The organism is Halosimplex marinum, assembly GCF_051414075.1.
Taxonomy (GTDB): Archaea; Halobacteriota; Halobacteria; order Halobacteriales; family Haloarculaceae; genus Halosimplex; species Halosimplex marinum.
On sequence record NZ_JBLKNY010000004.1, the window covers coordinates 336,500 to 392,328 of the forward strand.

The window sequence follows — 55,829 nt, forward strand, 5'->3', positions numbered from 1 at the left end:
TCAACTCCCGTTTGAGTTTCCCGTCGCCACGGGGTCTACTCCCGCAGCGCGTCTTCCCGCTCGGTCGCCCCGCAGCCACCTTTTTCTCACCCGGGTCTCCTCGTTCGCTCCGCTCACTGCGGGAACCCGGGGCAAAAACGTGGGCGAAAAATCGCTCGCTCCCGTCGGTCGCTCGCGGTGAACCGCGCACAGCAGGCGCGCGGATGCTGTGTCTATTCCCGCAGCGCGTCTTCCCGCTCGGTCGCCTCCAGCGTCTCCTCCTCGACGCTCGTGGCGACGACGGCGGGCTTGTACGCGCCGCCGTCGATGAGGTCGTGGTCCGAGACCGACGACTCGACGAAGCGGGTAAAGGCGCGCCGCTCCGGCGGGAGTTCGCCGTACAGCACTTCCTCCTCGACGAGGTCGTAGACGGGGATGCGCGGCGTCAGGAGGGTGTTCTCCCCGACGACGGAGTTCTCGCCGACGACGAACCCGGAGGTGACGCGACAGCCCGCGCCCAGCGAGACGCCGTCCTCGACGATGACCGGCGCGTCCTCGACCGGTTCGAGGACGCCGCCGATGAGCGTGTTCGCGCCGAGTTTGACGTTGTCCCCGATCTGGGCGCACGAGCCCACGGTGTCACAGGAGTCGACCAGTGTCCCGTCGCCGACGTGGGCGCCGATGTTCACGAACGCCGGGGACATCAGGATCGCGTCGCTACCGACGTAGGCGCCGCGGCGGATGACCGTCCCGTCGGGCGTGTTGCGCGTGCCGCGCTCGGCCAGATCGTCGGTCTCGCGCAGCGGGAGCACGTCGTGGTAGGCCACGTCGCCGTACTCGCGGGCCTCGGTCTCGCGCAGGCCGAAGTTCAGCAGGATGCCCTGCTTGACCCACTCGTTGGCCTCCCATCCGTCACTCCCCTTCTCGGCGGCCCGCACGTCGCCCGCCTCCAGCGCGGCGAGGAAGTCGTCGAGCACCGCGAGGTGGTCGTCGGTCGCGTCGGCGGCCGTCAGACCGTCCTGTTTCTTCGCCCAGAGGTCCTCGATGTCGGCTTGCAGACTCATTGTGCGGGCGTTCACGCGCCGGAACAATAGCGCTGTGGTCTCGCGTCGAGGCGCCCCGGAACGGCCGCCCGTCCACCGCTCAGGCCTCGTCTATCACGTCGTCGAACTCGTGCCAGCCGTCGCCCCGGTCGGCCAGCCAGGCCGCCGCGTCGAGCGCGCCCGCGGCGAAGACCCCGCGGTCCTCCGCGCGGTGCGAGAGATTGAGCACCTCGTCGTTGCCCGCGAGGACCAGTTCGTGCTCGCCGCGCACGTCGCCCGCGCGCCGGGCGAAGACGCCGATCTCGTCGTCGTTCCGAGGGGCGTGGCCCTCGCGGCCGTAAACCGGCTCCACGTCGCGCTCGTCCTGGACGGTTTCGAGAATGGTGTTCGCCGTCCCGGAGGGCGCGTCGACCTTCCCGTTGTGGTGGGTCTCCATCAGTTCGAGGTCGTAGCCCTCCAGCGCCCCGACCGCCTCGCTCACCGTCCGGAGGAGCACCTGGATGCCCCGCGAGAAGTTCGTCGCTTTGAGGACGGGGACCTCGTCGCTCGCCGCTTCGAGCGCCTCGAACCCCTCGTCGTCGAAGCCGGTGGTCCCGACGACCAGGCCCACGCCGGCCTCGGCGCAGGCGTCGACGATGCCGAGCGTCGCGTCCGGCAGGGAGAAGTCGACGACCACGTCGGGGTCGTACTCGGCGAGCGCGGCCGGGACCTCCTCGGCGCCGACGACGGGGACGCCGCCGACCTCGCCGGCGTCGGTCCTGTGGAAGCCGAGAACGACTTCCACGTCGTCGCGCTCGCTCGCCGTCTCGATGACCGTCCGACCCATCCGTCCCGCGGCGCCGTTGACCGCGATCCGCGTGCTCATCGTTCGATCTCGGCGTAGTCGTCCTCGTAATCGAAGGTTTCGGATTCCAGATCGTCCAGCACAGCCTGCAGGTCGTCCCGGTACTCCTCGGAGAGCCGCGTCAGCGGCGAGCGCAGTCGCGCCGGGCCGTATCCGCGGATCTGCATGGCTTCCTTGACCGGGATGGGGTTGGTCTCGACGAACAGTTCGCGGAACAGCGGCCCCAGCCGGTGGTGGATCTCCCGGGCGCGCTCGAAGTCGCCGGCCAGCGCGGCGCCCACCATCGCACAGGTCCGTTCGGGCTCGACGTTGGCGGCGACGCTGATGGCGCCCGTCCCGCCGACCGAGAGCATCGGCAGCGTCATCCCGTCGTCGCCCGAGAGCACGTCCAGGTCGGTGTCGCGCGTCCGCTCGACGATCTCGCTGATCTGTCCCATGTCGCCGCTGGCGGCCTTGTAGCCCTGAACATTCGGATGCTCGGCGAGTTCGGCGATCGTCTCGGGGTCGATGTTGCGCCCCGTGCGAGAGGGGACGTTGTAGACGATCTGCGGGAGGTCGACCTCGTCGGCGATGCGCTCGTAGTGGTCGACGAGCCCGCGCTGTTCGGGCTTGTTGTAGTACGGCGAGATGAGCAGGAGGGCGTCGGCGCCGGCGTCGGCCGACCGGCGGGACAGCGACAGCGCCTCTCGGGTGTTGTTCGAGCCGGAGCCGGCGATGACGGGCACGTCGTCGACGGCGTCGACGACCGCCTCGATCACTTCGATGTGTTCGTCGTGAGTCATCGTCGCGGACTCGCCCGTCGAACCGCAGGGGACGAGGCCGTCGACGCCCGCGGATTCGAGCCGCTGGGCGTCGCGCCGGAGTGTCTCGAAGTCGATGCTGCCGTCGTCGTCGAACGGCGTGCACATGGCGGGGTACACGCCGCGGAACTGGAATGTCATTGGTCGGTGTTCGCGTCGGTTGGTGATATGTGGGTCGGTCGCGGCCGGTCCGCGGGGTCGCGACGCCAGCGGCGAGCGAACCGCGAGTCGCGACTCCGGTCGAAATCGACCCGCGACGAGTGCGCCACGCTCGCCGCGAGCCGCTCACGACCGTTTCGGTTTCGGAGAAGCGGCGGATACCCCCGGCTCGCCGGCATCGTCGACCGCGAGCGCGGGGTAGTCCATGTCCGAGAGAGGCGCGTCGAGCGACTTATTCGTTGCGGAGGCCGGTCCGGGCGCGGGACGAGCCGGCGGCGTTCCCGCTCGGACGAACGCGGTGAAACTTCGAGTTCCTCGTCCCCGGTCAACAGGTCGAACCCCACCCGGCTCGTCTCCGGTGAGCCGGTCGAACCCCGTCCGGTGGACGACCGTGTGCCCGGGTTCCGGCTGGAGCGGGTCTCAGTCGTCGGCCTGCCCGTGAGTAGCGGCGCCGGACTCGGAGGCGGGGGCGGCCGGCTCCGGCAGTTCCGTGCGCACGTCGGCGCCCTCGCGCTCTTCGATGATCTCGGCGTAGGCGTCGGGCATCACCTTCGTGAAGTTGTCCAACTGTTCGTCCCAGTCGGACAGAAGCTCCGCGGCGCGGTCGGAGTCGGTGTACTCGGCGTGGTTCTCGACCAGCCGGGTGACCATCCCCCGGTCGAGTTCGTCTATCGTCGGCTCGACCGAGACCATCCCGGTGTTGGCCTTGCGGGCCAGTTCGCCGTCGGGGTCGTGGACGTAGGCGACGCCGCCGGACATCCCGGCCGCGAAGTTCTTGCCCGTCTCCCCGAGGACGACGATGGCGCCGCCGGTCATGTACTCGCAACCGTGGTCGCCGACGCCCTCGACGACGCCCTTCACGCCGGAGTTGCGGACGGCGAACCGTTCGCCGGCGACGCCGTTGACGTAGGCCTCGCCCTGGGTCGCGCCGTACAGCGCGACGTTGCCGATGACGACGTTCTCGTCGGCCGCGTAGTTGGCGTTCTCGGGCGTCCGGACGACCAGCTTGCCGCCCGAGAGCCCCTTGCCCACGTAGTCGTTGGCCGAGCCGACCAGATCCATCGTGATCCCCTGCTGGAGGAAGGCGCCGAAGCTCTGTCCGGCGGTGCCCTCAAGCCGGCACTCGACGGTGTCGTCGGGTAGCCCCTCGCCGCCGTACTCGCCGGATATCTCGTTCGAGAGCGTCGCGCCGACGGCGCGGTTGGTGTTGTCCACCTCGGTCGAGATGGCGACGGGCTCGCCCGACTCGATGGCGGGCTCGGCTTCCTCGATGAGCTCCCAGTCGAGCGACTCGCTCACCTCGTGGGTCTGCTCGCGGGTCTTGTAGCGTTCGTCGTCGCCGGCGGGCTCGGCGATGACGCTCGAAAGGTCGACCTTCCTTGCCTTGGGCTGGCTCACGTCGGTCCGCTGGGCGAGCACCTCGGGGCGGCCGACCATCTCCTCGACCGTTCGGAAGCCGAGTTCGGCCATGATCTCCCGCAGTTCCTGGGCGACGAAGGTCATGTAGTTGATGACGTGCTGGGGCTCGCCGGGGAACCGATCCCGGAGCTTCTCGTTCTGGGTGGCGACCCCGACGGGGCAGGTGTTCTCGTGGCACTGGCGGGCCATCACGCAGCCGGAGGTGACCATCGACGCGGTGCCGAAGGCGTACCCCTCGGCCCCCAGGAGCGTGGCGACGGCCACGTCGCGGCCGGTCTTCATCCCGCCGTCGGTCGTCACCTCGATCCGGGAGCGCAGGCCCGTCGCGCGGAGCATCTGGTTGGCCTCCGCGAGGCCCAGTTCCCACGGGAGGCCGGCCGACTTGATGGAGGTCTTCGGGGAGGCGCCGGTGCCGCCGTCGTGGCCGGAGATGTGGACCTTGTCGGCGTTGGCCTTGGCGACGCCGGCGGCGATGGTGCCGATGCCGTCCTCGGCGACGAGCTTGACGTTCACGTCGGCGTCGGGGTTGGAGGCCTTCAGGTCGTGGATGAGCTGCTTGAGGTCCTCGATGGAGTAGATGTCGTGCAGCGGCGGCGGCGAGATGAGTCCGACGCCGGGCGTCGCGTAGCGGATCTGGGCGATCATCTCGTTGACCTTCTTGCCGGGGAGGTGGCCGCCCTCGCCGGGCTTGGAGCCCTGGGCCATCTTGATCTGCAGTTCGTCGGCCGAGGCGAGGTAGTGGCTGGTGACGCCGAACCGGCCGGAGGCGACCTGCTTGGTCGAGCAGTTCTTCTCGGTGTCGAACCGCTCGGGGGGTTCGCCGCCCTCGCCGGTGTTGGCCGTCGCGCCCAGCCGGTTCATCGCGATGGCGTTGTTCTCGTGCATCTCCGGGGAGAGGCTCCCCAGGGACATCGCCGCCGTCTCGAAGCGCTCGACGATCTCCTCGACCGGTTCGACCTCCTCGATCGGGACCGGATCGCGGTCGGAGTCGAACTCCAGCAGCCCCCGCAGCGTCTGGAGCTGCTCGTTCTGGTCGTTGATCTCGCTCGCGAACTCCTTGTAGCGCTCGTAGTCGCCCGTTCGAACGGCCTGCTGGACCTTGCCCACCGTCGAGGGGTTCCACTGGTGGTGGATGCCGCCCGAGCGGTTCTCGAACTCGCCCTGGCGTTCGAGATCGGGGTCCTCGCCCCAGGCGACCTCGTGGCGGTCGAGCAGGTCCTCCTCGATCTCCTCCAGCCCGATGCCCTCCGTCCTGTTGGCCGTGCCCTCGAAGTACTCGGCGACGAAATCGGAGGAGAGGCCGACCGCCTCGAAGATCTGGGCGCCCTGGTAGCTCTCGACCGTCGAGATGCCCATCTTGGCCATCGTCTTCAGGAGGCCGTCCTCGAGGGCGTTGACGTAGGCGTCGATGGCCGTCGCGAGTTCGGCGCCGTCCGGCCCCGCGACCAGGTCCTCGATGGTCTGGTAGGCGAGGTAGGGGTTGACCGCGCCCGCGCCGTAGCCGACGAGCGTGGCGATGTGGTGCACAGTTCTGGGATCGCCGGACTCGAGGACGAGCCCGACGTGGTTTCGCAGGCCGTTGCGGACGAGGTGGTGGTGGATCCCGCCGACGGCCAGGAGGCTCGGGATGGCGATGCGGTCCTCGCCGGCCGCCCGGTCCGAGAGGACGAGCACGTCGTGGTCGGTGGCGGCCTCCGAGGCCGCCTCGCGGGCGTCCTCGACGGCCTCGCGCAGGTCGGTCTCGTCGGGGTCGTAGGTGATGTCGACCACTGCCGAGGACATCCCGTTCTCGTCCAGATCGCGGATGGTCGCGGTCTGCTGGTCGGTCAGCACCGGCGAGTCGACGACGAGCTGGCGAGCGTGTTCGGGCGACTCGTCGAGCAGGTTGCGCTGGTGGCCGAGCCGGGACTCAAGCGAGGTGACCAGTTCCTCGCGGATGTAGTCAAGCGGCGGGTTGGTGACCTGGGCGAACAGCTGCTTGAAGTAGGTAAAGAGGGGGCGGTTGAACTGCGAGAGCACCGAGAGGGGGGTGTCGTCGCCCATCGACCCGACGGGGTCTTTGCCCTTCTCGGCCATCGGCTCGATGAGGTGGTCGACCTCGTCGTAGGTGTAGCCGTACTGGGCCTGGTAGGCCCGCAGCTCGTCGAAGTCGTGCTGCGGGAGGTTCGTCGGTTCGTCGACCACGTCGGCGAGGTCGACCTGCTCCTCGGCGACCCACTCGCCGTACTGCTCGTCGGTGAGCCCGTCGAAGACCTCCTCGTCGGGGATGACCCGGCCCTCCTCGGGGTCGGCGAGGAACAGCTGGCCGGGCTGGAGGCGTCCCCGTTCCTCGATGTCGGCGGGGTCGGTGTCCAGCGCGCCCGCCTCGCTGGCCATCACGAGCGTGTTGTCGGTCGTCACGTCGTAGCGGCAGGGCCGCAGGCCGTTGCGGTCGAGGACGGCGCCGACGCGCTCGCCGTCGGTGGCGGCCACGAGGGCGGGGCCGTCCCACGGTTCGACCAGCGAGGCGTGGTAGTCGTACCAGTCGCGGCGCTGGCCGCTCACGTCGTTGGCCTCGCCGCGCCACGCCTCGGGGATGAGCATCCGCAGCGCGTGGGGCAGATCCCGGCCTTCGAGCATCAGCAGTTCCAGCGCGTTGTCGACGCTGGCGGTGTCGGACTGCTCGGGGTCGTCGATGATCGGCTTGAGCTTGTCCACGTCGTCGAACGCGTCGGAGTCCAGATCTGTCTCCCGCGCGCGCATCCAGTTGATGTTGCCCTGGATGGTGTTGAACTCGCCGTTGTGGATGATACCGCGGTACGGGTGCGCGAGGTGCCACGCGCCCAGCGTGTTCGTCGAGAAGCGGGCGTGGACCATCGCGAAGGTCGTGTCGACGCGCTCGTCGGTCAGGTCCGGGTAGTAACCGGCGACCTGCTCGCCTTTCAGCAGGCCCTTGTAGACGACCCTGTCGGTGGCCAGCGAGACGACGTAGAACCGCTCGTGGCCAGCCGGTTCGGTCTCCTCGACGTGGGTCTCCAGGGCGCGGCGCGCGGTGTACAGTTGCCGGTCGAACGCGTCGCCGGTCAGCCCCTCCGCCGACTCGACGAAGGCCTGGACGACCTCGGGCTCGGAGTCCAGCGCCGTCTGTCCGAGGTCGGCGTTGTCCGTCGGGACGGTCCGCCAGGCGACCACGTCGAGGCCCTCCTTGGCGAACTGGGCTTCCACGATCCCCTTCAGTTCGTCGCGGGCCTCGTCGTCCTCTTTCGGGAGGAACAGCGACCCGACGGCGTACTCGCCGGGCGTGAGGTCGGCGTCCACTTCGTCGGCGAAAAAGTCGTGGGGCGTCTGGATCATGACGCCCGCGCCGTCGCCGGTCGCCTCCTCGGCGCCCGTGGTGCCGCGGTGTTCGAGGTTCTCGAGCAGCTCCAGTCCGTCCGCGAGGACCCAGTGCCCACCGTCGCCGTCGAGGTCCATCACGACCCCGACGCCGCAGTTGGACCGCGCGTCGGCCGGGTCCGCCAGCCGATGGTCCCCGTCGTCGCGAGAGAACGTACTCATGTGTCCCGTCCCTTCCCGGTACCCCGATAAAACGGTTTGCCTGATAGACTATATGAGCGTTATATCCACACTAAGGTGTATTAAGGGCCTTGGGGGCGTAATACCTCACGAACGAACAGGGCATTCTCGATACCTGATCGTAGTTACTCGAAAGAGTGGTTCGTTACCGTATAAAGGTAGCTACGAGGCGAAATATATGGAAGAACGATCGAAAAACGAGATTAAAACGAAACGGGGGCGCCCGAAGTTGACGAACGTGTGGGCGTCGACCTACGGCCAGGTGCCGGCCTGTTCGGCGGCGTCGAGGACGCGCTGGATCGCGACGACGTAGGCGGCGACCCGCAGGCTCGGCAGGTCGTGTTCCTCGTAGGCGTCGACGAGCGTGTCGAACTGCTCGACGACGATGTCCTCGAGTTCCTCGTTGACGCGCTGCTCGTCCCAGTAGAAGCGCTGGCGATTCTGCACCCACTCGAAGTACGACACCGTGACGCCGCCGGCGTTGGCGAGGATGTCCGGGGCGATGATGACGTCCTTGTCCTCGAGCACGTCGTCGCCCTTGGGCGTGATCGGGCCGTTGGCGGCCTCGGAGATCACGTCGGCCTGGACGCCCTCGGCGATCTCCTCGTCGATGGCGTTCTCCAGGGCCGCGGGGATCAGGAGATCCACGTCGAGCTGGAGCAGTTCGTCGTTGGAGACCGCCTCGTCGGCCTCGTGGTAGCCGACGACGCTGCCGGTCTCGCGCTTGTGGTCCTTGGCGGCGACCGGGTCGAGGCCGCCCGCGCTGTAGATACCGCCGCTGGAGTCGGAGACGGCGACCACGTCGGCGCCCATCTCGTCGACGAGCTTCGCGGAGATCCAGCCGGCGTTGCCGTAGCCCTGGACGGCGACGGTCGCGTCGGCGATGTCCTCCCCGAGGTAGTCGAACGCCTCGCGGGCGGCGATGACCGTCGAGCGGCCGGTCGCCTCGACCCGTCCCTCGCTGCCGCCGCTGGAGATGTCCTTGCCGGTGATGACGCCCGGTTCCGTCGTGTTCTCCAGGGTCTCGTAGGTGTCCTTGATCCAGTTCATCTCCCGCTGGCCCGTGTTCACGTCGGGGGCGGGCACGTCGCGGTCCTCGCCGATGATCGGCGTCAGTTCCGTCGCGAAGGCGCGGGTGATCCGCTCCAGTTCGTCCTCGGAGTAGTCGTCGGGGTCGATGACGATCCCGCCCTTGCCGCCGCCCAGCGGGATCCCGACGGTCGCGGTCTTGTAGGCCATCCAGCCCGACAGCGCCTTGACCTCGTCGCGGGAGACCTGCGGGTGATAGCGGATGCCGCCCTTGTAGGGCCCGCGGTCGCCGTTGAACTGCGAGCGGTAGGCGCGGAACACCTCGACCGACCCGTCGTCCATCTCGACCGAGAGGTTCGTCTCCAGGATCCGCTCGGGGTTTTTCAGCCGCTCCAGCATTCCCTCGTCCACGTCGAGGTACTGCGCGGCCTCGTCGATCTGTTCCTGTAAGCTCTCGAACGGGTTTACGTCGGATCCCATGTGTGAACGCTCGTGGACTTCTGGTAAAAATAAAACGGAATCGTTCAGTAAAATGGCTCTATTCAGTTAGATTATTATCCAGGAAGGGGATACTGACAATAATAGGTATATAATCACATAAAGTGCGGGCCAGGGGGACGCGAACCGCCCGCCGCGGTTGCCGGGAGAGGGACGACCCGGATGGCGCGTCGGTGTCGGTCGACACCGGCCCGGAGCGGATCGGTCCCGCCGCCCGGCGGGGATTTCGTGCGAAATCGGCCGTCGTCTGCCGGTCGTCAGCCCGGAGTCTGACGGCCCTTTATGCCCCGCGACGAGTCACCTGCGTGTGCCGGGGGCGCGGCACGGTCACACGCTCCCGTTCCCCGCCTACGGCGAATCCCATCCTATCCCATCCTTCCGCGGTCCGTCGGTCTCAGGCTCGCGAGACCCTCGTCGGTTCCATCGCCAGCGTCACCGCCGCTCCGTCGACCGTCCACTCGCGGGTCAGGGCGAACTCGCCGTCCGGTCCGCCGCTGTCGGTCTCCTCGCTGCCCGCCGAGACTGACAGGTCGTCGACCCGGACGGCGCGGCGCAGTTCGTCGGCGTGGTCCGCCAGCGCCCCCGCCAGCGTCTCATCGTCGGTGCGGACCGCCAGTTGGACCCGCTCGTCGACGGTCAGATCGAGGTCGGCGCGCATCTCCTGGGCGCGCCGGGTCACGTCACGGGCCAGCCCCTCCCTGCGGAGGCGCTCCGGGAGCGACTCGTCGACGTAGACGGTCCCGCCGCCGAAGGGGACCCGCCGCACGCCGTCGGGGACGCGCTCGACGACCGACACCTGCTCGGCGGTCACCTCGCGGTCGGACCCGTCGACGGTGACGGTCAGCGGCAACTCGTCGGCCGGCCGCCCCTCGACGGCGTCGGCGACCGCGGCGGCGTCGTCCCGGAAGGCCGGGCCGAGCGCGTCCATCTCGGGGACGACCACCCGCTCGCGGGCGGGGTAGCGGTCGGTGCGATCGACGGACTCGGCGTTGGTGCGCTCGGCCAGCAACTCGCGGTGGGCGTCGACCGCCGCGGCGACCGTCTCGTCGTCGGTCTCGACGACGACCCCGGCGACCGGCCAGCGGTGCTTGCGACCCATCTCCTGGCGGGCGGTCGCCACGGCCCCCTCGACCGCGCGGAGCGCCGCGACTCGGTCGACCAGTTCCGGGCGGTCGGGCAGGCCGAGCGCGTCGGCGTCCGGCCAGGTCGTCGCGTGAACGGTCGGCTCGCCCGCGTCGGCGGGCCCGTCGAGCGCGCGGTAGAGCCGCTCGGCGAGGTGGGGCGCGAACGGCGCGAGTAGCCGGACGCACGCGCCCAGTACCGTCCCGAGCGTGTCGTAGGCGGCCCGCCTGTCCGCGGTCGAGTCGGGCGTCCAGACGCGGTCGCGGACCGTCTGGACGTAGTAGCGGGACACGTCCTCGACGAAGAAGTCGAGGACCGCATCGAGCGCGGCGTTCGGCTCGCGGTTCTCGAAGCCCGCGGTCGCCCGCTCGGTCACCTCGCGCAGGCGCGCGAGGACCCACTCGTCCAGCACCCGTCGATCGTCGGGGTCGGCGGCGAGTTCGACCGCGGGCTGGTAGTCGTCCTCGGCCATGAACATCGCGGCGAAGCGGGCGACGTTCCACACCACGTCGAACCGTTCGCGAGTCGTCTCGACGCCCGTCATCTCGGAGGTCATCGTCACGTCCTGGCCCTGCTGTTCGTGGCCGAGCAGGTGCGCCCGCAGGGCGTCGCGGCCGTGGGCCTCAGCGACTTCGGGCGGCCGGAGGACGTGCCCGCGGGACTTCGACATCCCCTCGCCGTCCAGCAGCGCCCAGCCGTGCATCAGCACCTCCTCGTAGGGCGCCCGGTCGGCGAACGCGACGCCGAGGTAGAGTTGCATCAGGAACCACCCGCGGGTCTGGTCGTTGCCCTCGACGACGAGGTCGGCGGGCCAGTCGTCGGGCCGGGGAGTCTCGCTCGGGCGCTCGCGCAGGCTCGCCCACGAGGCCACGGCGGAGTCGAACCACACGTCGAGCACGTCCGCGACCCGCTCGGCCTCCCCGCCACAGTCGGGGCAGGGGACGGTCACCTCGTCGACGACCGGACGATGAGGGTCTTCGGGCACCTCGTCCAGCCCGGCTCGCTCCGCGAGGTCCCCTCGCGAGGAGACGACGGTGTCGCGCCCGCAGTCCTCGCAGTGCCACACCGGGAGGGGACTCCCCCAGTAGCGCTGGCGGGAGACGTTCCAGTCCGGCGCCGCCTCGACGGTGTTGCGAAAGCGGCCGTCGCGGGCGTCGGCGGGGTACCAGGTCGTGTCGCTCACGGCGTCGAGCAGGTCGTCCTTCAGGTCGGTGACGCGGACGAGCCACTGCTCGGCGGCGCGCATCACCACGTCGGTGTCACACCGCGGGCACTGCGGGTACTCGTGGGCGAACCGCTCGGTGGCGAGGAGTGCGCCGGCCTCACGGAGCGCGTCCGTGACCGCCGCGCGGCCCTCGCCGTGGACGGCCAGGCCCGCGAACGGCCCCGCCTCGTCGGTGAATCGCCCGTCGAGATCCACCGGGGAGTAGACGGGCAGGTCGAGGTCGGCCTCACGGGCGCGCTCGAAGTCCTCGTGGCCGAACCCCGGCGCGGAGTGGACCAGCCCGGTCCCGTCGCCGCCCGTCTCGACGTAGTCGGCGTGGGCGACCGTTCCCTCCGGCGTCGGGTGGTCGGGGAGTCGGTCCGAGAGCGGGTGCTCGTAGGTGGCACCGACCAACTCGCTTCCACGGAGTGTCTCGGTGACTTCGTAGTTCCCGTCGGCGACGCCCAGCGCGTCCATCACCGCGTCGACTCGCTCGGCGGCGACGTAGAGGGGGCCGTCGACCGCGGTGCGCCCGGCGAGCGCGCCGTCGGCCACCTCCACGGCCGCGTACTCCCCGCTCTCGTCGACGGCGACGAACTGGTTGCCGACCAGCGTCCACGGCGTCGTCGTCCAGGCGACGAGGGTACCGTCGCGGTCGACATCCGTGAGCGGGAAGCCGACGTACACTGCCTCGACCGTCCGGTCCTCGTATTCCAGCCGCGAGTCCGAGACCGCCGTCTCGCAGCGCGGGCAGGTGTTGACGACCTGGTCGCCCCGCTCGACCAGTCCGCGCTCGTACAGCGCCGCGAAGGCGTCCCACACCGTGTCGACGTACTCGGGGTCCATCGTCTGGTAGACGTCGTCCCAGTCCATCCACACCGCCAGGTCGCGGAACTCCTCGTCCATGACGGCGCGCTGGTCCTCGACGAACGCGCGGCACTCGTCGACGAAGCGGTCGACGCCGTACGCTTCGACCGCGTCCTTCGTCCCGAACTCGTGCTCTTGCTCGACGTTCACCTCGACCGGGAGGCCGTGGGTGTCGTAGCCCGGCCGGGCGAGGACGGGGCGGCCCTGCATGCGGTGGTACCGCAGTAGCGCGTCCTTGAGGATCTTCCCCCAGGCGTTGCCGACGTGCATCCGCCCGCTGGTAAAGGGCGGTCCGTCGAGGAAGTAGAACGGTTCTCCGTCGTTCTCGGCGCCCCGCTCCTCGGCGCGGCGTTTCGCGTACTCGTAGGCGTAGCTGGTCTCGGCCGGCGCGTCGACGCCCGGGAAGGCGTCGCCGTCGGTCCAGTGGTCTTTGACGTGCTGTTCGACCGCGTTCGGGTCGTAGTGGTCCGGTAGTCGTTCCGGCATGGATGTCTCTCGTCGTGTCGGTTTTCGCGCGATGCGGGGCGACCGGGAAATCCACCGAGGACCCGGCCGCCGCTTGCGGAACGTGACTCACGGCACGAGCGGGCTCGCGGGAGCGACACGCTGGCGCGACTGCGCGCCGACGGGACTGGTGTCGCCCAGGTGCGGAACCGTCGTGCCCCGAGAAAGTAGGTACTATGCCCCTGACGGGGCAATAATCGAGACCGCCGCGGCGGGCACGCGGTGCCGCGTCATTACTCGTTGATTTCGTGTCGTCAGATAAATCGTTTTCGGCTGTGGGTGTCGGAGTATCAGTGAGTGCCGAGACCGGGAGCAGAACGGCCACAAACAGCGTGAAAGCCCCGACGCGTTCGACTCGGGGGCTTCGTTGCGCTCCTCGGCCGCCGTCCTCGTTCGCTGTGCTCACGAGGACTCCGGCCTGCGGTGCTTACGTCAGCCGCCTTCGCCGAACGCGTCGCCCCTTTCATTCCCACCCGCTTCGGCTGGGTGGTCAGTCTGTGCGGGTGGGAATGAAAGGGGTCGCCGTCTCGACGAACCCCGACGAAGCAAGCACCGCAGGCCGAAGGCCGAGGAGCGCAGCGAGGCGCGGAAGTCGAGACGGCGAGGGCTTTCACGCTGTCTGCGGTCGCGGTCGAGTCGATAGTCACGTAGTGTCCCGCGAGTCCGCTACTACGGACAAAAACAGAGACGCGATCAGATAACACCAGTAACGCTCGCGGCCTCACGCGCAGCATCTTCGCTCATGCCGTCGCCGAGGATGGTGTAGCGGTCGCGGATCTCGTGGGCGCTGGTCAGCGCCTCGACCATGGTCTCGTCGTCGATGCCCAGTTGCTCGGCGGTCGTGGGCGCGTCGATGCTCGCGAGGGCGTCGCGGATGTCGCGCCACTGGCCCTTCGGGCCGGAGTGGAGGTACTCGGTCATGATCGAGGCGACGCCGACCTGGTGGCCGTGGAGCGCGGGGTCGGGCGCGATGCGGTCGAGCTGGTGAGAGATGAGGTGTTCCGCGCCCGAGGCCGGTCGGGAGGAGCCGGCGATGGACATGGCGACGCCGGAGGAGACTAAGGCCTTGGTGACGATCCAGGCCGACTCCTCCAGTTCCGGGCGGATGGAGTCGGCGTTCTCGACGAGCATCTCCGCGGTCATCCGCGAGAGCGCGCCGGCGTACTCGTGGTAGCGGACGTTCTTCAGCCGGTGGGCGAGCTCCCAGTCCCGAACGGCGGTGAAATTCGAGATGATGTCGGCACAGCCCGCGGTGGTGAGTTCCCACGGCGCGTCGGCCAGGATCTCGGTGTCGGCGACGACCGCGAGGGGGGGTTCGGCGGCGACGCTGTGGCGGGTGTCGCCCTCCGGGATCGAGGCTCGGCCGGAGACGATGCCGTCATGGCTGGCCGCCGTGGGGACCGAGACGAAGCCCTTGCCGACCTCTTCGCCGGCCATCTTCGTCACGTCGATGACCTTGCCGCCGCCGACGCCGACGAGGTAGCCCACGTCGTCGCTGGCGGCGACCTCGATGACCTCCTCGACGGCGCCGAAGGTGGCCTCCTCGATGCGGACCACCCGCGGGTCGAACCCCGCGTCGGCAAAGCCCGCGACGACCCGGTCGCCGGCCACCTCCGCGGGCGTCGGGCTGGTGACCACCAGCGGGTCGCCGTGGAGGCGCAACTCCTCGACGGCCGCCGCGGCGTCGTCGAGCACGCCGTGTCCCACCACGACGTTGCGCGGCAGCCGTATCCACGTCGACTTGTCGAACATACCGGGGTTTGCGCGGTGGGCCGCTAAAACGCTTGCCGTCGCTCGCCGGCCGAGTCGCGTCTCCCAACTTCGAGACGCGACGCGACCGCGTCCGCACACCGGCCGGCGGACGACGGGTTCGCGTACCGCCCGGGGGAGCCGACCGGGGTATTTATTCCAGTTGACGGTCATATGCCGTCGATATGGTTCCCACGCAGGTGCGGGCTCCCTTCGATCGCCGGCCGCTCGCGCGGGAGGCCGCCGTCGCCGTCGCCGCCTTCGGCGCGTTCGTCCTCTGGATCCACGCGCTGTGGCCCGTCGCGAGCACACTGAGGTCGGTCGTCCGTCCCGGCGCGCTCGCGGAGACCGGACTGGGTAGCCTGGCCGCCACCGCGCTGACCAACGCCGCGGTCGTCGTCGCCGGGACGATCGTATTCACCGTCGCCTACGCCAGGGTCAGGGGTCGTCCGCTCCCGCTGGGGTCGCCCGACCGGGCGGACCTGCCGGTGGTCGCCGCCGCCGTGCTGGCGCCCGTCGGAGTCGTCGCGGCCGTCCAGCTGCTCGCCGGGGCGACCGGGACGAACCTGGCGGCCCTGACGGGCTCGTCCTACGCCGCCGGTGCTGACCCGTTCACGGCTGGGGTCGTCACGGCACTGGGTCTGTCCTTCGGGCTTCCCGCGTACGTGCTCGTCACGCACGCGCTCGTCCAGCGGACCCTCCGGTCGGCCGCGAGTCCGGCGGCGGCCGTCGGGCTGACGACGCTGCTGGTCGGGACGGTCGGGCCGACGGATCTGGTTTCCGCGGGGCTCCCGCTGCGAGTCGCGGTCGTGACGCTACTGCTGATCGCCAGCATCGCGCTGCCGGTGTACGCCGCCGACGCGTTCGACCGCGGCTGGCTGTCGGCGCTCTCCGCGCTCCCGCTCGCGGTGTTCGCCGCCGGCGCGCTCCTCCAGTGGGTCACCGGACTCGACGGGGTCGCGGGCGCGGCGCTCGGCCTCGCGGAGGTCGGCCTCGTGGGGATCAGTGCCTACGCCTACGAACGGACCGAGTCGCTGCTTCCGCCGGCGCTGGCCTACGCGGCGTTCGTCGTCGCCAGGGACGCGGTCGCGTTCCTGGTCGGGACCGGCGCGGTCTGAACGCCGGTCACAGCGTGTCCAGGACGCCGAGCACCCGCTCCTCCGCTTCCCGGTCCGGCCCCGCCTGCGCTTCGTCGGCCTCCCGCTCCGGCGTCTCCTCGACGGTCTCGGCGACCGCTTCCGTCGGGGACTGGGGCTCCCACCCGAGTGACCGCAGTTTGTTCGTATCGAGGACGTGCGGCGGGTCGCGATACAGCGGGAAGTCCCCCGGCTCCAGCCCGCCCGCGGCGAGTTCGCGCTCCCCGGCGGTGACGACCTCGACCTCCGTATCGAGCGCGTCTGCGACGGTCTCGACCGTCCCGCGCAGGGTCTGGAGCCGCCAGTCGCCGACGTTGTACGCTTCGCCCGGCGCCCCCTCCTCGGCGACGACCCGGAGCGCGCGGGCGACGTTCTCGACGCTGACCCGGTGCCAGAGGTTGGTGCCGTCGCCCGGGACGAGAACGCGGTCGTAGTTGGCGACCCGCTGGACCCAGTAGTCGAACCGCCGGGTGTAGTCGTGGGGACCGTAGACGACGCAGGGCCGGACGCTCATCGCGTTCACGCCGTCCTCGGCAGCGGCGAAGACCGCGCGGTCGCCCTCGGCTTTGCGCGCGCCGTAGGTCGCCCCCGAGTCGTCGGTCGCCTGCTGCTCGCTGCAGGGTTCGAGGTCGGTCTCGCCCTCGCGTTTCGGGACCGCCTCGGCGCCGTAGGCGGCGCCGCTGGAGACGTAGACGTAGGCGTCGGCGTCGTCGAAGGCCCGGGTCGCGGCGCGGACCTCCCGGGGCTGGTAGGCCACCAGGTCGACGACTACGTCGGGGTCGCGGACGGCCGCGTCGGCGAGGTCGCCGTCGTCGGTGCGGTCGCCGTGCAGGTGGTCGACCCCCTCGCTGTCGGCGAACGGGCTCTCGTGTTCGCCGCGGTGGAAGACGGTCACGTCGTAGCCGGCGTCGCGGAACTCCCGGACGGCGCGGCGGCCGATGAAGCGGGTGCCGCCGACGAACAGCGCGTGTCGCGTCATACCCGCGATTCGGCGCTGTCCCGGTTAAACCCGGTGACCCGCCGACGGCCGCCGGCCCTCGCTTCCGGTCGGCTACCGGGGACCAACAGCCACCGGTCCGACTCGGGAGCGCGATCGGTCCCAGCGAATATTTCGGGGGTCTCGAAGCTGTTAGACGGCGAATAACAACGGGGGATCGCGTGTGAGTGGTCCCCATGAAGTGCGCGAACTGCCAGGACGAGGGGGCACCGGCGTACACGCTCCGGGCACACGTCGAGCGCGGGGAGCCCACGGGCGAGAGTGAAAGCGAGAGCGGGACCGACACGGGTGAATCGGCCCGGACCGACGGGGGCGCGAGCGCGACCGTGGACCTGCCGTTCTGCTCGCTGGAGTGTCTCGCGGCCTGGACCTGACCGCGCGACCAAAGAGCTATCCGGGCGGGCGCGCCAGCAACCGGCATGGAAAACGTCCATCCCGGACAGCGCGTCGCGGTGCTCGCGGACGCGCAGAACCTCTACCACAGCGCGCGGAGTCTCTACACGCGCAACATCGACTACGCCGAGCTGCTCGACGCCGCCGTCGCCGACCGCCAGCTGACCCGCGCCGTCGCCTACGTCATCCGCGCCGACGCCCCCGAGGAGGAGTCCTTTTTCGAGGCGCTCGTCGACATCGGCTTCGAGACCCGCATCAAGGACATCAAGACCTTCGGCGACGGCTCGAAGAAGGCCGACTGGGACGTGGGCATGAGCCTCGACGCCGTCACCCTCGCCAACCACGTCGACACCGTCGTGCTCGCGACCGGCGACGGCGACTTCTCGCGGCTCTGCTCGCACCTCCGCCACGAGGGGGTCCGCACCGAAGTGATGGCCTTCCAGGAGTCGACCGCCGAGGAACTGGTCGCCGCCGCCGACGAGTTCACCGACATGAGCGAGGACACCGACCGGTTCCTGCTGTAAACGGCCCCGCAGCCGGCGCTCCGCGTGCGGTGGCGATCGAAAAAACGGGCGGTCTCCTCTTCGTCGTCGGTTCCGCGATGCGGTTTCGGTTACCGGTCGACCGTCGCACCCGGACTGGGCTGTCCACCGGACATCTCCCCTCGCCTGTAACCCGATTCGCGGATGATTAAGGACGTACTCGACGTACCGGGGAGCGCGACGCTACGCGGCGACGGGGAGAGGGAGAGAAAGCGAGAATCGGAGTCGTTACGGCGTCGTTCGGCGGGATCGGGTTCAGACCGGGCGGCCCGGGTCCGAGGTGCCGACCAGCAGCGCGCCGGCGGCGAGGCCGAGCGTCCCGGCGGCGATGGCGACGACGGGCAGGCCGACGCTGAGCGCCCCCGGCCCGAAGATGAGGACCGTGCTGACCGCCAGCAGCACGACCCCGAACGCGACCTTCCGCGAATCTGTCTCTGTCATAACGCGAGTAGGTTGGTAATCGATCCGTATAAATTCTCCTGAAACCGCGTCACACGACCATGATCGATCGTGATCGAATCGAGATATTTCGGTGTGTGGTAGCACGGGGCACGCCTTCGGTGAGCGTCGCGGGCGAGGAGCGCGGCCGCCGGGGGGAGTGAGACACCGCCGGGGGAGTGAGACAGATACAAGGCAGGCAGGGGCGAACGCTCGGGCGATGGACGACGAGGACCGGGCGATGCTGACGCGGGTGGCCGACTACCAGTGGGGTCGCGGCGCCGGAGCGGCGCTGTTCGGCGGGGGCGATCCCGAGGTGACCCACACCAGTTCCGGGCGACCCCGGCAGGTGATCGCCGACGAGGGGCGGCTGGTCACCTACGCGACCGACGGCCGGTTCACCCTCGGCGTGGCCGGCGGGCGGCGGCTACACGACGGCCTGTCCGACGGGCGTTACCGCGTCGTCGTCGGCGACGAGAGCGAGCCGTTCGTCCGCGAGGGGCGCAACGCCTTCGCCAAGTTCGTGAGCGCGGCGGACTCGGATATTCGCCCCGGCGACGAGGTGCTCGTCACCCACGAGCGCGGCGAGGTGCTGGCCGTCGGCCGCGCCGAACTGAGCGGCGAGGGGATGCTGGACTTCGAGACGGGCGTGGCCGTGTTCGTCCGCGACGGTGCGGACGGCGGAGCTTAGCCGGGCGAGCGGAGCGAGGCGCGACCTTTTTTGGTACGGCCGCCGGACGTGGGGGTATGTTCCCAGGAGGCGGCGGCATGAACGACCGCAAGATGCAGCAGATGATGAAGCAGATGGGCATCGACATGACCGACCTCGACGCCGAGGAGGTCGTCATCCGGACGCCCGACGAGGAGCTCGTCTTCACCGACGCGGACGTCCAGCGGATGGACGCCCAGGGCCAGCAGACCTACACCATCGTCGGCGAGCCCGAGTCCCGCGAGCGCGGCGAGGGCGGGGACGGGAGCGACGAGCCGGCCATCGAGGAGAGCGAGGGCGACGGCGGCACGGCCGAGATCCCCGACGAGGACGTGGAACTGGTCGCGACGCGAGCGGGCGCGAGCGAGGACGCGGCCCGCGAGGCGCTGGAGGAGACCGACGGCGACCTGGCGGCGGCCATCGAGCGGTTAGAGTGAGCCTGCTGTTCGTCCACGAGGCGGAGGGCCGCGAGTACCTGCTGTCGCCCGGTGAGACGCTGGAGTGCGACCTCGGCGTGCTGGAGGTGCCCGAGGACGTGGAGCCGGGCGAGGTCGTCGAGACCCACATCGGCGAGGCGTTCACCGCGCGGAAGCTACGCGGGCCGGATCTCTTCAACCACTTCGAGCGGACGGGCGCGCCGATGATGCCCCGCGACATCGGGCTCATCGTCGGTCACGCGGGCGTCTCCGGCGCGGACGACGTGCTCGACGCCGGCACCGGGACGGGCGTGCTGGCGGCGTACCTCGGCCGCTGCGGCGCCACCGTGACGACCTACGAACGGGACCCCGAGTTCGCCGAGGTCGCCCGCGAGAACATGGAACTGGCGGGCGTGGACGACCGCGTGGACGTGCGGACCGGCGACGTGACCGACCAGCTGGGCGACCTCGACAGGTACGACGTGGTGACGCTGGACACCGAGGACGCGCCGACGATGGTCGAGCGGACGCCCAACCTGCTCCGCGACGACGGCTACGTCGCGGTGTACTCGCCGTTCGTCGAGGCGACCCGCGAAGCCGTGTCGGCGGCCCACGAGGTCGGGCTCGGCGAGGTCGAGACGCTGGAGACGATCCAGCGGGAGATGGACTTCGACGACCGCGGCTCGCGGCCGTCGACCGCGGGCGTCGGCCACACCGGCTACCTCACGTTCGCGCGGCGGGTGTAGCGGCCGGCGGTCGGGGGGTCCCGTTTCCGTCGCGTTCGCCGGTCACCCGGTCGCTCGCACGAGGTCGAACAGTTCCTCGCGGTAGTCGTCGACCGAGCCGTCGAGCGCCGGGTCCTCGGCGCCCGGGAAGCGATCGGCGAGCGACGAGCGGGGGCAGGCCCCGCCGGCGAGGCGGATGTCGCCGTCGGCCCAGGCGCCGACCCACCCCTCGACGGGCACGGGGTCGCCGTCGGGGAGCGCCAGTTCGCCGGTCACCTGCCGGAGCGCGACCCGCGAGCGGTCCTCGGTCCGTATCCGCTCGCGGCGGCCCCGCTCGACGCCGACGACGCCGCGCGATTCGAGGTCGTCGGCGAACCGCCGGACGGCTTCGGTCTTCACCGAGGGGAGCACCATCGCGGGGCCGACCCGCGGCGCCAGCGGCGGGCGGAAGGCGAGCCGCGTGGCGAAGAAGAAGCGCCAGGACTGGTCGACGGCGCCGCCGGTCGCCTCGCGGACGGCCGCGCGGAGAGCCGCGTCCTCGTAGACCACGGTGTGGCCGCGCACGTCGGCGCCCTCGACGCCGAACAGCGTCTCGGTGGTATCCTCGACGCGCTCCCAGGCCCCGCCGAGGCGGTCGAGCGGGACCGCCGGCGCGGGCACGTCGTCGCTGCCGTCGTCGGGAGCGCGTGGCACGTCGGCCCCTCAGAACCGGGCGTACTTCAGTGGTCGTCCTCGCGCCACTTGTGCTCGCACTCGGTGCAGGTGAAAAAGCGCGTCTCGCTCTCGTCGGCCGCGCGGATCTGTTTCATCTCCCAGAACGCGCGGTCGTTCCCGCACTCTGGACACCGGATCTCCGTGGTCGCGCCCATGTCCTCGGCGTCGACCTCGGAGGTGTCGATGACCTCGGTCTCCTCCTGGCCCTGCGTCGTGACGGCTGTCTCGGCCTCTTCGGCCTCGTCGCGCAGCTGTTCGTAGCCGCAACTGCCACAGACCCAGGCGTCCCCCTCTGTCTTCATCATCGAGCCGCATTCGTCGCAGAACTTCATACCCGCCGTAGCGGGCCACCGACTGAAAAATCCCCCGTTTCGCGGTATCGGACGCCCGGCGTGGCGACGGTGGGAACGGCCGACAGATACATCCGGCCGATCGCCGTACTGTCGGTTCAGTGTGACGACGGGCGTCCGCCACGTGTACGCGGTCGGCATCGGACTCGGCCTGGTCGGGAGCGTCGCGGCCGCCGCCGGCCTGGCACTCGCCGGCTCGCCGGCGACGGGCGGTGTCGCGCTCGCGTCGACGATCGGCCTCGTCCTCGGCTTCGTCACTCTCTTCAACCGGGAAGACTTCGACCGTGACCACGCGCTGGCGTACCGCCTGGGCAACTGGGGCGGTGCGGTCCTCACGGTCGCGCTGGGACTCGTGATGCTCGCGGTCGGCGTCGCCTCGATCCTCGCGTTTGGGTGACGCCGGCCTCGTCGCCGGACGGGAGCGATACGGAGAAGCAACGATACGGGGAAGCAGTGACACACCGCGGGGTTCGCGCGCCGACCCGATTCTTAGTTCGCTTCGGACCACTCGTCGCAGGCGTCCATGTCCTCCATGAGCTCGTCGCTGAGCCCGCAGTAGGGGGTGATCTTCCCGTCGACCTTGACGTACTCGAAGTGGGCGCAGTTGCCGCAGTAGGCGTCGGGACGACCCCGCTCGCTCGCGGCCTCGACGAACTCGGCGTCGGTGAACTCGCCGTTCGACCCGTCGTCGACGGTGGCCGAGCCACCGTCGGCGGCGGCGCCGGACTGGCCGGCGGGGCCGGACCGTTCGCCGGCGGCGTCGACGAGGATCTCGGCGTCCCGGCCGTGACTCGTCGGCTCGGAGCCCGGCGGCTGGTCGCGGTTGGTCTGGGTGCGGACCTCGCCCTGGGGGTCCGTGCCGAACAGGCCGACCGAGCCGAAGCCGCCGGCGGGTTCGGCGTCCTCGACGAGTCGGATGTTGCCCTCCTCGGTGATCTCCATGCGCGCGGTGCCGCCGGGGTCGTTGCGGGTCTTGAACGTGGCGAGGCCGGCGAACAGGCACGTTAACGTCACCATCGCGCCGGCGAAGTAGACGACGACGGCCGCGAGCCCGAGCGGGTCGCCGGTGCCGAACCACTGGTAGGGGTAGGCGACCCGGAACAGGGCGACGCCGAGGACGGCGACGCTGGCGCCGATGACCGAGGCGGCGCGTGTCGCCCGCCCGGCCGGGAGGACGGCGAACACGCCGAGGAAGGTGGCCGGGAGGCCGAGGCCGGCGAGCGTGCCGGCGAGCGTGCGCGCCGCGATGCGGTCGAGCCCGAGCGTTGCCCCGACGTTCGTCGTCGCGACGACGATACTCGCGACGACCATCGCCGCGCCCGCCGCGAAGAGACTCGCCCCCGCGTAGAACCGACGAGAGGTCGTCACCGTCCGCAGGTGCCCCTCATACACTTCCGTCAGGCTTGCCATACGCGACCTTCGCCGTGAGAGACCATAACGACCCGTCAGACGCGCGTCCGACGCCCCGGTCGCCGGCCGGTGGGGCCGCTGGCTGGCGCGGAGCGGTCACGCAGAAACGGGACTGCGGGAGCGTGAAGGGGTCGCGCAGAACCCTGCGGGATGCGCGGAAGCGGGAAGAGGGGGAACCGCCCGTCAGTCGGCGGTCATCTCGACGCGCTGGGCGGTGTCCGCGCCGCCGGGCACGGCGGCCATGCGGTAGAGCTGCCAGGCCAGCAGGACGACGAGGCCGGCGACGACCAGGAGGACCCTGAGGTTGGCGTCGACCATCGGCGTCGCGACGACTTCGCCGGCGTCGTTGGTCACGGGCGCCGCGCCGTAGGGCGGGCCCGCGAGTATCTCGACGATGCCGAGGCCGACGACCCCCAGCAGGATCAGCCCGGCACCGAGTGCCATCGCCGCTCTGTCGACCGTGGTGATGATAGTGTCTCTCATTTGTCTCACCTCGTCAGCCGAGGATGTACTTGAGTTTCGGGTGCCGTTCGACCAGTTCGGTCTGCTCGATGACCGCGTCCCCGCCGTAGTAGCGGCCGGCGGCCAGCGCGGCGAGGGTCACGAACAGCAGCAGGCCCATGAAGTCGCCCGTCACGAGCCCGTTGCCGTAGCCGGCGTTGCCGACCCAGAACAGGGTCATGAAGACGGCCCCGCCGAAGGCGGCCAGCCGGGTGAGGACCCCGAACATGATCCCGAGGCCGATGAGCGTCTCGAACAGCGGGACGCCCGGCCTGATCAGCCACGCGAGGTTCTCGCCCATCCACACCGGGATGGGGCCCAGCGCCGTGCCGGTCATGCCCCGCATGTACGCCGGCCCGTAGCCGTAGGCCAGCCCGTCCTCGATGAGTTTCGTCACGCCGGCGTGGAGGAACCACCAGCCGACGATGACTCTGAGCATCGCGACCCAGTACTTCGCGACCGGGCCGCCGATGTCGAACGCGAACTCCTCGCCCAGCGGGTTCGCCGTGTTGGTTGCCATGGTCGTCACCTCACATGTGCAGCTTGCGGGCGAGAGTGCATATAAACGGGAGCGCGTTCCCGGGGTCTGAAAATTCCGGGACGGCGCGGATACGGTCGGAGATGACATATAAAGGCCCCGTCGAACTGGGGTCACGAGCAATCGGCAGTTCCCGGGAGGATGCGGCCCGCTCAGACGAGCGAGGAGCCGTCGAACTCGCCGCGCTCGTAGTCGATGTCCATGAGGTCGAGGATGGTCGGCGCGATGTCGAAGAGATCAACGTCGGAGATGCGGGCCTCCTCGTCGTCGATCAGGAGGGTGGCGTTGTCGAAGCTGTGCATCCCGTTGCGGGCCCCGAACTCGACGAAGGGGTCCTTGCGGCCCTTGAAACCGGCCTTCAGGTCGAAGCCGTGGTTCGGGACGATGGTCAGGTCCGGCGCGATGTCGTCGTGGTCGCCGCGGAAGGCGTCCTCCTTCGTGACGACGCGGTCGGCGACGGGCTCGCCGTTCGGCCCCTCAAGCTGTTCGAGCTCCGCTTTCAGCTCGGCGCGGACCTCCTCGTACTCGTCCTCCGGGACGCTCCCGCGGGGTTCGCGGCCCTCGAGGTTGAGGTAGAAGCGACCGGGGATCAGGGAGTACGCTTTCGCGTCGTCGGCGATGTCCGGGAGTTCGGTGTGGGTGTACTCCAGCACCTCGCGGTCGGGGTCCAGGTCCGTCCCCAGGTCGACGCCCTCGGCGGCGGTGACGGAGATGCGGAAGCCCCCGTCCGAGTCGTCGACGGACACGTCCTCGAGGAGTTCGGTGGTGTCGGCCTTGTCGGCGCCGAGCGACTTGGGGGTCACCCCGGAGAGCTCCTCGAGGACGTACTCGCGGGCGTCCTCGGTGAGCGCGACGACGGACCCGTTCTGCGGGTAGGCGTCGCCCTCGGCGCGGACGAGGTCGGCCTCGACGTGGAACTGTTCGTCGTCCGGCTCGTCCTCGTCCGTCTCGACGACGTGGGTGTCGACGTCCACGTCGTCGGCGTCGACGAGGACGGCGCGCTCCTCGCCCTCGTCGATCACGGCGGGCGTGGCGTCGTGGATGGCGGCGACGGCCTCGTCGCGGGCGTCCTCGTCGTCGGCGACCAGCCGGCCGTCCTCGAACTCGGCGGCCAGGGTCGCGGGGTCGACCAGCTCGTCGAGGTCGCCGGCGTAGTCGGGGTCGAACTCCAGGCGGTCGCCCTCGCGGAGCCAGGCGCCCAGCTGGAACGTGTAGTCGCTGTCCTGTTCGTAGGACAGCCAGCCGTTCTCGCGGAGCCAGGCGTTGCAGTTGACCTCGTAGTCCAGCGAGGTGAACCCGTGGTCGGAGGCGACCATCATGGTCACGTCGTCGGGCAGCAGTTCGCGCAGTTCGCCGAGGTACTCGTCGACCTTCTCGTAGAACTCGATGAACTCCTCGCTGTACTCCCCGTCTTCCTCGTAGTCGCGGAACAGGAAGTGGTTGACCCGGTCGGTCGCCATGAAGACGCCGAAGAACAGATCCCAGTCGTCCTCCTCGACGTAGTGTCTGAACGCCTCCTGGCGGGCGTCGAGCGTCGCGTGGGCGTCCTCCATGAACTCGCCCTTGTCGGTGTGGCCGAGGCCGGCGTTGGTGTCGATGCGGTAGTCGATCGACTGGAGGTAGTCGCGGAACTCGTCGGGGTAGGCGGACTTCTCGACGCCCGGCGAGAGGAAACCGGAGACCATCCGCTGGACGTTGCGCTGGGGCGGGAACGTGGTGACGACGTTCATGACGGTGGCGTCGCGGCCGGCCTCCTGGACGCGGTCCCAGACGCGGTCGGTCTGGACGTCCCGGCGCATCGGGACGTACGTCTCGTAGGACCCGTTCTCGCGGTCCTGAAAGCCGTAGACGCCCGTCTCGCCGGGGTTCTTCCCGGAGGTCAGCGCCGGCCAGCAGGCCGACGACTCGGGCGGGACGATGCTGTCGATGGCGCCGGCCGACCCCTCGTCGACGAGCCGCGAGAGGTTCGGGAACTTCTCCCGGTTGTCGGCGATGAGGCTATACGGCACGCCGTCGATGCCGAAGAAAGCGACCCGCGGCTCGTCGTCGCCGCCGCGGATGCGGTCGAACAGTCCCATGCCTCCGGATACCGCGGTGGGGCACAAGAAGCTTCTTTTCGCGGACAGGCTCGGGGGGCGTCGGTGACGAGCTCAGCCGCCGTTACTCCGCGTTCTCGCCGGCCGACCGGCCAGCCGCCGCCTCGCCGCGCTCGACCGCCTCGCCGCGCTCGGCCGGCTCGTCCCCCGCGGCCGCCTCGTCGAGGTTCTCGGGCACGACCGTCAGGTGCGCCATCCCGGTCGTCGGAGTCTTGGTCGCCATACACGTCGACGTACGCGCGCCGGACCCAAGTAATTACCCATGCTCATAATTCATGGGCCGAACGGGGACGGATGCGCGGGAGGCATATCGGTGGGACAGTCGACTCAGCGCATCGACTCGCGGTCGACGGCGGCGTCGGCGACGATCCAGCCGTCGGGTTCGCTGGTGTCGAACAGGACCGTCTCCTCGTCGCACTCGACGGCGACGTACCGCTCGGAGACGGCGGACACCTGTTCGCGCAGTGCTTCGGCGGAGGGAGGGTCGGTGTTCTGCATCGGGGTCACCTCGGACGAGTACACCTTGGGGCCGACGGATGATATAGGGGGCCGACCTCGTACGTGAGTTCGCCCGATTTCAGCACCGTTCATGTCCCGGTGCAGTCGGGCGATTTAATCGTTTATTCGCCCGGTAAAATCGCGTGAACTGTTCACCGCTTCGGCGGTCCGTCGATCCCGGGACGCGACCGGCCCGCCGATCCGGGACGCGGCCGGTCCGTCTGTCCCGGGATGCGAGTCCCGCGGCTCGGCGGTCGTGGATACTGCGGCGTCGCCGGGGAGCCGCCCCCGCGGGAGAGGGGTTACTGGAACTCTTCCTCGTAGAGGTCCTGGGCGTGCTCGATGGCGTCGTGGGCGGCCTGCTTGTCCTCCCAGCCCAGCGTCTCGACCTCCTTGCCCTCCTCGAGGTTCTTGTAGGTCGCGAAGAACTCGTCGATCTCGTCGAGGGTCTGCTGGGGGATGTCTCCGAGGTCCTCGATGTGGTCCCAGCGGGGGTCCTCGCTGGGGACGGCGATGACCTTGTCGTCCTGTTCGCCGTCGTCGTCCATCTTCATCAGGGCGACGGGGCGGGCCTCGATGACGCAGCCGGGGAACGTCTGGTCCTCGACGAGCACGAGCACGTCGAAGGGGTCCTCGTCGTCGTAGTACGACTGCGGGATGAACCCGTAGTCGGAGGGGTAGTGGACGTTGCTGTGGAGCACGCGGTCGAGGACGACGCCGGGGATATCCTTGTCGTACTCGTACTTGTTGCGCTCGCCTTTCAGACACTCGACGACTGCGTAGATCTCCTCGGGCGGGTTCGGGCCCGTCTCGAGGTCTTCCCAGAGGTTGGACATCACCCGCGAGTCCGCCTGGCGCCGGCAAAGGCCTTTCCGTTTTCGCCCGCGCAAGCCCGCGGAACCGGAACACCTCTCCGGGAGGAATGCGATTATCATTGCGTGATATTACCGGGAGAAGCGGCCAAGGGGTGGGGGATCCTCCCGGATAACGGAAGAAAGTTAACAAGTGTTAAATAGTCAGATGACATTCCACTAACCATGTCAGAGGCACAATCGGTGACTGACAGCCCCGGAATCGCACGCGAACTGACCGCGTTCCAGCAGAACATCCTCGTCATCCTCGGCGAAGAGCCGCGATACGGCCTGGCTATCAAACGTGAACTCGAAGACTACTACGACGACGAGGTCAACCACGGTCGGCTCTACCCCAACCTCGACGACCTCGTCGAGATGGGCCTGGTCGAGAAGAGCGAGCTCGACAAGCGCACCAACCAGTACGCCCTGACCGACGAGGGTTACGAGACGGTGCTCGACCAGCTCTCCTGGGAGTTCTCGAAGCTCGTCACGAGCGGCGACCGCGCTGACGACCTCCGCGAGCTCGTCGACGCCGCCCAGGAATAATTACAGCGGACAGCGCTCGTCCGCGACGGAGAAGGCGACGCGTACCGATTTTTCGACGATATCGCGCTGGCCAGCCGTCGGCCACGCGTTGCGTCTGTAGTAGTCCTCGAGGAACTCCTCTAACTCGTCGGCCGTCGCGTCGTGGACCGGCTTCGCGTAGTGGTTGCCCATGAAGTCGGCGAGCGCCGCGACGTTGGCCGCGTGGTCGTCGCCGTGTTCCTCGCGCACGTCGGCGACGATATCGCGGTTGTAGTCGTCGATCTCCGCCCAGTCGTCGCCCTCGCCGGGGCCCGAGAGCGCGATCTCGATCCCGCGGTCGATGTCCTCGACCCGCTCGGTCCGGATCTCGCCGTCCTCGACCCACTCCTCGGGGTGGAGCACGAGCACGTCGCGGGTCTCGTCCTCGCGGACGCGGGCGGTGTAGCCGTGGTCGGCGAGCCGCTCGTCGCGGTCGCTCCGGTAGGCTGTCGCCTCCGCGTCGACGGCGGCCTCCCTGGCGAGTTTCGTGAGTCGTTCGGCCTCGTCGACGACGCTCTCGGGCGGGAGGTCGTCGGGCTCCGGGTCGTCGTCGGTCAGTACGTCCGGCGCTTCGCTGGGGTCTGGTGTCTCGTCGGGCATCGGTATCAGGCCTCGTCGAGCGCCTCGTTGGCGAGTTCGTCGGCGCGGTCGTTTATCTCCCGCGGAACGTGTTCGAGCGACCACTCGTCGAAGCCGGTCAACAGCTCGCGGACGGTGACCCGGTACTCCCGGAGGTCGGGGTCGTTCGTGTCCCACTCGCCGCGGACCTGCTTGACGATCAGCTCGGAGTCGCCGCGCACGTCGACCTCGTCGAAGCCGTAGTCGCTCGCCACTCGCAGCCCCTCGATGAGCGCCTCGTACTCGGCCTGGTTGTTCGTGGCGCGGCCGATGGTGTGGCCGCCCTCGGCGACGATCCCGTCGCCGCTGACGATGACCCACCCCACCGCCGAGGGCCCGGGGTTGCCGCGGCAGGCGCCGTCGAAGTAGACGTGCGCGCGGCCGCCGCCCTCGCGGATCAACCCCTCCAGGTCCGCGGGGTTGGCCCCCTGGATCACGACCTTGTCGTCGTAGGCGACGGCGGTCGCGTCGCCCCGCTCGGCGCGCCAGCGCTCGTGGTCCGTGTTGCCCGGCTCGACCTCGACGCCGGCGTCTTCCAGCCGCTCGCGGGCCGCCGCCGCGTCGCACTCGACTGTCGGCATCGACTACACCTCGCCGGCCGGCGGCCATATGGGTTCGGATCCGCTCGGCCCGCCCCACGCCGACCTCACCCCGCACCGACCGCTTTTGCCCCACCGGACCGAACGACCGGTATCGTGTCGCCGACGCGCAGACTCGCCCGCGAGGCCGGCCTGCCCGCGGCCTACCGGCTGGTCGACGCGGCGCTGCTCGCCGTCCTGGCCGCGGTGCTTGCCGCCTGCTACGCGGTCGGGATGGCGCCGGCGACGGTCGCGGCGCTCGCGCTCGCGAGCTTCGGGCTGGAGTTCGCCGTCGGCCGGGTCGTCACCGACGGCCTCTTTCGCGGACTCGAACTGGCCGACGAGGCGCCGCCGCGGCTGCGCCGGACCGTCGCGGCGGTGGCCGCCGACCTGGGCGTGCCGACGCCGTCGGCCGTCGTCGACCGCGAGAGCGCCGGCGGGGTGTCCGTCCTGGGCGGCGGCGACCGCGCGGCTGTCGTCGTCTCGGCACCGCTGGCCGAACGCCTCGACGACCCGGCGCTCCGGGCCGTCGTCGCCCACGAACTCGCCCACCTCTCGCTGGGCCACGTCCGCCGGGTCCCCCTCCGCGAGGGCGCCGCCCACGCCGTCGGCCTGGCGGCCTGCTGGCTCGTGGCCCTCCGGCACCTCCCCCCGACGGTCGCCGCGCTCTGTGGCGGCGCCTTCCTCGCCGCCGGCGTCGCCCGCTCGAACGAGTTCAATCGCCTGCTGTACGTCCTCGCCAGCGCCGGGACCGTCCTCGTCGTCGGGGCGCTCGCGGCCCGCGCGAACCGGCTGGAGGAGTACCACGCCGACGACGTGGCCGTCCGGGTGACGAGCGCGACGGACTTCTGCACCGGGCTCTACGCCGTCGGACGGCTCGGCGACGACGACGCCGTCGCCGGCCGCTCCCCGTTCGGCGCGCGCCGGACGCGGCTGGAGCGGGTGACCGCCGACCACCCCACCGTCGAGGCCAGACTGGCCAGGTTCGGGCTCTCGCCCGCCGACGTGGCCGAGCGCGCACCGACCGGGCGGGCGGCCGACGACTGACGAACGGCGGTCGCGCCCCACCAGCGACCGGTGGACGATCGGCCAGTGGCCGGCGACCGACTGCCCGCCGACCGGTCCGTCGCGGTCGGTCCGGCCCCGTTCCCGAACCCGGTCGCGGGCTCCGGCACCGACCCATTCAAGCCCGTGGGGACGGTAGAGTCGGGCGAATGGCGGGCATGCGCCTCGACGACTTCATCGAGGACTTCCAGCGCGACGAGGCCGCGGAGAAGCGCCGGCTGGCCGAGGAGAAGTCCTACGAGATCACGGAGTACCTCGACGACGTCGAGCGGGAGTTCCAGCAGGCGGTGCAGGGCGACTCGATGTTCGGGTCCACGGCTCCAGAGGTGTTCGTCGGTCGGTCGGGCTACCCGAACGTCTCGACGGGCGTGCTCTCGCCGATGGGCGGCGACGCCGACGCCGCCGACTTCGCGACCAGCGGCGAGTGGTACCAGCAGGGGTACGGGATCGACGACGTGCTCCAGCGGCGGACGGGGATGCTCAACTCGACGCGGTCGGCGAAGGTCGACGTGAGCGACGTCTGGGACGGGTTCGTCGGCACCCAGCGGGAGGTCGCCATCGCCGACCACCCCGTCGACGTGGAGGTCGGCCTCGACGGGACGCCCGACATCGACCTCTCGCTGGACGACATCTCGACCCCGACCGGGCCGCGCGCCCGCGCCACGAACGCCGACCTGGCGGAGAACCCCCACGTGCCGCGGCCGGTCGAGAAGACCCTGGAGGACGACGACTGGGCCGCCGAGGGGGCGATGACCTACCTCTACCGCCGCGGCTTCGACGTGTACGACATCAACACCATCCTCTCGGCGGGGGCGCTGGGCCAGGGGCACAGCCGCAGGCTCGTCCCGACGCGGTGGTCGATCACCGCCGTCGACGACACCGTCGGGAAGTACCTGCGGGGAGGGCTCCAGCACAGCGACACGGTAGACGAGGTGTCCGTCTGGACCAACGAGTACATGGGCAACCGCTACTGGGTGATCCTCGCCCCGGGCCAGTGGGAGTTCGAGCTCGTCGAGATGAAGGCGCCCGAGAGCGTCTGGAACCCCGCGGCCGACGACTACTACCTCGCCAGCGCCCACGAGGGCTGGGAGGGCCGCACGGGGTACGTCGAGGAGACGGCCGGCGCCTATTACGCCTCGCGGCTCGCGGTCCTGGAGCACCTCCACGAGCGCGAGCGCCAGGCCAAGGCCCTCGTCCTCCGGGAGGTCACCGACGAGTACTGGGCGCCGGTCGGCGTCTGGCAGGTCCGGGAGGGCGTGCGCCACGCCTTCGACGGCGAGCACGGGGTCGCCGAGAGCTTCCGGGACGCGCTCGACGCCGTGCTCCCGGCGGTCCCGGTCTCGCTCGGCCGGCTCCGGCGGAAGTCCAACCTCGTCGCCGGCCTCCAGACCTCGATCACCGACTTCTGACCGGCGGCCGCCGCGGCGGACTCCAGCGGGGCGACCGCGCGGTCGCGTTTCGGCGGAAGGGTTTTCGCGCGACCGGTCGTACGCCCCGGTATGCTCCTCCAGATGGGGATCCCCGGCGGCGTCGAACTGCTCGTCATCCTCGTGATGGGGCTGGTGCTGTTCGGGCTCCCGCTGGTTCTCATCGCCGTCGTCGGCGCGCTGTGGCTGCGCTCGGACGACGACTACGACGAGCGCATCCGGGAACTGGAGACGGAGATCGCGCGCCTCCAGGCGCAGGTGGGCGACGACGGCGGCCCGACCGCCGACGACTTCGCCGACCCCGACTCCGGGGACGGGGCGGCCGACCGCTCGACCGACGCCGACGGCGGCACACCCGACGGGTCGACCCTCTCCGACGACAGGTAGTCTAGCCCTGCCCGGCCCGCGCGCCGAGGCCCAGTAGCCGGGCGCCGGCGGTCGGGTACCCGCGGTCGGCTGTCGGATCCAGCGGTCGCTCGGCGGTCGAGAGCGGAGAAACCGCGGTGGGACGGGGACGACCCCGCCGGCCCCGTCGGGCCGGCGAGCCCGCTCCGGGGCCGGTCAGGCCATCTCGTCGCCGGTCACTGTCTCGTCCGACTGGATCCACGCCCGGTGGTTGTCGACGTCGTAGATCACGACGTCGCCGTTCGCGATCTCGAGTTCGTCGTAGCGGCTCGTCTCGGAGCGGGTTTCGTTGGTTGCCATTGTTGTGGTCTACGTTCCGTCGCTGTCTGCCGGTTCGACGCTATCGGTAGCTACGCCCTATGCCTTGTTAAATGTTACCAATAGTGTGGGTATTATCCGCACGGATCGGCCCCGGTCGGTCGCCCAGGGGGAATGACGCGATAAACTCCTGGGACGTTCACTCCTGTTTACAATGATTGACGGGGTTCGGGCGGAAAGTGGACGACGACACCTACGCGGCCGTCGTTGGTCCCCGCGGCACGGTGGGTGAGACACGGGAATCCACGCATGCAACGGACACAGCTTCCGGTAGTCGCCGCAGTCGCACTGCTTCTGGCCGCGTCGCCGGTCGCCGGCGCCGTCACCGACGGCGGAGTCGCGGGCGTCGGAACGGACGCGCCGACGCTCGCGGCCGGGTCGGGGTCGACCGGCCCGACCGAGCCGGCCCAGCAGCAACAGCAGCAGGACAACGTTACCGGCAACCCCGGGATCGACGTGTCGGTGCCGGCCACCGACTTCGCCCCCGGCGAGCGGACCGCGCTGCAGGTCGTCCTGCTCAACGACGGCAACGTCACGAACGGGTCGCTATCGAACCCGGCGCTCGAACAGCAGGTGACCACCGCCCGCGCGATCCGGGTCAGCGTCGGCGAGCACGACGCCCCGCTGACCGTCAACACCAACGAGCGGGCCATCGCGCGCCTGCCCGACGGTTCCTCCGCGCCGGCCGAGTTCCGGATCGATATCGACCGCTCGGCGCAGCCGGGCACCTACGAGCTGCCGATCAACGTCTCGTACAACTACACGCAGTCGGTGAACCCGCAGACCAGTGAGTACAACCGCACGAGCACGACGCGGAACTTCACGGTGAACGTGACCGTCGAGGAGGCCGCGCAGTTCCGCGTGACCGACGTGGCGTCGACGGCCCGCGTCGGGGCCACCGGCACCGTCGACGTGACGCTGCGCAACACCGGGACGGCGGTCGCCCGCAACGCCTCGGTTGCGCTCACCTCGCAGAACGCCGATATGACCTTCGGCGCGTCCGCGTCGTCGTCGCGGTACGTCGGCGGCGCCTGGGCGCCCGGCGAGACGCGGACCGTCTCCTACCGGGTCAGCGCGGCACAGTCCGCGAGCCAACAGCAGTACGCCTTCGGCGCGACGGTCAACTACGAGGACGCGGACAGCACGCCGATGCAGTCGGACAGCCTCTCGCTGGGCGTCACGCCGGCCCGCGAGCAGACGTTCACGATCGTCGACAGCGGGAGCGACCTCGCCGTCGACGACGACGGACCCGTGACCGTCACGGTCCGCAACGACGGCCCGGTCGACGTGCGCGACGCGTCGGTGTCGATCACCTCCGGGAGCCCGACGCTGACGTTCGGCGGGTCGACCACCGCCAGCCAGTACGTCGGCCGGTGGGCGGCGAACGAGACCCGCGAGATCGCCGTCGAGGCGACGGCCACCCCCCAGGCCGAGTCGCGCAACTACTCCCTGCAGGCCTCGGTCAGCTACGAGGACGGCGAGGGCGACCCCGGCCAGTCCGGCACGTTGCAGTTCGGCGTCCGTCCCGCTCCGGAAGTCGAGTACGAGTTCGACGCGAGCAACCTGAGTTCGTCGCTGCGCGTCGGCGAGGAGGGGACGCTGTCGGGCACGATCACCAACGTCGGCGACGCCCGCGCCGACAGCGTCGTGGTCGTCTTCGAGTCGGAGAGTCGGAACGTCTCGCCGCTCGACCGCGAGTACTCGGTCGGGAACCTCCGGGTCGATCAGTCGAAGGAGTTCGCCTTCGACGTGGAGATCAGCGAGGCCGCCGAGGCCGGGCCGAAGCAGTTCACGCTGCGGCCGACCTACCGGAACGCCGACGACGAGCGCCGCCAGGCCGAGAGCTTCGACACCCGCCAGCGCGTCCGCCAGCAGCGGGACGTCTTCGACGTGTCCGTCGCCAACGGGACCGTCGAGCGCGGTGCCGGGCGCGTCCTCGAAGTGACCGTGACGAACGCCGGCGACGACCCCGTCAGCGACGTGTCGGCGGCCATCTTCGCCGACGACCCCGTCTCGGTCGACGACGGCGAGGCGTTCGCCGACGAGATCCCGGCCGGCGAGTCGGAGACGTTCACCTTCGAGGTCAGCGCCGGCTCGGACGCGCTGACGAAGTCCTACCCCGTCGAGCTGGACTTCCAGTACGACGACGCCGACGGCGACACGACCCTCTCCAGCGGCTACACCGTCGCCGTCGACGTGACCGAGCCCGAGGACAGCGGCGGGAGCGGCCTGCCGGTGCCGGTGATCGCCGGCGCGGTCGTCGTCCTCGTCGCCCTCGTCGCCGGCTACCTGTGGTACAGGTAGATGGTCTTCGAGTGGTTCACCGACGAGGTCGGCGACGCCATCGCCTCCTACCCGGGGCGGATCAGCCTCGCCTTCCTCCTGTTGACCGCCGTCTTCGTCGCCGGCCTCGGCAACGTCGAGACCGAGGGCGGGAGCAACCAGTTCGTCGAGGACCTCGACTCCTTCGAGGCGTTCCAGGACATCCAGCGGGACTTCGGGTCCGCGTTCGGGGAGAGCGCGACCACGACGCAGCTGCTCCAGCGCGAACAGAACGTCCTCTCGCGGACGAGTATGCTGCGGCTGTTGCGTGCCCAGGAGCGGTTGCAGGACCACGGGGGGCTGCGCGTGACGGGCGTCTCCAGCCCCGCCCGGACCGTCGCCCAGCAACTCGACCCGGAGGCGACGACCGTCGAGGCGCAGATCGACGCCGTCGAGCACGCCACGGCGACGGAGATCGACCGGGCTGTCCGCCGGGCCGCTGAGAGCCCGGGGTTCACCTCACAGGTCAGCGAGGACTTCGACACGGAGAGCGCGGCCGCCCGCGCCGCGCAGGCGTCCGTGACCCACGACCGCGACGTGGACGACCGCGAGGAGCGCGTCGAGCGCGTCCTCGCGACCGTCGGCGGCGACATCGACACCGTCGGGAGCGCGCCGAACACGATCGGGTCGTCGCTGGCGCTCGTGCTCCCGGCGGCGTTCATCCTCATCGTCGGCTTCCTGGTCGTCGCCTACCGGGACCTGGTGGACCTGCTTCTCGGCGTCGTCGCCATCCTGATGACGCTCCTGTGGACGTTCGGCTTCCTCGGGCTGGCCGACATCGCCTTCAACCCGCTGCTCGTGGCGGTGCCGCCGCTGCTCATCGCGGTCGGCATCGACTTCGGCATCCACGCCGTCAACCGCTACCGCGAGGAGCGCGAGCGCGGCCAGCCCGTCGGCACGTCGATGGACGTCACCACCGAGCAGCTACTGGTCGCCTTCTTCATCGTGATGGGGACGACCGTCATCGGCTTCCTGTCGAACCTGCCGAGCGCGCTCGCGCCCATCCGCGACTTCGGCCTCGTCGCGGCCATCGGCATCTGTTTCACGTTCCTGATCTTCGGGATCTTCCTCCCGGCAGCGAAGGTCAAGACCGACCGCCTGCGGGCGAAGTACCCGATCCCGACGATGAGCGAGCGCCCGCTGGGCTCGGAGGGGTCGCTGCTCGGGCGCGCGCTCGGCGGCGGCGTCGCCGTCGCCAAGCGCGCGCCGGCGCTGTTCATGCTCGTCGTCCTCCTCACCAGCGGCGTCGCGGGCGTCTACGCCACCGGCGTCGGCACCGGCTTCAGCCAGGACGACTTCCTGCCGCCGGAGTACGAGGAGATCCCCGAGTGGCAGAAGGAGCTCCCGGCGCCGTTCAGCCCGCCGGAGTACAGCACCATCTCGAAGAGCAACTACATCGAGGACAACTTCCCCCAGAGCAGTTCGGTCCTGCTGTACGTCGAGACGCGGATGGGTCGGGACGCGGCGCTCGACCAGGTCTACCGGATGGGCCGCGACCCGCCGCCGACCGTCCTCCGCGAGGGCCGCCACGCCGAGAGCCAGTCGGTCGTCACCGTCGTCCGCTCGTACGCCGACCGGGACCCGCAGTTCGCCGACCTGGTGGCGCGCAACGACCCCGACGCCGACGGGATCCCCGAGCAGAACCTCGGCGAGGTCTACGACTCCCTCGAATCGGCGCCGGGGAGCGGCGTCGGCGGCGTCCTCGCCGACGACCGCCGGAGCACGCTGGTGACCTACACCGTCGACGCCGACGCGACCAACGGCGAGGTCGCGGCCGACGCCGAGGCCATCGCCGCGGAGACCTCGCTCGACGCGACGCCGACGGGCAACGCGATCATCTTCGAGGAGGCCTCGGAGCTGATCCTCAGCACGGTGATCACGAGCCTGCTGATCACGCTCGTCGGCGCGTCGGCGTTCCTGATCGTCGTCTACGCCGTGCTGGAGGGACGGCCGTCGCTTGGCGTCGCCAACGTCGTGCCCATCGCGCTGACGGTCACGTTCGTCGTCGCGTCGATGCGCTACCTCGGCATCGACTTCAACGCGATCAACGGCGTGATCCTCTCGCTGACCATCGGGCTCGGCATCGACTACTCGGTCCACGTCGTCCACCGCTTCGCCGACGAGTTCGAGGAGACCGACCTGGACACGGCGCTCGACCGCGCCATCCGCGGGACCGGCGGCGCGCTCACCGGGAGCATGCTCACCACCGTCGCGGGCATGGGGATGCTCGTGTTCGCGCTGAACCCGGCCATCGGCGCGTTCGGCGTGCTGACCGCGCTCTCGGTCGTCTACGCCTACGTCGCCTCGATCGCCGTCCTCCCGTCGGTGCTGGTGCTGTGGGACCGGGTCGTCAACCGCTCGCGGCCCGCGCGGTGGCTGCGCGCCCGCCGCGCCGACGGCCCCGCTCCGCGCTCGCCCGTCGAGGACTGAGCGGCGAGGCCCGCCGCGGTCGCACTCCCGCTCCGGCCGCTCTCCCGTCGGGGTCGCCGGTCCGCAACGCCCTCTCGTTGCGGTCGCCGGTTCGGGGGCGCTGTGGCGACCGCCGCGCCCGGAACGATTTAGGCCTGGTCGGTCAACACGGACCTATGGTTCACGTGGTCATCATCGGCGCCTACGGCAGCGCCGGCGCGGCGGTCGCGAACTCGCTGGCCGACGAGCCCGGCGTGGAGCTCACCCTCATCGACGACGGCGACCCCGGCGGCGGGCTCTGCATCCTGCGGGGCTGCATGCCCTCCAAGGAGGTGCTGTCGGCCGGCGCCCACCGCTTCCGGGCGCGTCACGACGAGCGACTGCTCGGCGACCCCCACGAGGTCGACCTCGACCGGACCATCGAGCGCAAGGACGACCACACGCTCGGGTGGGCCGAACACCGCCGCGAGTCGATCCACGAGATCGCCGAGCGCGAGGACGTGACCTTCATTCACGACACCGCGCGGTTCGTCGACGACCACACGGTCGTCGCGGGCGGCCGCGAGATCACCGGCGACTACGTGGTGATAGCGACGGGGTCGGCCGTCAACATCCCGGACCTGCCCGGCATCGACGACGTGCCCCACCAGACGAGCGCGGACCTGCTCGACGCAACCGACCTCCCCGACTCGGCGGTCGTGATGGGTCTGGGTTACGTCGGGCTGGAGATGGTCCCTTACCTTAGCGAAGTCGGTGGGACCGACGTGACCGTCGTCGAGCACGACGAGCGGCCCATCGACGAGGCCGACCCGGAGTTCGGCGATACGATCCTCGACCTCTACCGCGAGGCGTTCGACGTGACCATCCCCACGGAGTGTTACGAGAAGCGCGTCGAGCCGACCGACGACGGCGGCGTCCGGCTGTACCTCGAAGGCGTCGACGGCGACGACGAGGTGGTTGAGGCCGACGAACTCTACCTGTTCACCGGCCGGCGGCCCTGCCTGGGGCGGCTCGGACTGAAAAAGTCGGCGCTGGAGCGCGGGCCGGGCTGGGTGCTCGACACGATGCAGGCCCGCGACGACGACCGGGTGTTCGTCGTCGGGGACGCCAACGGCAAGGAGCCGATCCTCCACGTCGCCAAGGAGCAGGGGTTCACCGCCGCCGAGAACATCCTCCGGCGCGAGCGGGGCGAGCCGCTGGAGGCCTACGAGAACGTCACCCACCACGTCATCTTCTCGGGGCTGGGTGTCTACCCCTACGCCCGCGTCGGCATGACCGAACGGGAGGCCCGCGACGCGGGCTACGACGTGGCCGTCTCGATGCGGCGGGCCAGCGACGACGGCGTGTTCGAGGCCAAGGACGCCCCGGAGGGCGTCGCCAAGCTCGTCGTCGACCGCGAGTCGGCGGCGGTGCTGGGCTGGCAGGGCCTGCACTACCACGCCGACGTGATGGCCAAGACGATGCAGGTCGTCGTCGAGATGGGCCTGGACGTGCGGGAGGTGCCCGACCGCGCCTACCACCCGACGACCCCCGAGATCATCGACGGACTGCTCCGCGAGTGCGCCGACGCCGTCGCGGAGTGACGGGTCCGACGGGAGCGGCCGCCGTTCGAGTCGCTTTCCGCGAGATCTGTCGCCTTCCCCCGGGGCGACCGAACTCGTACCCCCCGGAGTGGACTATTCGGCGTCGGCCGGCGTGTCGAAGTCGTGGAAGTGTTCGCCTTTCTCCTTGGTGAGGACGTTCAGCGCCGCGGCGGCGCCGTCGCCGGCCGAGATGACGGCCTGCCACTCCTCGGCGCGGACCATCGCGCCGGTGGCGTAGGCGTCCTCGACCGAGGTCTCCATGTCCACGTCCACGTCGACGACGTCCTCGTCGGTGAACGCACAGCCCAGCTGTTCGGCCAGGTCGCGGTCCGCGCCGGTCGCGAGCACGAGGTAGTCGGCCGCCAGGTCGTCGTCCTCGGTGACGACGCGGAAGCCGTCGCCGTCCTGCTCGACCGTCTGGACCTCCTCGCCCTGGCGGCGGTCGACGCCGAAGCCGTCGACCTGCTCGCGGGCGTCCTCCACGAACGCCGTCCCGTCCTCGCTCTCGATGCCGAGGTAGTTGAACAGGTGGGCCTTGTGCATCCACGTCTCGTCCGTGTCGAAGACGACGGTGTCGAGGTCGTTCTTCGCGGTGAACAGTGCGGCGCTCAGGCCGGCGGGGCCCCCGCCGACGACAGCTACGTCTGTCATACGTGAGCAATGTACGGGAAGCGTGAAAGTCGTTGGCCTCCCCCAGCTCGATTTCCGGAAACGGGGCCCGACGGTCCCGACCGGCGGCTACTCCAGCAGTTCCCTCGTCTTCCGGTGGCGATACCGGAACATCGGCTCGAAACCGATCCGGCCGAGCGGGCCGAGCAGCCCGCGGACGACGGGGAGTTCGTACTCGACGCGGTCGTGGACGCGCGTCCCCCCGTCGACGGCCTCGAAGGTGTGGGTGTGGACCCACTTCGGGAACGGGCCGCGCAGCATCTCGTCACGGAAGGTCGCCTCCCCCTCGCCTTCCTCGCGGGCGGCGATGTAGGAGACCCACCGCTGGCGCGGCGCGACGCCGAACGGCGCGACGGTCGCCTCGACCTTCGACCCCGTCTCCAGTACCTCGGGGTCGGGCTCGCCGTCGGGTCCGACCGACGACTCGACCCGGAGATTCATCCAGTCGGGGGTCAGCGCTTCGAGACCCGAGGCTCGCGAGTGAAACTCCCACACCTCGTCGAACGGCGCGTCGACGACCGTCTCGCGCTCGTAGACCGGCATACCCGTCGGTTGGGTCCCGGGCCGTAAAACCGGCGTGTCCAACGAGTGTGGTCCGGCGGCGACGCGGCGACCGTCCCGGACGATCCGCCGTCGCGGGCGGTGACCGTCGAGAGGGCCGGCGGGAGTTACGCCCAGACGCCGGCCTGCTCGCTGGCCCGGAGCACCCGCTCGATGGCGACCACGTAGGCGGCGGTCCGGAAGTTCGGCAGGTCCCGGTCCTCGTAGGTCGACGCGAGCCGGTCGAAGGCGTCGACGACGACGGTCTCCAGTTCGTCGTTGACCCGCTCCTCGGACCAGTAGAAGCGCTGGCGATTCTGCACCCACTCGAAGTAGGAGACCGTGACACCGCCGGCGTTGGCGAGGATGTCGGGGAAGACGTGCACGTCACGCTCGGTCAGTACGTCGTCGGCGCCGGGTGTCAGCGGGCCGTTGGCGGCCTCGACGACCACGTCCGCCCGCACGTCCTCGGCGAGGTCGGCGTCGATGGCGTTCTCCAGCGCCGCCGGGACCAGGAGATCCACGTCCAGCGTCAGCAGCTCCTCGTTCGAGAGGGTTTCGGGCGCGTCGTAGTCGACGACGTCGCCGGTCTCGTCCTTGCGCTCCTTGACCGCCCGCGCGTCCAGCCCGTCGGGGTCGTAAGCGGCGCCCGAGGAGTCGGAGACGGCGACGACGCTGGCGCCCAGGTCCGACAGGAGCTTCGCCGCCACCGAGCCCGCGTTGCCGTACCCCTGGACGGCGACCGTCGCGCCCTCGACGTCCTTCCCGAGGTAGTCGAACGCCTCGCGGGCCGTCAGCATCACCGACCGGCCCGTCGCCTCGACGCGGCCGGCCGACCCCCCGCTGTCGGGCGCCTTGCCGGTGATGACGCCCGGTTCGGTCGTGTTCTCCAGGGTCTCGTAGGTGTCCTTGATCCAGTTCATCTCCCGCTGGCCCGTGTTCACGTCCGGCGCCGGGATGTCCCTGTCCTCGCCGATGATCGGGCGCAGCTCCGTCGCGAAGGCGCGGGTGAGCCGTTCGAGTTCGTCCTCGGAGTAGTCGTCGGGGTCGACGACGATCCCGCCCTTGCCGCCGCCGTAGGGGATGTCGACGACCGCGCACTTGTAGGCCATCCAGCCCGACAGCGCCTTGACCTCGTCGCGGGAGACCCCCGGGTGGTAGCGGATGCCGCCCTTGTAGGGACCGCGGGCGCCGTTGAACTGCGAGCGGTAGGCGCGGAAGACCTCGACCGACCCGTCGTCCATCTCGACCGAGAGGTTCGCCTCCAGAACGCGCTCGGGGCGTTTGAGCCGTTCGAGCGTCCCCGGGTCGACGTCGAGGTGGGCGGCGGCGTCGTCGACCTGCTCCCGGAGGCTCTCGAAGGGGTTGATCTCCTCGGACATGTGTCAGATATGGGTCAGCGCGGGGATAAGGATTCGGCCGGCGGGTAGCTGGCCCGGTTGACCGTTCACTCCCGGACGCCGGCCGCACGCGCGCGCTCCATCACGCGCTCGGCCTGGGCGACCAGCGGCGCGTCGACCATCTCGCCGTCGACGGCGAACACGCCCCGTCCCTCGGCGTCCGCCGCTTCCTTCGCGGTCAGCACCCGCTCGGCCCGCTCGACGCGCTCGGGGTCGGGCGTGAACGCCTCGTTGATCGGCCCGACCTGCGCGGGGTGGATCGCCAGCTTGCCGTCGTAACCGAGTTCGAGCGCGAACTCGGCCTCGGCGCGCAGGCCCGCCTCGTCCTCGAAGTCCGTGTACATCGTATCGACCGCGTCGACGCCCGCCGCGGCCGCCGCGAGGACGGCGTGCTCCCGGGCGTGGAGCACCTCGGTCCCCTCGTCGGTCCGGGTCGCCCCGATGTCGGCGGCCAGGTCCTCGGCGCCGAATATCAGCGCGTCGGTCGGCTCGGCGGCCGCGATCCCCTCGGCGTGGAGGACGCCCGCCGCGGTCTCGACGAGCGCGAGCACCGGCGGGTCGGCGTCGCGCTCGGCCGCCAGGTCCGCCAGGTCGGTCGCGTCGTCGGCCGACTCGGCCTTCGGCAGGACGAGTGCGTCGAGGGCGGCCCGCGCGTCGCCCGCCAGTATCGCGTCGAGGTCGTCGGCCGCGCCCCGCCCGGGCGGCCGGACGCGCACGCACACCTCGCAGTCGGCGTCGAGGTCGGCGAGCACCTCCCGGACCGCCTCTCGCGCGTCGGCTTTCTTCGCGGGCAGGACCGCGTCTTCGAGGTCGAAGACAACCGCGTCGGTCCCGGTCGTCGGTGCCTTGCGCATGAGGTCGGGCTGGTCGCCCGGCGCGAACAGGACGCTCCGGCGTGCCATACGCCGACTCCGGGCGGCGGCCGCTTGAAACCACGGGCGGCGGGGCGCGGGCGTCCGACGGTCGCGCACGTCCGGATCGAATGAAAAAGCACTTACAGAATCCCGACCCAGCGGCCGGGTGCCCGCTTCGCGGGCGCGAACCCACAACCCACAGACCCTTCCACGCGGCGACGGGACCCGCCCGCCGCCGGGTCCCCGATACCGCCGTCTCGACAGCTTCGACAGCCGCCGGTCCGTCGACCCCGCGACCGATCGGGGTCGGGTTCGCGCCCGCGCTCCCGCCGGGCCGTCCGCCACCCAACCGTTAACCGCCGCCGAACCGACCGTCGGGATATGCCCGGGCGCTACTACGGGGAGTTCGAGGTGGGCGAGACCATCGCCCACGACAAGCGCCGCACGATATCGGAGGCGGACAACCAGCGGTTCTGCGACCTGACGATGAACCAGCAGCCGCTGCACTTAGACGCCGAATTCGCCGAGGGGACGCAGTTCGGCGAGCGGGTCGTCAACGGCCTCTACACGATGAGTCTCGCGGTGGGGCTGTCGATCCCGGAGACGACCGACGGGACCATCGTCGCGAACCTCTCGTACGACGACGTGGAGCACCCGGCGCCGGTGTTCCACGGGGACACGCTCCGCGCCGAGTCGACGGTGACCGACAGACGCGAGACGAGCGACGGCGAGCGCGGCGTCGTGACGATGCATGTCGAGGCCTACCGCGTCGAGGACGGCGAGGACACGCTGGTCTGCGAGTTCGACCGGACCGTGCTGGCGGAGAAGCGACCCGACGGGTAGCGGCCTGTGAGCGACTGTTCGAAGGGAAGCGACCGGACGAGGGGCGTGTCCCGCTGTGGAGAGTCGGGGGGACGCCGGGACGGATCCCACGGCCGGCCCGGCGGTTCGGACACGCCGTCGTCGGTCAGACGGTCGCGAGCGCGACCGCGTTGACGAGGACGGTCACCGTCCACGGGAGCGCGAGCCCCAGCGCGATGACCGTCCCGTATCGGGGGCGGAGCGACCGGACGGCGCCGGCCGCGGCGACGACCGCCAGCTTCGCCGCGCCGAGCGCGGCGAGCCCGTGGCCGTCGATGGCCCGGCGCATCACCGGATTCCCTTCCGCGAGCCCCATCGACAGTCCCAGCCACGTGGTGTACACGTCGAGCGCCACCGACGCGGCGACGACCGCCCACAGCGCTCCCTCGACGACCCGGTCGTCGGCCGCGAGGCCGAGCCGGTCGCCGGGCTCCCGCGATCCAGCTACACTTGCCAGTCGTGTGCCGCGCATCGTACCCACCGCACGACACCCCACACCCAGAGGGGTGGATCGTGCGTGTGCCACGTCGTGGCAGGGTATCAAAAAAGGATCGCTTCGGAGGACACTCGCGAGGCCGGTACTCGGCCGCGGGTCGGTCGAGGGCCGCCCGTCGACGGCGGGTGCGAAGCCGGGGCCGGCCTCACAGCGAGGCCAGGAGCGCGGCGTTGAACAGGACGGCGAGCACCCAGGGAACGGCCAGGCCCAGCGGCGCGACGATGGCGTACTCGGGCCACAGGAGGCGGAAGACGAGCGCGACGCCGACGGCGCCGGCCTTCGCGAGGCCGAGCGCCGCCAGGCCGAACGTGTCGATCGCCTGTCGCATAAGCGGGTTCCGCTCGACGAGACCGATCGAGAGGCCGTACGCGGTCAGGACGATATCGAGCACCAGGGCCCAGCCGACGAGCGCCCACAGCAACAGCTCCAGGTCGGACACGGAACCGGGAGCCGAGCCGAGGTACTCGTCGACGGCCGACAGGTCAACGGCGGTCGGATCGGTCGTTGCGAGGGGCATCTGTGTGGAGTCGCGACGGGTCGGTCGGTCGCCGGGGGCACGTCGAACCGCCCACCCGCCGTTTGTCTCCCCGAGCGACACGCCCAAGAGTATACGTCGCCTATGCGGGCTACAGCCCGGTATCGGGGAGTTACTGCCGCGAAGTCGTCGCCGAATCCGCCCGGACGACCGTCGGGATCCCCCTCCGAACCCCGCCGGAGCGTCTGTCCGCGGTCCGCCGGAGCGTCCGTCCGCGGTCCGGCCCCCGCCGATCCCCGCCGAGAGCCGACGACCGCCGGAGCGCCCGTCCCCGGCCGCCTCGCGGCCGCCAGCACGTTTACGGTGGTCCGGTCCCACCGGAAGGTATGGATTACGAGGTCGACGTGCGGAAACTCGAGCTCTTCAACGAGATGGCCAGGGAGGGGGCCACCACCGTCTCCGCCCACCTCAACCAGCTCTCGGGGCTCGACACCGAGATCGAGGTCTCGAAGATCAACTTCCTCGACATGGCGGACGTGCGGACCCACCTCGGCGAACACGAACAGGTCGGCATCTACGTCGAGCTGACCGAACCGCCGTACGGCTACGTCCTCTTCGTGCTCGAACCCGCCGGGAGCAAGCGGCTCGCCCGCGGCATGGTCGGCGACATGGGAAGCGGCGAGGCCGCCGACGGCTTCTTCACCGACATGGAGCGGTCGGCCATGCAGGAGATCGGCAACATCATGACCAGCGGCTTCATCGACGGCTGGGCGAACGTCCTCGACACGACCATCGACATGTCGACGCCCTCCTTCGTCTTCGGCCCCGCCAGCGACATCGTCGACGAGATGGGCGGCTGGCCCGACGAGGAGATCGCCTTCGTTATCGACTCCCACATCGTCGCCAGCGACGCCGACGTCGAGGTCACCGTCTACACCTTCCCCCAGCTTGCCGACCTCGTCGAGCTGATCCAGAACATCGACGTGGCCACCGACGTGGGCGCCGACACGACCGCCTCCGACGTGCTCTGACTCGATGCCCGGGGACAAGGAGACTCTCCGACAGACCGTCTGGGACGACCTCGAAGACAGCGGCGCAGCGCGGTTCCCCTTCCCGCCCCACGGCCGCATCCCCAACTTCGCGGGGGCCGACCGGGCGGCCGACCGCCTGGCCGACCTCCCGGAGTGGGCCGACGCCGACACCCTCAAGGCCAACCCCGACGCGCCGCAACTGCCCGCCCGCCGCGGGGCCCTCGACGCCGGGAAGACCGTCTACATGGCCGTCCCGCGCCTGCGCGACGAGCGCTGTTTCTACCGCCTCGACCCCGCCGAACTCGACGACCCCGACGCCGCCGCCACGGTCTCCGGCGTCGACGCCCACGCCGAGCAGGTCGGGCCGGACGCCGTCGACCGGGTGGACCTGGTCCTCGTCGGGAGCGTCGCCGTCTCGCCCGCGGGCGCCCGCGTCGGCAAGGGCGAGGGCTACAGCGACCTGGAGTTCGCCGTCCTCGCCGAGCTTGGGCTGGTCGACGCCGACACGACCGTCGTCACCACGGTCCACGAGCGGCAGGTCCGCGAGGGGATCGACCCCGACGCCCACGACGTGCCCGTCGATATCGTGGTCACACCCGAGCGCACGATCCGGACCGACTTGCCGTTCGAGCGGCCCGAGGGGGTCGACTGGACGGCCCTGGACGACGAGCGGGTCGCGGAGATTCCGGTACTCGAACGGTTCCGGTCGTAGGGAGCTAAACCACGGACTTCCACACCGTACGCGGTCGGAACTCATCGAGGACAGGGACTCCTACCCCTCGGATAGGTTGCTATTGGACGGAGAGATCGTACTCGCCGCGCAGAACGCCGTTCCGGAGTCGGCGACTCGTCCCTCCTAATCGCCGACATCGATAGTCGACGTTCGGCCGCTCCTTCACGTCCGTTCGATGCCGTTACGCGGACGTTACTATCTGTTTCGTGGTTGCGATCACTCTGTAGCTCCGGACCGTTTCGACCGTCTACGGTCCTGCTGTAACCGTTGGCGGCCTCCTTGTGCTCCTCGGGCCAGTCCTCGCTTCAACCCGTCTACGGTCCTACTGTAACCGCGGAGTGGTGGCAGGTTCACCTCCCGAGCTACACGCTTCAACCCGTCTACGGTCCTGCTGTAACCATCCCGCCGTTCCCGACCGGGTAGTTCGCCGGGCTTCAACCCGTCTACGGTCCTGCTGTAACTCCGTCGCGACGTGGTTCGACGCTCGCACCACCGAGTGCCTCGATCCGTCGCTTCAACCCGTCTACGGTCCTGCTGTAACGGCTTGGCGTCCATCTTCGACGTGCCGAACTCCAGGCTTCAACCCGTCTACGGTCCTGCTGTAACGCAGGTGATCCGCCACCTCGGCTACTCGGACCCGCCGCTTCAACCCGTCTACGGTCCTGCTGTAACGAGCCGGAAGCCCGTCAGCCGGTTGGCCGTGAAGCCGCTTCAACCCGTCTACGGTCCTGCTGTAACCGGTTTCAAGCGCGCTTCTATCCGCATAGTCTTGGCTTCAACCCGTCTACGGTCCTGCTGTAACGAACCGTCGTCGCCGTAGTCCTCCGCGCTCACTCTTGCTTCAACCCGTCTACGGTCCTGCTGTAACCACATCCAGCACGGCCCGCTCCCGTTCGTCGAGTTCGCTTCAACCCGTCTACGGTCCTGCTGTAACGGGGAGGTCGTCGTCTTTCGCGTCGTCCACGACACGGCTTCAACCCGTCTACGGCCCTGCTGTAACCATCGCCGCGTGGACGCCCTGAGTCTGGTAGCCGTCGCTTCAACCCGTCTACGGTCCTGCTGTAACGCCGCCGGTGTCGACGTGATGCCCTCGCGCCGGAGGCTTCAACCCGTCTACGGTCCTGCTGTAACTCGGGAGCTCGCTCGTCGATTTCCTGGGGCTGAGGCTTCAACCCGTCTACGGTCCTGCTGTAACTCGCTTATTCACGGTAGCGTTCGCCTACGTTCACGTCCGCTTCAACCCGTCTACGGTCCTGCTGTAACCCGCGTCGTCGGCAAGGTCGACTCCGACGGCGAGACGCTTCAACCCGTCTACGGTCCTGCTGTAACCCGGACGCTCAAGCAGTCTGACGAGTGGATTGAGCAGCTTCAACCCGTCTACGGTCCTGCTGTAACGGTATCTGGGCCGACGCCGGGAGCGAACAGGCGACGCTTCAACCCGTCTACGGTCCTGCTGTAACCATGCTTGCGACCACCGAGTGCGTGCCGGTGAGGGAGCTTCAACCCGTCTACGGTCCTGCTGTAACGCCCTGGGAGTCGGTCAGCGTCTCGTCGCTCCAGTCGCTTCAACCCGTCTACGGTCCTGCTGTAACGCCGTTCTCGTCCGGCGTCGCCAGCGTTTGCTCGCAGCTTCAACCCGTCTACGGTCCTGCTGTAACCCGGCGGGGTGGTAGGTCGTGACCCGCCACTACCGCTTCAACCCGTCTACGGTCCTGCTGTAACCAGATCCATCTGCATCGGGTGAAGGTGCTGGGGGTGGCTTCAACCCGTCTACGGTCCTGCTGTAACGTGTCGGAGTTCGACCGTTACGTACCCTTCGCCGTCGCTTCAACCCGTCTACGGTCCTGCTGTAACGTTGTGCGAGGTCCTGCTGGTCGGCGAACGCCTCGCTTCAACCCGTCTACGGTCCTGCTGTAACCGTAGTACGTGCCGTCTTCCAGGAACCAGGATGGGGTGCTTCAACCCGTCTACGGTCCTGCTGTAACACCCCGCGCTCGGGGGTCGACCCCGCCAGGTCGACGCTTCAACCCGTCTACGGTCCTGCTGTAACCCGTCCCCACTCCCCCGGTCCGCGGTCGCTCGGCCGGCTTCAACCCGTCTACGGTCCTGCTGTAACCAGACGACCACGCCTCGGGCGGCTTCTGCGGCGGTTCGCTTCAACCCGTCTACGGTCCTGCTGTAACCCGTTTTCGAGATGTCGATGCCCTTCTCTGCGAGGCTTCAACCCGTCTACGGTCCTGCTGTAACACGGCGAGGTCTTGACCGCCGCGAGCGGGTTGCGGTAGCTTCAACCCGTCTACGGTCCTGCTGTAACAATACTGGGGGGAGACCAACGTCAGCATGGAGGATATGCTTCAACCCGTCTACGGTCCTGCTGTAACGTGCTGTGGATGCATACTCCCCCCATCGTCAACGTCGCTTCAACCCGTCTACGGTCCTGCTGTAACTCCGAGTCAGGCCAATGAGTTGGCCCTGTCTACTCGCTTCAACCCGTCTACGGTCCTGCTGTAACCAGCAGGACGTGAGGGACGCCGCACGTCTGGCAGGTGCTTCAACCCGTCTACGGTCCTGCTGTAACGCTCGTCGTGGGCGGCATCGCCTACCTGGCGGGCGAGCAGCTTCAACCCGTCTACGGTCCTGCTGTAACGCGGGTCCGCTCATCTGTCGCCCTCCCGAATGGTCACGCTTCAACCCGTCTACGGTCCTGCTGTAACCGGGCGGGACGCCGCCCACCCAGCGCACGCAGTTCGGCGCTTCAACCCGTCTACGGTCCTGCTGTAACACCGTCGATTGAGAGGTCGAGGTCGCGGTGATGCCGCTTCAACCCGTCTACGGTCCTGCTGTAACCCTGCGCCATAAGTGTTTCGCAGAGCTATACAGGTGCTTCAACCCGTCTACGGTCCTGCTGTAACGGCAGGTCGGTGTCATCCTCGAAGTCGCTCCCGTCGCTTCAACCCGTCTACGGTCCTGCTGTAACCATTCCATCGTCGAGGAACATGACCTCGATGAGCAGCTTCAACCCGTCTACGGTCCTGCTGTAACCTCGCCGTATCCCCACTCTCGCGGCTCGGCCGGGTCGCTTCAACCCGTCTACGGTCCTGCTGTAACAACCGAACACTAACACAAACCGACACACCCGCGTTGCTTCAACCCGTCTACGGTCCTGCTGTAACTGGGAGTTCAGCCGCGGCCCGGTGTGCGCGGACTGCTTCAACCCGTCTACGGTCCTGCTGTAACCCGGACTCGGCTCGCTCGCCGCGCCGAGAAGGCCAGCTTCAACCCGTCTACGGTCCTGCTGTAACCAACTCCGTCGTGGTCCCGTCGTCGGAGTCCACAACGCTTCAACCCGTCTACGGTCCTGCTGTAACTCCTGGAGCGGTTCGAGCCGGGGATGTTCCACGTGGTGCTTCAACCCGTCTACGGTCCTGCTGTAACGCTGTCGCGGACCTGGTCGGGGTCCGAGTCGGGCTCGCTTCAACCCGTCTACGGTCCTGCTGTAACTCTTCACCTCGTCGCTGACCGTCCGGTACTTCCTCGCGCTTCAACCCGTCTACGGTCCTGCTGTAACCCGACGACCCTGCGCTCGTTGGCGCCGGTCACCGTGCTTCAACCCGTCTACGGTCCTGCTGTAACTCGGCGCGCTGTGCCTCGCGAGCGCCGCGTGCCGCGCTTCAACCCGTCTACGGTCCTGCTGTAACAGTCGGAGGCGCCGCGGGACTTCACGCGCGGCGAGCTTCAACCCGTCTACGGTCCTGCTGTAACTCGACGGGCGACCAGGTACGGTCCTCGCCGGCGGTGACCGACCAAGGCGCTTCAACCCGTCTACGGTCCTGCTGTAACCGGCTCGGGCAGCTGCCGGAGGTCGAACGGCGCGCCGCTTCAACCCGTCTACGGTCCTGCTGTAACTCGGTTCGAACTCCGTTCGGCTACCCGGGCGGGAAGGCGCTTCAACCCGTCTACGGTCCTGCTGTAACTCGTCTGAGGTCCGAGACCGCCGGCAGAAGCTTCCCGCTTCAACCCGTCTACGGTCCTGCTGTAACCACGACCACACGGCCTCGTCGTCGCTCTCGAAGCCGCTTCAACCCGTCTACGGTCCTGCTGTAACTCCGGGAAGTCGCTCTCGACGAGATGCCACTGCGAGCTTCAACCCGTCTACGGTCCTGCTGTAACTGTTATGCTGGATGTCTTGCAACGCCAGCGTGAGGTAGCTTCAACCCGTCTACGGTCCTGCTGTAACGGTGAGGGCCAGCCGAGAAGATCCGAACGACGACGGGGCTTCAACCCGTCTACGGTCCTGCTGTAACTGCTCCGAACGCTGACGAGACGGTTAGACGGACGCCGCTTCAACCCGTCTACGGTCCTGCTGTAACTCTCTTCGTCGGATACATCCCGTGGACGGCCGGCCGCTTCAACCCGTCTACGGTCCTGCTGTAACAAGCACTTCCGCGATGTTGGCTTGTGCTTCCTCAACGCTTCAACCCGTCTACGGTCCTGCTGTAACGTTCGGTCCGCTCGACCCGCCGAGTCGGACCGCTCGGCTTCAACCCGTCTACGGTCCTGCTGTAACTTGATCTGAGAGAAAGATCAGTTGAGGTGTAGTCTGCTTCAACCCGTCTACGGTCCTGCTGTAACGCCCATCTTCTCGGCGAGTTGAGTTACTCCGCCGTCGCTTCAACCCGTCTACGGTCCTGCTGTAACGGTCGGTTATCGAGTCCGAACCCACACGGAAGTTGGCTTCAACCCGTCTACGGTCCTGCTGTAACTCGGGAAGCTCCCCGTCAGGTCTAACTCAACGGCGCTTCAACCCGTCTACGGTCCTGCTGTAACGGGGTGAGCACCTCGCCGTCGAGTTCCGCGAGGCCGCTTCAACCCGTCTACGGTCCTGCTGTAACGGTGCGCTGGTTGTCCCACTCGGCGATGTCGTCGCTTCAACCCGTCTACGGTCCTGCTGTAACCGTTCGAGGAACTCGTCGACAAGAAGGAACCAGCGGAGCTTCAACCCGTCTACGGTCCTGCTGTAACACGTATCCGATTCCCCAAATAGGTAGGGGCGCGGACAGCTTCAACCCGTCTACGGTCCTGCTGTAACCGCGTTCAACATCTGCCGGGACTGCGGGAGTGAACTGCTTCAACCCGTCTACGGTCCTGCTGTAACGAGTTCGACTCTATTGATCTGCGGCGGTTGGGGTGCTTCAACCCGTCTACGGTCCTGCTGTAACTCGTGATAGCGGGCGGGTAAGTCACGGTTACGACGGCGCTTCAACCCGTCTACGGTCCTGCTGTAACATTCTTGAGCGGGATATACGGATTGACGTAGACCTGCTTCAACCCGTCTACGGTCCTGCTGTAACGCGCGCCTGTGGTGTCGGTACTCATCTGTCTCGTAGCTTCAACCCGTCTACGGTCCTGCTGTAACCAGTTACTCGACACCTTCGACCCGCTCGTCGACGAGATGCTTCAACCCGTCTACGGTCCTGCTGTAACCAGTCTAAGCTATTCATCGGAGACGAGTTCAGCAGCTTCAACCCGTCTACGGTCCTGCTGTAACTCCGCTACCCCTATGCTCACGTACACCCCCTACTCTGCTTCAACCCGTCTACGGTCCTGCTGTAACGATGGGCGACGCCGCGGTCGAGGACATCCGCGAGATGCTTCAACCCGTCTACGGTCCTGCTGTAACCGGTCTCGGTGACGGGGCCAGTCACGTTTTCGGCGCTTCAACCCGTCTACGGTCCTGCTGTAACCGTGTCACCTCGCGTTGTCGACGATTCCGCCGAGGACGCTTCAACCCGTCTACGGTCCTGCTGTAACGCGTGACCTCGACGGCATCCTCCTCGTCGACGACCTGCTTCAACCCGTCTACGGTCCTGCTGTAACACTGAACGAGACCGTCGTCGAGACAGGGTACAATGAGCTTCAACCCGTCTACGGTCCTGCTGTAACTGTCGGCACGCTCGTGCGTGCTGGTCCCGCCGTCAGGGCTTCAACCCGTCTACGGTCCTGCTGTAACCATGGCCGATCTGCGGGCCTACAGGCGGCTAATAGGGGAATACAGACAAACGTTTCCATCGACCCCTAATTCTGTGTGACCCCCCGGGGGGTCGATGAAATCACCGATCAGGTAAACCGACTCCCCGGTTCCGACGAATCACCGTACGTGGAGATCTCGACACTACCGAGACGTTCGGCTTCGAATACCAGTACGGAATCGTCGGGCTGTAGCATCTCTTCGATATCGGTTTTGATCTCGACGAGCAGTCCCGGCGTTACGTCACCGTAGAATACGGAATTCTGGACGTGTTCGAGCCGCTTGCGGAGCATCTTCTTGTACAGGTCCGTCCTGTCTGCGGGCACGTCGTAGACGACGAGTACGAACATCACCACCACCGCTCCGTCGGGTGATACGTCTCCCCGGTCAGGACGTGCTTTTTCAGGCTGTACACGTCGGTGCGAACGAGCGTCTTGTAACTCACGTTGCGCGACAGACGCGGGTGTTCGACTGTCCTGTCCAGTGTCGATTCGAACTCTCGAAGGACCGTTTCCCGGCCGTCCTCGGTCAGCAGACACCCGTCGAGTTCCGACTCGAAGTCGTCGAAGGAGATCTGCTGGCGGTTGACGAGTCGAAACACGACGCGGTCCGCGAGTATCGGCTTGAAGATGTCCGCGATGTCGAGCGAGAGCGTGAACCGGCGCTCTCCGGGCTCGTGCATATAGCCGACCGCCGGGTCGAGGGCGGTCTTCCGTATCGCGGACACGCAGGTCGTATACGTGAGCGCGTTGAGGAACGAGACAAGCGAATTCGCTTCGTTCGACGGGGGATTGTACTCCCGGCGGGTCAGTTCGAACGGATCGCGCAGTATCTCGTCGAACGCTCGATAGTACTCCTTGCGTGCTTGCGCTTCGACACCGCGGAGCGTCTCGACATCATCGGTGTCGTGGGCGCGCTCCTTGAGCGCGTCGAGGTCGTCGATGCTCGCTTCGAAGTCGTGCTCGCGCTGGTCGTAGTACTGGAGGTTCGCGCGCATATTGTGGATGCTCGCGGCGATTATCTGCCGTGCGATCGCGAGCCGGCGCGCGGTGTCATCGTACGCACGGACCTGTTCGACGACCGTATTCCCGGAGACGTGGTCGCGTTTCGGAAGGTACGACCCCTGATAGTAGTCGTTCCAGCCGAAGACGTGTACAGTGACACCGTGGTCGTCGAGCAGGCCGAGGGCGCGCGTGTTGAACGTGATCTGTCCGTGGAGGTAGAGCGCGTCGACGTTCTCGACCTGGAGGTGTTTCGTCTCCCCGTCGAGCGTGTCGATCCGGAGGGTGCTCTCGTCGCGCTTGAGATCGCCGTCCGCGAAGATGTGGTGGTTGGGTTTCGGCATCGATTTCACATCCAGCAGAGGTCCTGGTACAGACAGGCCTCACAGACGGGTTTCTTCTCGAGCGCGGGCGGCGTCTCCGAATCGACGACCTCGACGATACCGCGCAGTACCGACTCGATCCGTTCCCTGTTCTCCTCGTCGAGAGTGACGCGCTCGCGCTTTCGTTCGGTCGGGTACGCGAGGACACCGTCCTTCTCGATATCGAGTACCTCCTCCAGATACCACAGATAGTACAGCAACTGCAAGCGAGCGGGTTCTTCGAGCGTCGAGGATACCTTCACCTCCATGATCTCCCCCGAATCGACCACGTCGATAGAGATCCGCCCGTTCACCTGAAAGGACTCGCGAAGGTCCCTGTAGCTAGATTCGTCGACGTGCGTTCCCCGCCGAATGTTCGCAGCGTCGCGGTCGATGTCGATACCCCGAGACATGAACCAGAGCTCGCGCCTGCAAACTTCGTAGTACTGCACCATCAGGCCGGTAATCCGAACGGGGGGTTCCAGCGACGGGTCCCGTTCGGCCGCGACGATGTCGTCCAGCGTCGTTGCCATGAGCCGAAACTGTATTGTTTCCTCATTAGTCTTTTCACGGGAGTAACACTCGTCCCGGATGCGAGTCGGGGTGCGCCTCAGCACTACGGGGACAGATCCTTTCAGCAGGTCCAGTTCCGGTGGACTCCCGCTCTCGATCGCACCCATAGATTCATACTCCGTCGTGCGAAATCGCTGGAACGTACAATGGGCTGTCACCAAGGGCGAACGACGCACAGGGGTGAGCGGTGCGTCTCCTAGTCAGACTGCGTGCGGAGGCGGACGCCGCCTACGACGACCGATACCACCGTGGACTCGCCGGCCGCGTGTGGCAGGCGCTGGACACACCGCAGTTCGACGACCTCCACGAGAGCGGTGAGCCGTCGGGACTCAGTTTCAGCAACCCGTTCCCGGTGGCTGACATGACGGAGGGCGACAGGCGAAACGTTCTCATCGCGGCGGCGGACGACGACGTGCTCGAGGCGATCGGGGCCGACCTCGTCGAGAACCGGGAGTTCAACGTCGCCGAGATGCCGTTCACCGTCGAAGAGGTAACGGGCGTCTCCCCGGATGTCGGCGAACCGGGGACCGAAGGGGTCCTCGAAACGGCGACGGGGCTCGTCGTGCGGATCCCCCACTGGAAGTTCGACGAGTACGGGATCGACGCGCCGAGCGACGCTCCCGAGTTCTGGAAGCCCGAACACTCCCTCGAACCGCTCCGCGAGCAACTGGAGAACAACCTCGACCGCAAACACGGCCAGTTCTGTGCGGATTACCTGCCCGGACCGAGCGACGTCGCGGAGGGGCTGTTCACCAGCTACGAGCACATCAAATCCTACGCGCTCCCGGTGACGGTGACCGAGGGCGTGACCCAGACGCACGTCCTCTCGAAGTTCCGGTTCGGATATCGCGTCCGCGACGACGACCACCGCCGCCACCTGAACCTCGCGCTGGACGCGGGCCTGGCCGAACGGAACAGCCTCGGGTTCGGGTTCGTGAACGTCCGCGAGGACGAACGCGTGCCGCCCGGAGGGGCCGCGTGAGCGGGACGTTCGCCGACCGGTTCGAGCAGTACTGGGGCGAGATGCCAGTGACCTCGCTCCGGCGAGTGCAGGCGCTCTACGGAGCGATCACCGAAGCGCGTCAATCGGGCGAAAGTGTCGTCCCCGAGGAGTTCCAGATCTACGTGACGCCCGACGAACTCGACGGGTTCACGAGCGACGAGGGGGACGGCCCGAAACTCGTCACGGTGTTCGTCGACCTGACTGGGGAACCGACGTTGGAGGACGTAGACGTGACCGCCGCTCGCTCGGAGCACGTCGACAGACTCGGTTACTCGATCTATCCGTGGGGACGCGGGATCGACCACAGCATCACGGAGCGGGGCGCCAAGAGCGGCTCTTCGGTGTCGCGAACCGCAACGTATTGCGTCGACTGTCTCGAACGGTGGACGAACGCCGACGACCGCGAGCCCGCGATCGGCGAAGTCGCGGCCGAACACCCGGACGGCTGGGTCATCCAGGCGCTCCAGACGCTCGGACAGCGGGACGGGATCGAGGGCGAAATCGAGAAGCGGATCGAACAGCAGTACAGCGGGGGTGACCTGGTTATCGCGACGGTCGCGTGCAGGCTCGACGCGTCGGAGCTGACGCAGGAACCGACCGGCGAACCGACCGACGGCTACTACTACCCCGGCCAGCTCCACGTCCTCAACGCGGGGATGCGAGCGCGTAACGAGGAGAAACTCGCCCGGAAGAACCTCCCGGACTCCAGCCCCCCGTCACGCGGCGAGGCCTCGTGTCTCGTCACCGGCGAGGCGGACGAAGTGTTCGGGACGACCGAGGACCCGCTCGCGTTCTACACCGTCCAGCACGCCGAGAAGTTCCCCGGTCTCCACAAGTCGGAGTCGTGGCGTTCGCACGGGGTCTCTTCGGAGGCCGCGCTGCTCGTAAAGGCCGGGAGCGCGCTCGTCGACGGGTTTCGGACGACTCGACGGGGTCGGGGCGTGTACACGATCCCGTATTTCACGACGATGACGCCGCTCCGCGCGAAGTACCTCGGTGAGACCGCCGAGGGCTCGTCCATAGACACGCAGGCGGAGATGGTCGATATGCAGGAGGACTTCGAACGGGACATCCCAGACGCCGTGGCCGACCTCCGGTTTTACGTTATCGTCGTCCGGAACGACAGCGGTGACATCAACGTCCTGACCGAAGCCCCCGACCTCTCGATACAGCCGGCACGTGCCCTCGCGGACGCGCAGCGAACGGTCCTCGACAGTTCGACCTTCGACACGGTCGCCGGGTTCGAGCACCCGGACGACTGGGGCGTGATCTCGGAGAACCTCGAACCGGGGGAGATCGTTCGGTCGATCGTCGGCGGTCGCTACGCGTACGGGACCCTCTCGATCCCGGACGAGGACGCGCCGGCTGCCGACGACCCCGCCGACTGGCTCACGTTCGCACTGCTCGGCGGTGAGGGCGTTCCGG

At 68.8% G+C, this 55,829-nt stretch carries 48 protein-coding genes, 2 pseudogenes and 1 CRISPR repeat array (1 of these 51 cut by a window edge); of the genes and pseudogenes, 19 read left to right on the forward strand and 31 right to left on the reverse strand.

The features are described from left to right. Positions 1-212 precede the first annotated feature (212 nt). From ACMGFI_RS09865 to ACMGFI_RS09895, 7 genes are all read right to left on the reverse strand, one after another. The gene (locus ACMGFI_RS09865; protein ID WP_436909307.1) at positions 213-1,043 is read right to left on the reverse strand and encodes a 2,3,4,5-tetrahydropyridine-2,6-dicarboxylate N-succinyltransferase; all 831 of its coding nucleotides are present in this window, start codon (positions 1,041-1,043) and stop codon (positions 213-215) included. 79 nt (positions 1,044-1,122) lie between these two features. Further along, positions 1,123-1,887: a 4-hydroxy-tetrahydrodipicolinate reductase gene (dapB, locus tag ACMGFI_RS09870; RefSeq protein WP_436909308.1), complete on the reverse strand. Its 765-nt coding sequence runs from the start codon at positions 1,885-1,887 to the stop codon at positions 1,123-1,125. After that, positions 1,884-2,807, reverse strand: coding sequence for a 4-hydroxy-tetrahydrodipicolinate synthase (gene dapA, locus ACMGFI_RS09875; RefSeq protein WP_436909309.1), 924 nt, complete (start codon positions 2,805-2,807; stop codon positions 1,884-1,886). Before dapA ends, dapB begins: the two co-directional genes overlap by 4 nt. Before the next feature lie 438 nt (positions 2,808-3,245). Further along, complete coding sequence (gltB, locus tag ACMGFI_RS09880) at positions 3,246-7,781, reverse strand: glutamate synthase large subunit (RefSeq protein ID WP_436909311.1); 4,536 nt, start codon at positions 7,779-7,781, stop codon at positions 3,246-3,248. A 270-nt stretch (positions 7,782-8,051) separates the two neighbouring features. Beyond that, positions 8,052-9,308, reverse strand: coding sequence for a Glu/Leu/Phe/Val family dehydrogenase (locus ACMGFI_RS09885; protein ID WP_436909312.1), 1,257 nt, complete (start codon positions 9,306-9,308; stop codon positions 8,052-8,054). A gap of 412 nt (positions 9,309-9,720) precedes the next feature. Beyond that, entirely contained in the window at positions 9,721-13,005 is a 3,285-nt protein-coding gene (ileS, locus tag ACMGFI_RS09890) for an isoleucine--tRNA ligase (protein ID WP_436909313.1), read from the reverse strand. A gap of 711 nt (positions 13,006-13,716) precedes the next feature. Beyond that, positions 13,717-14,775, reverse strand: coding sequence for an NAD(P)-dependent glycerol-1-phosphate dehydrogenase (locus tag ACMGFI_RS09895; RefSeq protein ID WP_436909315.1), 1,059 nt, complete (start codon positions 14,773-14,775; stop codon positions 13,717-13,719). 182 nt (positions 14,776-14,957) lie between these two features. Here ACMGFI_RS09895 and ACMGFI_RS09900 point away from each other — a divergent pair, with 182 nt between their 5' ends. Then, entirely contained in the window at positions 14,958-15,890 is a 933-nt protein-coding gene (locus ACMGFI_RS09900; RefSeq protein ID WP_436909317.1) for a hypothetical protein, read from the forward strand. Between the two features lie 7 nt (positions 15,891-15,897). Here ACMGFI_RS09900 and ACMGFI_RS09905 read toward each other — a convergent pair whose 3' ends face one another. Beyond that, positions 15,898-16,887, reverse strand: a complete 990-nt coding sequence (locus ACMGFI_RS09905; RefSeq protein WP_436909319.1) for an NAD-dependent epimerase/dehydratase family protein — start codon at positions 16,885-16,887, stop codon at positions 15,898-15,900. Between the two features lie 194 nt (positions 16,888-17,081). On the opposite strand from ACMGFI_RS09905, the gene ACMGFI_RS09910 reads away from it, so the two are divergent. Both ACMGFI_RS09910 and ACMGFI_RS09915 read left to right on the forward strand, forming a co-directional pair. Then, complete coding sequence (locus ACMGFI_RS09910) at positions 17,082-17,279, forward strand: hypothetical protein (RefSeq protein WP_436909320.1); 198 nt, start codon at positions 17,082-17,084, stop codon at positions 17,277-17,279. A gap of 45 nt (positions 17,280-17,324) precedes the next feature. Then, positions 17,325-17,822: a LabA-like NYN domain-containing protein gene (locus ACMGFI_RS09915; protein WP_436909322.1), complete on the forward strand. Its 498-nt coding sequence runs from the start codon at positions 17,325-17,327 to the stop codon at positions 17,820-17,822. Between the two features lie 273 nt (positions 17,823-18,095). Here ACMGFI_RS09915 and ACMGFI_RS09920 read toward each other — a convergent pair whose 3' ends face one another. Then, a complete protein-coding gene (locus ACMGFI_RS09920; RefSeq protein WP_436909323.1) occupies positions 18,096-18,281 on the reverse strand; it encodes a hypothetical protein in 186 nt (61 codons plus the stop codon). Between the two features lie 217 nt (positions 18,282-18,498). Between ACMGFI_RS09920 and ACMGFI_RS09925 the strand changes: the two genes are divergently transcribed. The 3 genes from ACMGFI_RS09925 to ACMGFI_RS09935 are packed head-to-tail and all read left to right on the forward strand — an operon-like array spanning position 18,499 to position 20,149. Next, positions 18,499-18,969, forward strand: coding sequence for a PUA domain-containing protein (locus tag ACMGFI_RS09925; RefSeq protein WP_436909325.1), 471 nt, complete (start codon positions 18,499-18,501; stop codon positions 18,967-18,969). Between the two features lie 56 nt (positions 18,970-19,025). Beyond that, the gene (locus ACMGFI_RS09930; RefSeq protein ID WP_436909327.1) at positions 19,026-19,424 is read left to right on the forward strand and encodes a nascent polypeptide-associated complex protein; all 399 of its coding nucleotides are present in this window, start codon (positions 19,026-19,028) and stop codon (positions 19,422-19,424) included. Continuing rightward, positions 19,421-20,149, forward strand: a complete 729-nt coding sequence (locus ACMGFI_RS09935) for a methyltransferase domain-containing protein (protein ID WP_436909329.1) — start codon at positions 19,421-19,423, stop codon at positions 20,147-20,149. The genes ACMGFI_RS09930 and ACMGFI_RS09935 overlap by 4 nt, the downstream gene beginning before the upstream one ends. A gap of 42 nt (positions 20,150-20,191) precedes the next feature. On the opposite strand, the gene ACMGFI_RS09940 is transcribed toward ACMGFI_RS09935, so the two are convergent. Together ACMGFI_RS09940 and ACMGFI_RS09945 are read right to left on the reverse strand one after the other, a co-directional pair. Further along, entirely contained in the window at positions 20,192-20,821 is a 630-nt protein-coding gene (locus ACMGFI_RS09940) for a DUF6517 family protein (RefSeq protein ID WP_436909331.1), read from the reverse strand. A 26-nt stretch (positions 20,822-20,847) separates the two neighbouring features. Next, positions 20,848-21,174, reverse strand: coding sequence for a transcription factor S (locus ACMGFI_RS09945; protein WP_436909333.1), 327 nt, complete (start codon positions 21,172-21,174; stop codon positions 20,848-20,850). A gap of 121 nt (positions 21,175-21,295) precedes the next feature. Between ACMGFI_RS09945 and ACMGFI_RS09950 the strand changes: the two genes are divergently transcribed. Continuing rightward, a complete protein-coding gene (locus ACMGFI_RS09950; protein WP_436909335.1) occupies positions 21,296-21,589 on the forward strand; it encodes a hypothetical protein in 294 nt (97 codons plus the stop codon). A 92-nt stretch (positions 21,590-21,681) separates the two neighbouring features. On the opposite strand, the gene ACMGFI_RS09955 is transcribed toward ACMGFI_RS09950, so the two are convergent. From ACMGFI_RS09955 to ACMGFI_RS09990, 8 genes and pseudogenes are all read right to left on the reverse strand, one after another. Next, entirely contained in the window at positions 21,682-22,602 is a 921-nt protein-coding gene (locus ACMGFI_RS09955; RefSeq protein ID WP_436909336.1) for a cell division protein CdpA domain-containing protein, read from the reverse strand. Between the two features lie 183 nt (positions 22,603-22,785). Next, the gene (locus ACMGFI_RS09960) at positions 22,786-23,085 is read right to left on the reverse strand and encodes a hypothetical protein (protein ID WP_436909338.1); all 300 of its coding nucleotides are present in this window, start codon (positions 23,083-23,085) and stop codon (positions 22,786-22,788) included. Positions 23,086-23,098: 13 nt separating this feature from the next. After that, positions 23,099-23,623, reverse strand: coding sequence for a DoxX family protein (locus tag ACMGFI_RS09965; RefSeq protein WP_436909339.1), 525 nt, complete (start codon positions 23,621-23,623; stop codon positions 23,099-23,101). A gap of 170 nt (positions 23,624-23,793) precedes the next feature. Then, positions 23,794-24,279: pseudogene (locus ACMGFI_RS09970) on the reverse strand (alkaline phosphatase family protein); the annotation flags it as partial. A gap of 576 nt (positions 24,280-24,855) precedes the next feature. Then, a pseudogene (locus tag ACMGFI_RS09975) lies at positions 24,856-25,719 on the reverse strand (alkaline phosphatase family protein); the annotation flags it as partial. 82 nt (positions 25,720-25,801) lie between these two features. Continuing rightward, entirely contained in the window at positions 25,802-25,960 is a 159-nt protein-coding gene (locus tag ACMGFI_RS09980; RefSeq protein WP_436909340.1) for a hypothetical protein, read from the reverse strand. Positions 25,961-26,064: 104 nt separating this feature from the next. Then, on the reverse strand, positions 26,065-26,235 hold the full coding sequence (locus ACMGFI_RS09985; protein WP_436909342.1) for a DUF7331 family protein: 171 nt from the start codon (positions 26,233-26,235) through the stop codon (positions 26,065-26,067). A gap of 302 nt (positions 26,236-26,537) precedes the next feature. Further along, entirely contained in the window at positions 26,538-27,071 is a 534-nt protein-coding gene (locus ACMGFI_RS09990) for an inorganic diphosphatase (RefSeq protein ID WP_436909343.1), read from the reverse strand. A gap of 201 nt (positions 27,072-27,272) precedes the next feature. On the opposite strand from ACMGFI_RS09990, the gene ACMGFI_RS09995 reads away from it, so the two are divergent. Beyond that, complete coding sequence (locus ACMGFI_RS09995) at positions 27,273-27,635, forward strand: PadR family transcriptional regulator (RefSeq protein ID WP_436909345.1); 363 nt, start codon at positions 27,273-27,275, stop codon at positions 27,633-27,635. Here ACMGFI_RS09995 and ACMGFI_RS10000 read toward each other — a convergent pair whose 3' ends face one another. Continuing rightward, positions 27,636-28,253, reverse strand: coding sequence for a DUF7108 family protein (locus ACMGFI_RS10000; RefSeq protein ID WP_436909346.1), 618 nt, complete (start codon positions 28,251-28,253; stop codon positions 27,636-27,638). A 5-nt stretch (positions 28,254-28,258) separates the two neighbouring features. Further along, positions 28,259-28,852: a ribonuclease HI gene (gene rnhA / locus ACMGFI_RS10005; protein ID WP_436909348.1), complete on the reverse strand. Its 594-nt coding sequence runs from the start codon at positions 28,850-28,852 to the stop codon at positions 28,259-28,261. A gap of 114 nt (positions 28,853-28,966) precedes the next feature. Here rnhA and ACMGFI_RS10010 point away from each other — a divergent pair, with 114 nt between their 5' ends. The 3 genes from ACMGFI_RS10010 (at position 28,967) to ACMGFI_RS10020 (ending at position 31,728) form a co-directional block, all read left to right on the forward strand. After that, a complete protein-coding gene (locus ACMGFI_RS10010) occupies positions 28,967-29,896 on the forward strand; it encodes a M48 family metallopeptidase (RefSeq protein WP_436909350.1) in 930 nt (309 codons plus the stop codon). A 176-nt stretch (positions 29,897-30,072) separates the two neighbouring features. After that, positions 30,073-31,323, forward strand: a complete 1,251-nt coding sequence (gene nreA / locus ACMGFI_RS10015; protein WP_436910230.1) for a DNA repair protein NreA — start codon at positions 30,073-30,075, stop codon at positions 31,321-31,323. Positions 31,324-31,413: 90 nt separating this feature from the next. Further along, on the forward strand, positions 31,414-31,728 hold the full coding sequence (locus ACMGFI_RS10020; protein WP_436909351.1) for a hypothetical protein: 315 nt from the start codon (positions 31,414-31,416) through the stop codon (positions 31,726-31,728). 174 nt (positions 31,729-31,902) lie between these two features. Here ACMGFI_RS10020 and ACMGFI_RS10025 read toward each other — a convergent pair whose 3' ends face one another. After that, positions 31,903-32,046, reverse strand: coding sequence for a DUF7331 family protein (locus tag ACMGFI_RS10025; RefSeq protein ID WP_436909352.1), 144 nt, complete (start codon positions 32,044-32,046; stop codon positions 31,903-31,905). A gap of 267 nt (positions 32,047-32,313) precedes the next feature. Here ACMGFI_RS10025 and ACMGFI_RS10030 point away from each other — a divergent pair, with 267 nt between their 5' ends. From ACMGFI_RS10030 to ACMGFI_RS10040, 3 genes are all read left to right on the forward strand, one after another. Beyond that, a complete protein-coding gene (locus tag ACMGFI_RS10030; RefSeq protein WP_436909354.1) occupies positions 32,314-34,368 on the forward strand; it encodes a COG1361 S-layer family protein in 2,055 nt (684 codons plus the stop codon). Continuing rightward, entirely contained in the window at positions 34,369-36,816 is a 2,448-nt protein-coding gene (locus ACMGFI_RS10035) for an efflux RND transporter permease subunit (protein WP_436909355.1), read from the forward strand. It abuts the gene before it with no gap. A 155-nt stretch (positions 36,817-36,971) separates the two neighbouring features. Beyond that, positions 36,972-38,378 (forward strand): dihydrolipoyl dehydrogenase family protein, encoded by a 1,407-nt coding sequence (locus ACMGFI_RS10040; protein ID WP_436909356.1) that lies wholly within the window; start codon positions 36,972-36,974, stop codon positions 38,376-38,378. Positions 38,379-38,471: 93 nt separating this feature from the next. On the opposite strand, the gene ACMGFI_RS10045 is transcribed toward ACMGFI_RS10040, so the two are convergent. The 4 genes from ACMGFI_RS10045 to ACMGFI_RS10060 form a co-directional block, all read right to left on the reverse strand. Further along, the gene (locus tag ACMGFI_RS10045; protein ID WP_436909357.1) at positions 38,472-39,029 is read right to left on the reverse strand and encodes an NAD(P)/FAD-dependent oxidoreductase; all 558 of its coding nucleotides are present in this window, start codon (positions 39,027-39,029) and stop codon (positions 38,472-38,474) included. An 87-nt stretch (positions 39,030-39,116) separates the two neighbouring features. Next, positions 39,117-39,590 (reverse strand): SRPBCC family protein, encoded by a 474-nt coding sequence (locus ACMGFI_RS10050; RefSeq protein ID WP_436909359.1) that lies wholly within the window; start codon positions 39,588-39,590, stop codon positions 39,117-39,119. 125 nt (positions 39,591-39,715) lie between these two features. Next, positions 39,716-40,969, reverse strand: coding sequence for a Glu/Leu/Phe/Val family dehydrogenase (locus ACMGFI_RS10055; RefSeq protein WP_436909360.1), 1,254 nt, complete (start codon positions 40,967-40,969; stop codon positions 39,716-39,718). A 65-nt stretch (positions 40,970-41,034) separates the two neighbouring features. Further along, positions 41,035-41,889 (reverse strand): HpcH/HpaI aldolase/citrate lyase family protein, encoded by an 855-nt coding sequence (locus tag ACMGFI_RS10060; protein WP_436909361.1) that lies wholly within the window; start codon positions 41,887-41,889, stop codon positions 41,035-41,037. A 198-nt stretch (positions 41,890-42,087) separates the two neighbouring features. Here ACMGFI_RS10060 and ACMGFI_RS10065 point away from each other — a divergent pair, with 198 nt between their 5' ends. Continuing rightward, a complete protein-coding gene (locus ACMGFI_RS10065; protein ID WP_436910232.1) occupies positions 42,088-42,684 on the forward strand; it encodes a MaoC family dehydratase in 597 nt (198 codons plus the stop codon). 124 nt (positions 42,685-42,808) lie between these two features. Here ACMGFI_RS10065 and ACMGFI_RS10070 read toward each other — a convergent pair whose 3' ends face one another. Next, the gene (locus ACMGFI_RS10070; RefSeq protein ID WP_436909363.1) at positions 42,809-43,174 is read right to left on the reverse strand and encodes a DUF5658 family protein; all 366 of its coding nucleotides are present in this window, start codon (positions 43,172-43,174) and stop codon (positions 42,809-42,811) included. A 169-nt stretch (positions 43,175-43,343) separates the two neighbouring features. Next, positions 43,344-43,715: a DUF5658 family protein gene (locus tag ACMGFI_RS10075; protein WP_436909364.1), complete on the reverse strand. Its 372-nt coding sequence runs from the start codon at positions 43,713-43,715 to the stop codon at positions 43,344-43,346. A gap of 344 nt (positions 43,716-44,059) precedes the next feature. On the opposite strand from ACMGFI_RS10075, the gene ACMGFI_RS10080 reads away from it, so the two are divergent. Then, positions 44,060-44,704, forward strand: coding sequence for a chemotaxis protein CheC (locus ACMGFI_RS10080; protein ID WP_436909365.1), 645 nt, complete (start codon positions 44,060-44,062; stop codon positions 44,702-44,704). A 4-nt stretch (positions 44,705-44,708) separates the two neighbouring features. Then, positions 44,709-45,416 carry a 5-formyltetrahydrofolate cyclo-ligase gene (locus ACMGFI_RS10085; protein WP_436909366.1) on the forward strand — a complete coding sequence of 236 codons (708 nt, stop codon included), beginning with the start codon at positions 44,709-44,711 and terminating at the stop codon, positions 45,414-45,416. 256 nt (positions 45,417-45,672) lie between these two features. Next, a CRISPR array of direct repeats spans positions 45,673-51,447; the repeat unit is 30 nt; unit sequence GCTTCAACCCGTCTACGGTCCTGCTGTAAC. Positions 51,448-51,554: 107 nt separating this feature from the next. Here ACMGFI_RS10085 and cas2 read toward each other — a convergent pair. The 3 genes from cas2 to cas4 are packed head-to-tail and all read right to left on the reverse strand — an operon-like array spanning position 51,555 to position 53,361. Beyond that, complete coding sequence (cas2, locus tag ACMGFI_RS10090) at positions 51,555-51,815, reverse strand: CRISPR-associated endonuclease Cas2 (RefSeq protein WP_436909368.1); 261 nt, start codon at positions 51,813-51,815, stop codon at positions 51,555-51,557. Further along, on the reverse strand, positions 51,815-52,810 hold the full coding sequence (gene cas1b, locus ACMGFI_RS10095) for a type I-B CRISPR-associated endonuclease Cas1b (protein ID WP_436909369.1): 996 nt from the start codon (positions 52,808-52,810) through the stop codon (positions 51,815-51,817). The genes cas2 and cas1b overlap by 1 nt, the downstream gene beginning before the upstream one ends. A 5-nt stretch (positions 52,811-52,815) precedes the next feature. Further along, positions 52,816-53,361, reverse strand: coding sequence for a CRISPR-associated protein Cas4 (gene cas4 / locus ACMGFI_RS10100; protein WP_436909371.1), 546 nt, complete (start codon positions 53,359-53,361; stop codon positions 52,816-52,818). 227 nt (positions 53,362-53,588) lie between these two features. Between cas4 and cas6 the strand changes: the two genes are divergently transcribed. Together cas6 and ACMGFI_RS10110 are read left to right on the forward strand one after the other, a co-directional pair. Next, positions 53,589-54,383 carry a CRISPR-associated endoribonuclease Cas6 gene (gene cas6, locus ACMGFI_RS10105; protein ID WP_436909372.1) on the forward strand — a complete coding sequence of 265 codons (795 nt, stop codon included), beginning with the start codon at positions 53,589-53,591 and terminating at the stop codon, positions 54,381-54,383. Beyond that, a protein-coding gene (locus tag ACMGFI_RS10110; protein ID WP_436909373.1) for a TM1802 family CRISPR-associated protein crosses the window boundary here: on the forward strand, positions 54,380-55,829 show its 5' portion. 731 nt of this gene lie beyond the right edge of the window; the window shows 1,450 of its 2,181 coding nt (coding positions 1-1,450); its start codon is at positions 54,380-54,382; the stop codon falls past the right edge of the window. Before cas6 ends, ACMGFI_RS10110 begins: the two co-directional genes overlap by 4 nt.

What these genes read in the sequence shown, in the direction of transcription:
- ACMGFI_RS10060 (WP_436909361.1), bottom strand. Translation starts at nt 41,889, where the DNA reads ATGGCACGCCGGAGCGTCCTGTTCGCGCCGGGCGACCAGCCCGACCTC.
- ACMGFI_RS09965 (WP_436909339.1), bottom strand. Translation starts at nt 23,623, where the DNA reads ATGGCAACCAACACGGCGAACCCGCTGGGCGAGGAGTTCGCGTTCGAC.
- dapA (WP_436909309.1), bottom strand. Translation starts at nt 2,807, where the DNA reads ATGACATTCCAGTTCCGCGGCGTGTACCCCGCCATGTGCACGCCGTTC.
- ACMGFI_RS09865 (WP_436909307.1), bottom strand. Translation starts at nt 1,043, where the DNA reads ATGAGTCTGCAAGCCGACATCGAGGACCTCTGGGCGAAGAAACAGGAC.
- dapB (WP_436909308.1), bottom strand. Translation starts at nt 1,887, where the DNA reads ATGAGCACGCGGATCGCGGTCAACGGCGCCGCGGGACGGATGGGTCGG.
- ACMGFI_RS09990 (WP_436909343.1), bottom strand. Translation starts at nt 27,071, where the DNA reads ATGTCCAACCTCTGGGAAGACCTCGAGACGGGCCCGAACCCGCCCGAG.
- cas2 (WP_436909368.1), bottom strand. Translation starts at nt 51,815, where the DNA reads ATGTTCGTACTCGTCGTCTACGACGTGCCCGCAGACAGGACGGACCTG.
- ACMGFI_RS10070 (WP_436909363.1), bottom strand. Translation starts at nt 43,174, where the DNA reads ATGCGCGGCACACGACTGGCAAGTGTAGCTGGATCGCGGGAGCCCGGC.
- ACMGFI_RS10025 (WP_436909352.1), bottom strand. Translation starts at nt 32,046, where the DNA reads ATGGCAACCAACGAAACCCGCTCCGAGACGAGCCGCTACGACGAACTC.
- ACMGFI_RS10080 (WP_436909365.1), top strand. Translation starts at nt 44,060, where the DNA reads ATGGATTACGAGGTCGACGTGCGGAAACTCGAGCTCTTCAACGAGATG.
- ACMGFI_RS10085 (WP_436909366.1), top strand. Translation starts at nt 44,709, where the DNA reads ATGCCCGGGGACAAGGAGACTCTCCGACAGACCGTCTGGGACGACCTC.
- cas1b (WP_436909369.1), bottom strand. Translation starts at nt 52,810, where the DNA reads ATGCCGAAACCCAACCACCACATCTTCGCGGACGGCGATCTCAAGCGC.
- ACMGFI_RS09900 (WP_436909317.1), top strand. Translation starts at nt 14,958, where the DNA reads ATGGTTCCCACGCAGGTGCGGGCTCCCTTCGATCGCCGGCCGCTCGCG.
- ACMGFI_RS10030 (WP_436909354.1), top strand. Translation starts at nt 32,314, where the DNA reads ATGCAACGGACACAGCTTCCGGTAGTCGCCGCAGTCGCACTGCTTCTG.
- ACMGFI_RS09985 (WP_436909342.1), bottom strand. Translation starts at nt 26,235, where the DNA reads ATGCAGAACACCGACCCTCCCTCCGCCGAAGCACTGCGCGAACAGGTG.
- cas4 (WP_436909371.1), bottom strand. Translation starts at nt 53,361, where the DNA reads ATGGCAACGACGCTGGACGACATCGTCGCGGCCGAACGGGACCCGTCG.
- rnhA (WP_436909348.1), bottom strand. Translation starts at nt 28,852, where the DNA reads ATGCCGACAGTCGAGTGCGACGCGGCGGCGGCCCGCGAGCGGCTGGAA.
- ACMGFI_RS10055 (WP_436909360.1), bottom strand. Translation starts at nt 40,969, where the DNA reads ATGTCCGAGGAGATCAACCCCTTCGAGAGCCTCCGGGAGCAGGTCGAC.
- gltB (WP_436909311.1), bottom strand. Translation starts at nt 7,781, where the DNA reads ATGAGTACGTTCTCTCGCGACGACGGGGACCATCGGCTGGCGGACCCG.
- ACMGFI_RS09915 (WP_436909322.1), top strand. Translation starts at nt 17,325, where the DNA reads ATGGAAAACGTCCATCCCGGACAGCGCGTCGCGGTGCTCGCGGACGCG.
- ACMGFI_RS09945 (WP_436909333.1), bottom strand. Translation starts at nt 21,174, where the DNA reads ATGAAGTTCTGCGACGAATGCGGCTCGATGATGAAGACAGAGGGGGAC.
- ACMGFI_RS10075 (WP_436909364.1), bottom strand. Translation starts at nt 43,715, where the DNA reads ATGCCCCTCGCAACGACCGATCCGACCGCCGTTGACCTGTCGGCCGTC.
- ACMGFI_RS09910 (WP_436909320.1), top strand. Translation starts at nt 17,082, where the DNA reads ATGAAGTGCGCGAACTGCCAGGACGAGGGGGCACCGGCGTACACGCTC.
- ACMGFI_RS10050 (WP_436909359.1), bottom strand. Translation starts at nt 39,590, where the DNA reads ATGCCGGTCTACGAGCGCGAGACGGTCGTCGACGCGCCGTTCGACGAG.
- ACMGFI_RS10000 (WP_436909346.1), bottom strand. Translation starts at nt 28,253, where the DNA reads ATGCCCGACGAGACACCAGACCCCAGCGAAGCGCCGGACGTACTGACC.
- ACMGFI_RS10020 (WP_436909351.1), top strand. Translation starts at nt 31,414, where the DNA reads ATGCTCCTCCAGATGGGGATCCCCGGCGGCGTCGAACTGCTCGTCATC.
- ACMGFI_RS10040 (WP_436909356.1), top strand. Translation starts at nt 36,972, where the DNA reads ATGGTTCACGTGGTCATCATCGGCGCCTACGGCAGCGCCGGCGCGGCG.
- ACMGFI_RS09885 (WP_436909312.1), bottom strand. Translation starts at nt 9,308, where the DNA reads ATGGGATCCGACGTAAACCCGTTCGAGAGCTTACAGGAACAGATCGAC.
- ACMGFI_RS10045 (WP_436909357.1), bottom strand. Translation starts at nt 39,029, where the DNA reads ATGACAGACGTAGCTGTCGTCGGCGGGGGCCCCGCCGGCCTGAGCGCC.
- ACMGFI_RS09980 (WP_436909340.1), bottom strand. Translation starts at nt 25,960, where the DNA reads ATGGCGACCAAGACTCCGACGACCGGGATGGCGCACCTGACGGTCGTG.
- ACMGFI_RS09905 (WP_436909319.1), bottom strand. Translation starts at nt 16,887, where the DNA reads ATGACGCGACACGCGCTGTTCGTCGGCGGCACCCGCTTCATCGGCCGC.
- nreA (WP_436910230.1), top strand. Translation starts at nt 30,073, where the DNA reads ATGCGCCTCGACGACTTCATCGAGGACTTCCAGCGCGACGAGGCCGCG.
- ACMGFI_RS09920 (WP_436909323.1), bottom strand. Translation starts at nt 18,281, where the DNA reads ATGACAGAGACAGATTCGCGGAAGGTCGCGTTCGGGGTCGTGCTGCTG.
- ACMGFI_RS09995 (WP_436909345.1), top strand. Translation starts at nt 27,273, where the DNA reads ATGTCAGAGGCACAATCGGTGACTGACAGCCCCGGAATCGCACGCGAA.
- ileS (WP_436909313.1), bottom strand. Translation starts at nt 13,005, where the DNA reads ATGCCGGAACGACTACCGGACCACTACGACCCGAACGCGGTCGAACAG.
- ACMGFI_RS10035 (WP_436909355.1), top strand. Translation starts at nt 34,369, where the DNA reads ATGGTCTTCGAGTGGTTCACCGACGAGGTCGGCGACGCCATCGCCTCC.
- ACMGFI_RS09960 (WP_436909338.1), bottom strand. Translation starts at nt 23,085, where the DNA reads ATGAGAGACACTATCATCACCACGGTCGACAGAGCGGCGATGGCACTC.
- ACMGFI_RS09955 (WP_436909336.1), bottom strand. Translation starts at nt 22,602, where the DNA reads ATGGCAAGCCTGACGGAAGTGTATGAGGGGCACCTGCGGACGGTGACG.
- ACMGFI_RS09930 (WP_436909327.1), top strand. Translation starts at nt 19,026, where the DNA reads ATGTTCCCAGGAGGCGGCGGCATGAACGACCGCAAGATGCAGCAGATG.
- ACMGFI_RS09895 (WP_436909315.1), bottom strand. Translation starts at nt 14,775, where the DNA reads ATGTTCGACAAGTCGACGTGGATACGGCTGCCGCGCAACGTCGTGGTG.
- ACMGFI_RS09925 (WP_436909325.1), top strand. Translation starts at nt 18,499, where the DNA reads ATGGACGACGAGGACCGGGCGATGCTGACGCGGGTGGCCGACTACCAG.